The organism is Paenibacillus sp. 01T424 (genome assembly GCF_056398745.1).
The window spans coordinates 57,672-115,342 of record NZ_JBFTPZ010000010.1 but is presented as its reverse complement, the minus strand read 5'-3'; the positions used below and the strand labels follow the sequence as shown (position 1 = coordinate 115,342).

The window sequence follows — 57,671 nt, the reverse complement described above, 5'->3', positions numbered from 1 at the left end:
TTTTTATCCTGCGAAGGGTGAACGAATCGCCAAAGTTGCGATGTTCCGCGGTTGTATCATGGATGTTATGTTCGCAGATACGAATGTGAATACAGTTGAGCTGCTGTCTGCTGCGGGCTTTGACGTATATATTCCTGAAAGTCAGGTCTGCTGTGGTGCGCTGCATGCTCATAGTGGGGAAATGAATGACGCTCGCGAACTGGCAGCAGTGAATATCGATATATTCAAACAGCTCGATGTCGCCTACATTGTATCCAATGCAGGCGGTTGTGGTGCGCTGCTCGTTGAATATGACCATCTTATGCAGGAAAATAAAAAGTACAGCGAGACAGCAAAATGGTTTGCTTCAAGAGTGATCGATGTCAGTACATTGATTGTAGAAAAGGGACGTGTACCGAAATTTGTACAAAAAGAAAGTTCTCAAGATGCCCGGAAAGTCAAAGTGACGTATCAGGATTCCTGTCATCTGCGCAATGTGATGAAAGGCTCGAGCGCTCCACGTAAATTAATGAGGGAAGTAGTTAACGCTGAATATGTTGAAATGGGCGAGTCTGATCGCTGCTGCGGCTCTGCTGGCATATACAATGTCGTACAGCCTGAGATGGCGGGTTCCATCCTTGAGCACAAAATGGAGCATGCGAACAACACACAAGCAAGCTATATGCTAACGAGTAATCCAGGCTGTCTGCTTCAAATGAAGCTTGGAATAGAAAAGCATAAGCCTGATCAGACGATGAAAGCGATGCACATCGTTGATTTTTTGCATGATCGGATGATTGTATCAGAGTAACAAATATTAATTTTAAGTTTGCCAAAATGTATTTTGCTATTGTATTAGGTTGTCTAAATTGTTTATGATATTATTTAAGGTGTTAATTAAATCTTGAGTAGGTAGATTATGAGTTTAAATGACAACATATTAATTAAGATTCGTGAAATGAGAGAAAGCTTTACTCCAGTTGAACGATTGGTTGGAGATTACATTTTAGAAAATAAAGAAGAAATCCCTCATTTATCGATTAAGGAATTAGCTCAATCTAGTAAAACAAGTGATGCCTCTGTCCTTCGTTTCTGTAAGACGATGGGTTACAGCGGATACCGCAATTTTATTGTGAGTATCTCCGCTTCTTTGGGCTCTCGTGATGAGGATCCAAAGGCTCAATATACAGATATTCAGCCGGGCGATGATCTCTCGACAATTATTTCAAATATTTCTTTGAATAATTGCAAGTCCATTGAGGATACGCTTAGTGTCATCGACCGAAAAGAAATTGCAAGAGCTGTAGAATTATTATGCCATAGCAAGAGAATTGTTTTCTTTGGAATAGGTGCCTCAGGAATCGTTTGTATGGACGGGGAACAGAAGTTCTCACGAATTAATAAGATGTGCCATGCCTATACGGATGGTCATAGTCAGCTCACAGCAGCAACGTTACTTGAGAAAGATGATGTTGCCATTTTCATTTCCAACTCTGGCGCAACTAGTGATATTATTGATGCACTGATCATTGCTCAAAAGAACAAAGCGAAATGTATTGCGATTACGAAGTACAATAAAAGTGAGCTTGCCGTGCGAGCGGATATTGTTCTTAGTATATCTACACCTGAAATTACAATTCGCAGTGGTGCTATGGGCTCGCGTATTGCTATGCTTACGATTATCGACATCTTATTTGCTGGTGTCGCAAGTGCAGAATATGAGGAAGTAAAAACCTACTTGACAAAAACACATAATATAGTGAAGAAAAAACTGAGATATTAGGTTCTTCTTTAATGAATGGGGAAGAAAGCATTGATCATTGATCAATGCTTTCTTTGTGTATTTCATGCATTTATTTTTATACCTAACATAATACTCACTCAATTGATGTTAGATTAGCTACGTAACAAATGCGTTTAATCCAACCATATAATGATTAGTTTAATTCGACAATTAAGAGCTTTGCACGCTATTTTAATGTTGAAAATGAATAAAAATTGTAGGCAAAACGTCTACTGGTTGATTAGAGACTGTGTAATTTCATGCTTCATTTGAATTGGAAATAAGCGCATATGACAGCGATTTCTTTTTTTAGGAATACTGTAACGGTAGTACTGTAAGCGTTTAATGAAAATTAAAAAAGTACCTTGTAAGCGGTTTGTAAATGTGATATAACAGTGTGTATAGAGATTGAAATAAAAAAACAGAATATTATTTCTTTATGAAATATTATTTCAAAATCTATTGACGGATTGAAGGCAGTGTATTAATATAAAAAAATAATTCATGTTAATTAACCTCACTTATCTAGTAATTTATATGTGAAATATTGTTAACAAGACGGAGGATGACTATGAATGACTACCTTGCGGGTTTAACAACAGAGGCTGTGAATCCAGACACATTAATGATTGATGAATGTACGACGGAGCAAATGGTCCAGTTAATGAATCAACAAGATGCTCTGGTCTCAGTAGCTATAGCTGAGGAAATTCCGCAGATTGCAAAGGCGGTAGATGTTCTACATCATAGGTTGTCTAATGGTGGAAGAATGTTTTATATAGGAGCTGGCACATCAGGAAGATTAGGTGTTTTGGATGCTTCAGAATGTCCTCCTACCTTTGGTACAGATCCTTCCTTGGTACAGGGCTATATCGCTGGTGGCGATATTGCTTTGCGTAGTGCGGTTGAAGGCTGTGAAGACGATGTTGATGAAGGGACCGCAATAATCGAAAGCATCGGTGTAACAAACAATGATGTGCTAATTGGGATTTCGGCAAGCGGCAGTGCAAACTATGTTATTGCAGCTTTAACGAAAGCAAAGGAGCTTGGAGCAGCCACTATCGGTGTTTGTAACAACAAAGGCTCAAAGTTTGAACCCATTGTAGATGTTTGTATTTCACCTGTTGTAGGGCCGGAGGTCATTAGCGGCTCGACTCGATTAAAGGCGGGAACTGCTCAAAAGCTGGTGCTTAATATGCTGACAACATGCACAATGGTCAAGTTAGGGAAAACGTATAACAACTTAATGGTTGATCTAAAGGCAAGTAATTTTAAGCTGGTAGATCGCTCAGTTCGTATTATTATGAATACGACTGGTGTAGACACATCAACCGCCGCAGAAACACTTGAAAGAGCATCTATGAATTGTAAGCTGGCAATAATGATGATTAAAACGGGGTTGGATGCAAAGGAAGCAGAACAAGCACTTAACGCAAATGGAGGACGGTTGAAACAAGCGATCTCATCATTGGCTTAGGTGGAAAAGAAATGGAGTAACGGGATTGATGCTTTTAAAAATTGAGGAGGCTGTTATCGATGAAAAAAAGATCATTTGTATTAACTCTATTTTTGTCAGTAATCATGATGTTATCACTATTAACCGCTTGTGCAGGAAACGGGAAAAACGCTCCAGACGCTACAAATTCCGGAAACAAAGGCAGCAGCAACAGTGGTTCTGAGCTAAAAAAAGATACGATTACTGCATTATTACCTCCAGTATCGGCTAACTACCAAGCGCGTTTTACTGCTATGGAAAAAGAGTTTAATGAATTGTATCCACACCTAACTTTGAAAATCGAACCAGCGAGCTGGGAAGATATGACACAAAAACTTGATACTCAAGTAAATGCGGGGTCTCCTCCAGATATCGCTTGGGTTGGTTCTACAGGAATATCTAAATATGCAGCGCTAAACGTTCTAATTGACCTTAATGCTGCACTTTCAGATGAAGTTAAAGCAGATTATGATGAAGTTGCAATGAAATACTTCCAATTGGGCGATTCTCAATATGGTTTGCCAGCTTACTTGGCCATTCATTCTATCGGTGGCAACAAACAGTTCTTAGAGAAAGCGGGTATCGATTGGAAAAACGTTCAACAAAACGGTTGGACATATGACCAATTCCGCGATGCAATTAGTAAAGGCGTTGTTAAAAACGCTAAAGGTGAAACAACTCAGTATGGTTTTGTTTTCGCAACATCTGGTGTTACATCTAAGGACTATCTTAGTATTATGGCTAAATCTGCCGGTTTGCCAGACTACTTTGATCAAAACCTTAAGTTCTCTTACACAAGCAAAAACTTCTTAGGTCTGCTTGAAGCTATCCGTCAAATGATCGATGATGGCTCAATGCCTAAAGAACTAAGTTCTATCGATGCAGGCAAGCGCTGGAACATGTTCTTAACTGGTCAAACCATGATCACTGGTAAAGGCCTAGCTAGCTTTGAAAACTCTGCTCGTCTAAACAATGAAAAAATTAAAGCGAATGATGGTTCTGCAGTAGCGGATTCAATCGAAGCTGAATACATTGCGCTTCCTACACCTACATTTAACGGCGCTGATTACATTCCTACAGCTGTTGTTGATGGTTACATTGCGCTTCGCGGCAAAAAGGAACCTTCTGAAGAGCATGTTAAAAATATTGGTTTAGCCATTAATTTCCTATCTTCGGGAACCATTGCAGCTAACTACAGTAATGAGCTGTTCTTATCACCAATTACAAAATCTGCACGCAATGCTGCAGTGCTTGAACAATATCCTCGCAATGAAGAGAACGTTAAAGCAGACCAAATCATGATGTCCAAAGCGGTTCCGGCGCGTACAGATATCCCAACTGATCTAGCCGCAGAAGCACTTAAAATTGAAACGGAAGTCATCGTTCCTAAACTGCAAGCATTACTTGCAAATGAGATCAGTCCACAAAAAATGTATGATGCAGTTAAAGCAGCAGCAATTAAAGCCTTCGGTGAAGATGGTATTGTAGTTGACTAGTCTGTCATAACCTAGCATGTGAAAGCTGTACGTAGCTACAACGTACAGCTTTCCTTCTAAATTAGACTAGAGCTTTTACTTTTTAAAGAAGAGAGGTGCGACCCAATGAATCAAACGTTGACTAAAAGAAAAAAATTGAAACTCGAAAGTGACTTAGGTTGGGGATACGCGTTTATCGCAGTAGCACTTATTGCGTTTTCTTTATTTACCGCATATCCAGTAATCAATGCTTTTATGATCAGCTTACAAGAATATCGTCCATTAGGGTCCACATATGTCGGCCTGGAAAACTTCGTTAACTCATTTTCAGATGAACTTTTCTGGAAAGCATTGAAAAACACATTAGTATATACGTTATTAACGGTTCCATTTAATATTTTTCTATCCTTCTTAATTGCAATTTTGATTATACCTTTCAAGAAAAGAACACAAACAATCTTTAAAGCAGTATATTACTTGCCAGCTGTAGCATCAGGTGTAGCGCTTGCTGTTGTATGGCTGTGGATCTTCGATCCGTTAAAATCAGGTATTGCCAATCAGGTTGTGTCGTTTTTTGGGATTACTAATCAAAACTGGCTTGGTTCCAGTGCAACTRCCATGTTTTCACTTGTATTAATGTCATGGCTATCAAGTCATGGTACAGCGATTATTATCTATTTAGCTGCATTGCTCGGTATTGATAACAGCTATTATGAAGCAGCTGATATTGATGGCGCGACTTTCTTGCAAAAGCTTTGGTTTATCGTCGTTCCTTTCCTTAAGCCAACCACGCTATTCCTACTTGTTACAGGTGTCATTGGTTCCTTCCAAGTATTCCAAAACGCTTATCTTATGACAGGCGGTGGACCAGACCATGCAACAACAATGGTAGGTTTGTTGATTTTTAACAATGCGTTCACATATTTTGAGTTTGGTGAGGCAGCAGCACAATCATTACTTCTAGCAGCGATTATCGCAATTATTTCATACCTTCAATTTAAGTTTTTGGGCAAAGAAATAGAATACTAGGAAAGAGGCAGGATACTATGGGTTTGTTCAACAATAACATAAGAAGCAAAGGGTATCTGTTCGTCCGTAATGGTCTAATTATTACGTTCCTTATCCTATTTGCCGCAGCTRCCATTTTCCCGATTTACTTTATGATCATTTCCTCGTTCGGTGATCCGGTAGAAGCTGGTGCAATGAGCTATTCGATCATCCCGTCGAAGATTTCATTTGAATCCTATAAATTCTTCTTTAACTTCAGCCCGCATTCATGGGATTGGCTAATGAACTCTTTTATTGTGGCAGCTTGTATCACGGTATCTAACGTATTTTTTGCTACACTTGCAGGGTATTCTTTTGCAAAAATGAGATTTAAAGGAAGAAACATTTTGTTCGCTATTTTGCTAGGATCGATGATGATTCCTGGCCAAGTCACACAGGTTCCACTATATATATTGATTGTAAATATTTTTGAATTACAAAATACGTATACAGCTTTGATTATGCCAAGTATCGTAACGGTGTATAACATTTTCTTGGTTAAGCAGTTCATGTCTTCCATTCCAGTTGAAATTATTGAAGCTGCTAAAATCGAAGGTTGTTCTCAACCTAAAATCTTCTGGCATATCATTATGCCTCTATCAAAAACAGTTATGGCAGTACTGGCTATCCTAACGTTCATGGCAGCATGGAATGACTTCTTCTGGCCATTCCTAGTAACGAATACGATGGATATGCAAACGATTCAGGTCGGCTTGAAAAACTTCCGCTTTGCGAATACAACTTACTTTGCACCAATGATGGCAGGTGCAACAATTTCAGCAGTTCCAATGTTTATTTTGTTCTTCAGTTTACAAAAATACTTCCTTGAAGGAGTAACAGTTGGAGCGGTGAAGGGCTAATGGACAAACAATCAAAAGTTGAAGCAACATACTTAGTTGGCTTGATGTCTGGTACATCAGTAGATGGTATTGATGCAGCGGTAATTAAGCTTTCTCCAATGCCGGATAAAGAGCAAGGAGTAGAGATTGAGCTGCTGGCTTTTGAGAACACTGCTTTTCCGAAGCAAGTTAGAAACGCAATATTTGAGCTTTTTGACCGGTATAACGCTACGATTGATAAAGTTGGCGCAATGAATATGTGGCTTGGTGAATTATACGCCCAAGCCACATTGTCCGTTATAGGGAAATGCGGGCTTGAACCATCACAAATATTTGCAATAGGTTCACATGGTCAAACGATCTATCATGCTCCGGAAGAAAATGTTATGGACGGCTATAACCTGCATTGTACGGTTCAAATTGGTGATGGTGCAGTAATTGCGAATCGCACAGCAATTCCTTGCGTATCAGACTTTCGAGTCGCTGACATGGCAATGGGTGGACAAGGAGCGCCGTTAGTACCATTTACTGAATATTTATTGTTTAACAATCCAGAGAAAACACTTCTTCTGCAAAACATTGGAGGAATAGGGAATGTGACTGTTCTTCCTGCAAATGCCTCGCCGGAACAGGTATTTGCTTTTGATACTGGTCCTGGAAATATGATTATCGATGGGCTTGTATCGCAATTATTTGCGCCAATGACGATGGATGTTGGCGGTAGAATTGCTGCGAGCGGTCAAGTGATTGATGAGCTTTTGAAATGGATGCAGCAAGATGATTATTATAGGATGCCTTTACCGAAATCGACAGGCAGAGAACGATTTGGTCAACCATACGTTGCACAAATTATTGAATGGATGGAGGCTAAGAACTGGAAAGCTGAAGATGTTGTTGCAACAGCTACACACTTAACAGCATGGAGCATCATAGATAGCTATGAACGGTATATTGCGCCACAGCATCAAGCCCAGCAATTGCTAATTGGTGGCGGTGGCAGCTATAACCAAACGTTATTGCGTGATTTGCAGCAATTATTTGCATCCTATAAGGTGCAGGTGCTGACGCAGGAGGATGTCGGTGGCAATAGTGATGCTAAGGAGGCCATTGCATTTGCTGTACTAGCGTATTATACGATGAAGCGCTTACCAAACAATATTCCACTAGTAACTGGAGCTTCTCAGCCAGTAGTCATGGGCAAAATTTCTTGGCCTTATCTTGGACGTTCACAGGAGGTTTGAATGATGCAAATCAGACCCTTTTCATTTGAAGATCTTTCTGAAGTTGTAGAGCTTTGGAATCGAGAGGCTACAAAATATGATTACAAACCATTTACAGAGCGGGAGTTTCAAGATAGTTTCATTGATCATCCTTATTTCGATGCGGAGTGTATATGGGTAGGCTGTAATGAAAAAGGTATTGTTGGTTTTGCAGCCGGTTGCAGCGGTGACGACCTCCCGCTTGGAGATGTAGCCGGCTATATTACGAGTGTTATTATTGATGCCGAAGACGCTGCTCTAGAGTATTACGATGCTTTTCTTTTAGGTATAGAAAAAAGATTCCAAGTGCTTGGAAAAAGACAGGCGGAAGTATTGTTTTTCAACCCTATTAAGCTGATATGGAATATTCCAAGTGCGCGGCAGCATGAGCACAACAATGCCCCAGGCATCAGTAAGGACCAGCCATTATACGACGCTTTAATCGCTAGAGGGTACGTGGATCGGGCGACGCAATGCGGCATGTACTTAAGACTCGGAAACTTTAGTGTTCCTGAAGATATGACAAGCAAAGAAGTTAAAGCAAATAGTAAAGGCTATTATGTTACTCCTTATGCCCCTGCTTTGCATAATGGTCTTGAAGCAACGCTTGCTGCCTTGCAAAATCCGCAGTGGGAAAAAGATGTTGTATCGTATGTGAAGGATGGCGCACCTCTTATAGCAGCTGTGCATGGCAACGAAGTTGTTGGCTTTGCAGGTCCTATTATTTCAGAATCGAATGGTCGAGCATTTTTTTGCGGTATCGGTGTTCAGCCAGAGCATGAGGGTCATGGTCTCGGCAGTGTATTATTTTTCCGAATGGTAGAGGCTTTTCAACATGTGGGCTGTCAATATATTTCATTATTCACTGGAAGCAATAATCCGGCTCTTCGAATCTATCAAAAAGCAGGATTTAGTATTGAAAAACAATTTTCTATACTGCGGAGGGAACTATAAAGATGAGTGAAAAATTAACAGTATTGGCCATTGGAGCACATGTTGGCGATGTGGAACTAGCATCCGGTGGTGTACTAGCTAGTCATAGTGTAAAGGGAGACCGCATTGTGACACTAGCATTAACTGCAGGTGAAAGAGGTGTGCCAGCAGGAGGGGATATGAAGGAGTACCGTCAGCAAAAAGTGAAAGAGGCGGAAGTATTTGCTGGTATGCTTGGCGGTGAAGCTATTGTATTTGATTATTGTGACGGAGAGCTGCCTGACAATCAACAAGTTCGTATGGAGGTTTGTGATGTTATTCGCCGTGTAAAGCCAAATATTATTATTACACATTGGAAAAACAGTATGCATAAGGATCATGCGCTAACGCATCATATCGTAAATGATGCTCGTTTCTTCGCAAGCCTATCATCCTTTGAACGAGATCTTCCTGCTCACTTTGCAGCAAGACTATATTATTCCGAAAACTGGGAAGATGCTGTCGATTATGTCCCTTACCTATACGTGGATTTCGATCAGGCGGCATATGATCTATGGATTGATGCTTTAAGCAAACATTGGTTTGTGACGAATAGCAAATCTTTCAAATATATGGATTACTATAAAGCATTAGCAGTTGTTCGCGGCTGTGAAGCTAGAAAAACATATGCAGAAGCCTTTATGGTGCCTGCTGAAACGATGAAGGTTAGACAATCTAGTCTTTGGTAACAGTTCAGTAAGGAGGCAACTTTATATGGTGTTGAATGGGATCGATTCGATTATGAATTATCGTCAATGGTTTGAAGGCAAGCGCGTAGGATTAATTACAGCACCGACAGGGCTTACAAAAAAATTTGAATCAACGATTTCCATTTTGCATGAAAATTTTAATCTTACTGCGATGTTTTCACCTGAGCATGGTGTTCGCGGAGATTTGGATGCAGGGGCATTAGTAGAGACGTATATGGATCCTTTGACGAATGTTCCGGTCTATAGTTTATACCGTAAAGACTCCAAGCGTTTAATAAAGGAAATGCTGGATGAAGTAGATATCGTTGTGTACGATATTCAAGATGTTGGTGTACGGTATTACACATATATATATACGATGCTGTATGCACTTGAAGATTGTGCTAAGGCAGGCGTAGAATTTGTTGTTCTTGATCGTGTTAATCCGCTTAATGGGGTAAACGTGGAAGGGAATATTTTAAAGCCTAGCTTCAAATCATTTGTTGGAAATTACGAGCTCGCTGTTCGATATGGCCTAACAGCAGGTGAAGTGGCAATGATGGCAAATGATCAAATGAATTGGAATGCTTCGCTTCATGTCGTTCGTTTGGAAGGCTGGGAACGGAGCATGTCCTTCCCGGATACAAAATTAACTTGGGTTCATCCTTCACTTGGGATACCTCGATATGAAACAGCGTTATTATATACAGGTACATGCTTATTTGAAGGTACAAACTGCTCCGAAGGACGCGGTACAACGTTCCCATTTGAAATGATTGGCRCTCCCTTCATTCAAGCGAAGCAATTGGCAGATGAGATGAACGCCAAACGAATGCCAGGTGTACATTTCCGTCCTGTTCATTTCAAGCCGGCCTCATCTAAGCATGTTGGCGAACGATGTGGCGGAGTACAAATATATATTACAGATATCCAAGTGATGAAGCCGTTAGATGTTGGCGTAACCTTATTATTTGCGATAAGAGATTTGTATGAGCAATTTTCATTCCTGCCTCCTGTGAAGGAGGGCTCACGCCCATTTATCGATTTGCTGGGCGGGGACAGCATGTATCGTACGGAAAATATTAGAGCAAAGCAGCTGCTTGAACAGTTCGCAGAGGAAAGCAAGCAATTTGCAGAAATGAAGCAGCAATATCATTTATATCGTTAGTGGATGGTGAGCAATTGATGAAAACAATAAAACAAATGAGCTTGCGTGAAAAGATCGGGCAAATGTTCGTCACAGGCTTCCCGTCAACTGAGATATCTCCTGAGCTGAAGGAAGTAATCGAGCAGTATAAAGTCGGCAATATTATATTATTTTCACATAATATCGAAGATAAATATCAATTAGGCGGGCTTGTAGCTGAGTTGCAGCAATGGTTCACGACACATACAGGCTTCCCAGGCTTTATTACGATTGACCAAGAAGGCGGTCGTGTTACTCGAATGCCCAAGGACGCGACAAATGTTGCTGGGGCAATGGCAATTGCTTCATCAGGCCGACCTGAAAATGCGTATGCAGCAGGTAGAATGACTGCCAGAGAATTAAAAGCATTAGGTATTAATTTCAATCTTGCGCCAGTGATGGACATTAACAATAATGCCTTGAACCCCGTTATCAACGTTCGTTCTTATGGGGATTCTGCCCAGAAGGTATCACAATATGGGATTGAAATGATGAAGGGATTACAGGGTGGAGGCGTAATGTCCTCGCTTAAGCATTTTCCAGGTCATGGTGATACAAATGTCGATTCGCATATTGGCTTGCCTACGATTGAAAAAACGGTAGAGGAATTAGAGCATCTTGAACTGCTGCCGTTTAAGGCTGCAATTGAGCAAGGTGCTCAAGCTATTATGAGCGCACATATTTTATTTCCGCAAATCGATAAGTCCGGGCTGCCGGGAACGATGTCTTATACGATTATTACAGAGCTATTAAAAGAAAAATTAGGATTTAAAGGTTTAGTTGTATCGGATTGTTTGGAAATGGATGCGATTAAACGCTATTATGGTACTGCAAAAGGAGCGTTAGGGGCCGTTAAAGCAGGTATTGATTTGATATTTATTAGTCATACGCCTAAAACGGTTAAAGAAGCGATTCATTTAATAGAAGAAGCTGTTGCAAACGGTGATTTGGATGAAGCGGTTATTGATGCAGCTGTTACAAAAATTTTAGCTTATAAAGCCCAATATGCAGTTATTGAGGAGCTAGATTACGAAATAGTTGGCTGCGATGTACATCGCCGTGCGAATGATCTGATGCGAACGGAAACGATCTGCCGCATTAACGGTGAGATTGATCCTATTCAAACAGGTGATGAGCAAGTATTATTTATGGGCTCCTACTCCTATCGCACCGATCTTGCATCCAGCAGTGTCAATCAAGATCTTAGCTTCCCGCAATATATGGGTGAGCATTTTCATGCAGCGTATGAGATTATCAGCATTGATCCGAGCGAGGAGCAGATCAAAGCTGCGCTGCAAAAGGCTGAAGGCTGCAAGCATGTTGTAATCGGCTTGTTCAATGCGCGTGAAAACAGAGGTCAACTTGCACTTGTACAGAAGCTGTTGGCAGCAGACTGTAAAGTAACGGCCATTACATTAGGCCGACCATATGATTTAACATTAATCGATGGTGAGTTCTGCGGAATTGCAGCATTTGAGTATTCATTAGATGCATTCAAATCACTTATTCCAATCTTAAATGGTGAGCTTACACCAACTGCCAACATTACGATTCAGCTTTAGGGGGATATGAGTATGGCATATATCGTTGGAGTTGATGGAGGCGGCACCAAGACAGCTGTCACAATTATCCATGACCAGGAAGATGCTTTATTAACCTTTACTGTAGGACCAATTAATTATAACGGCGGGGATGCTGATGCGATTGCTGTCTCCTTTGAGGAAATTTTTAATCGAACGAAGCTCTACTGCAGCAATTTAGAGGAAGTTACTCATATCTGTATAGGAGCAGCAGGCGTAAGCAATCCGACAGTCGTTCATTTTTTGGAGAAGCATGTGAGAGATAATGGTTACATAGGACCGTTAACGATTACAGGTGATCAAGAAACCGCATTATACGGAGCACAAAATGCGATGCAAGGCATTATTCTCATTGCCGGTACAGGGTCGATTTGCTTCGGGGTGAATGAAAAGGGAGAGCAGCATCGCACAGGAGGCTTTGGCCATCTCATTGATGACAAGGGAAGTGGCTATTGCATTGGGCGCAATCTCTTGTCCATTTTAGTTCAAGCAGAGGACGGAAGAATGACGGATACAATCATTCCAGCGCTAGTATACGAGCAGCTTGGGCTAAGCACTGTGAAAGAAATTATTGGCTTTGTTTATCATAAAAATACAACAAAAAAAGATATTGCGAAGCTCGCACCGATCATGACGACAGCATGCGAGAAAGGGGATGCGCAAGCGCTTGAGCTAGCGGAGCAATGTGCAGCCAGTCTATTTGAACTTGTGGTGCCTGTTATTGAGCGACTAGAGTTATATGAAAGTCCGATTGCCGTTGCAGGAAGTGTGCTGCAAAAATCTCGTTTTGTAAAAGATGCATTGGAACGAAAGCTTGCACGAACCTACCCGCAAACAAAGCTGATCTTGCCGATTAGGGATGCTGCCTATGGTGCTGTTTTGTTAGGAAGATCAAAAATGAAAAACGATTAGTAGTTAGCGTTATGCGAAATTAGGGTGTGTCATAAGTCCGAGCAGTTCTGGACTTGCGACACACCCCTTTTTATAAGCTATTAAGCAACATCAGTTGAAGGAAAATGACTTAAAATTTGTCGGTCAAATAAAACACGGCCTGCTGTTTCGGGAATAGAGCTTGCAAAATGTTTGCCTGTTCAGCACTATCCTTTGCTCTGCCTGCCGCATTATAGCCGAACATCAAATAAGTTATGAGATTACGTTCATCCACTTCTACCTCGACATAGGACTCAGCATGACTAACATCGGAAACGGAAAGCAGCTTCTGCTTGTAATCAAGATATATATGATCCTCTCCGCATTGAAGCGCTATGTACAGTTCTTGATCTGCCATCAAGTTATTAGTGTTAAGTCGATGTTCCAATTCAGGCCGAAGCTTTTGGAATGTAGAATGTAGATTGATCATTTTCCACATCGCCTGATTAATTGGAATGGATTGCGCTTGATGTTGTTGATAAAAGGAATATAGCTTATGATCCTCTGGCAGCATCGCTAATATTTGCTTTGCACTTGGGCGCAGCTGACATAAGGCATGAAATAAATGTTCAACACCGTCCACTGCCTCGTTCAAATACATGAATTCATTAATAAATACTTGTTCAGTATCCTTCTTTTCAATCATGCCATAAGCTACAATTTTTTTATTTCTGCGGAGCAGCAGACAGTCTGCTTTTTTCCATTCCGGCCAGTTTATTAGATCATTCCAGTATGATTCATTACGGACTACAGTATAGGTGCGATTCTGATTGAACTGTTCGTATATGAAAYGGATATCATCAAGATAACGAGGCTCAAAAGGAACGATGTCATAGCTGCTTTGCTGCTCAAAGCTTGCTTGCTTTTCAATAGCGTAAGCAGTCTCGGGAATAAGTTCCCAGCCAACCTTTTCATAAAATGCATGCTTACTAGCCAGAAGTAAACTTATATCATAATTGGTTTCTTTCATGTAGTCTGTTTGTGCATGAAGAATTTTGTGCGTAAGGCCCATTCCACGATAATTTGGAGCTGTACCGACGCTGCCCATTGCACCAGTTTTCAAGATCGCTTGACCGACTCTAATAGAAAGAGGGAAAATTTGCACATTAGCAGCAATCTCACCGTCGACCATTGCGAACCATGTTGTCTCTGGATCATATGTGCTATCGAGGTCTAATCTTTCTTGGAAAAAAACTCGGCCTACTGAAAAGCATTCATCTAAAATATCGTAAATCTTTTCAAGCTGCTCTCTCGTTGGCTGGTTCGTTACGATGATGTTTTTGTCAGGTGCCGTCGTCATCTTTTATTTCCTCCTGCTTCGCAATGTTAGGTTAAATTAAATAGATTGAAAAAAGGGGCTAATTATATTAGAAATTATTATCTTAATAAAAATATTAATATTGAAAATAATTTTCGTCAATAAAAGAGCGTGAACATCATATGACAACGCTCCATGCGGTAATCTGGCTGAGAAGTCTCTGTGGCCACATCGTATAAAAATGAGAGACCCTTCAAGAGTTCATTGAACTTTTGGGAGGTCTCTCATTTTTTTGATAAATACCTTATTCTAATTCTTGGTCTAAAAAAGGTATTACTAAACGACGTACTTCATCTGTTGACGTCGTATCCATTAATTGAGTTCTTAGTTCGCTTGCGCCTCTAAATCCACGAACATAGATTTTGAAAAAGCGAAGAAGTGGTTTAAATGGACGTGGTTCGTTTTCTTTTGAATATTTATCGTGAAGATCTAGCTGTAAAAGCAGTAAGTTGAGAAAATCCTTCGCGCTATGTTCTTTAGGTTCTTTTTCAAAAGCAAACGGATTGGTGAAAATGCCGCGGCCAATCATGACACCATCAACGCCGTATTGTTCCACTAATTTGAGTCCCGTTGCGCGGTCAGGAATATCTCCATTAATGGTTAACAACGTATTTGGTGCAATTTCATCGCGTAATTTTTTTATTTCAGGAATGAGCTCCCAGTGCGCCTCTACTTTACTCATCTCTTTTTTTGTACGAAGGTGAATGGAAAGATTCGCAATATTTTGTTTCAATATATGCCCTAACCAATCGCGCCACTCGTCAATTTCAAAGTACCCTAATCTTGTTTTAACACTAACCGGCAATCCACCTGCTTTTGCTGCTTGAATAATTTCGGCTGCAAGTTCAGGATGCTGGATTAGTCCAGAACCCTTTCCATTGGATGCGACGTTTTGGACGGGGCATCCCATGTTTAAATCGATACCACGAAAGCCTAGTTTTTTCATATCAATACTCATCTGTTCAAAAAATGCAGGTTTATTGCCCCAAATATGAGCGACGATCGGTTGCTCATCTTCAGTGAATGTTAACCGGCCACGAGTACTGGCTCTACCTGCAGGGCTGCAATAACTATCTGTACTTGTGAATTCTGTAAAAAATACGTCGGGTTTCGCAGCTGTACTAACGACGTGACGAAATACAACATCTGTGACATCTTCCATTGGAGCTAATATAAAAAACGGCTTTGGTAAATCAAGCCAAAAGTTGTGTTCGTTACTCATAATATCTCCTCTTGTTGCAATATATAAAAATCGATAAAAGCCGTAGTTAAACTCTTTTACCCAACCTACATAATATCATTTTTTTTCGTTTGATGCACAGAATCGATTGTATGAGTGACAGACATATATTTGGTAACGGTCACCTATCACACATCAAAATTGATGTTGTTGAATTTGTATGAAGTACATCTTCGATCTGCACCATTCTCGCTATAATGATTTGACTAATATAAGAGAACAAACGCTAGTCCCGGAAATTGACCATATAGATGAATAAGGCATTGGAATAGTTGTAAGTTGGCGTGAGAGTGATATAGGTTTCTATCCCAGAAAGTTGAAGCTACTTGCTGCCATTCGTATTCGGCTATACGCTTCAAACCGTGCAACCTGTCGACCTGTTCCCGCATACCATGTACGTTGAGTGCTGTGTGTCGGTAGTGATTAAGTATTTGACTGGACATGCAAAAAAGGGAGCTGAGCAATTTTACTGTGAAGCTTGACATGCAATTAAATGGTTGCATATAATAAGGGCATGGACAAAGTATTTAAAGCACTTGCCGATGGAACTCGCAGAGAGTTACTCGACTTCTTGTTCGCTAATAACGGACAATCCTTAGGAGAACTTTGTAAACAAATGACTATGACTCGTCAAGCTGTTACGAAGCACCTTCAGCTGCTGGAAGAAGCAAACCTTGTTACTGTCGTTTGGCAAGGCCGTGAAAAGCTGCATTATCTTAATCCGATACCTATCGGGGAAATTTATCAACGCTGGATCGGCAAGTTTGAGAGTCACCGAATTGAGGCATTAAACACACTAAAGCAAGCCTTAGAGGAGGATTCTAACCATGAATAAGACTTCATTCGTTTATACGACTTACATCGCAACTACGCCCGAGAAGCTTTGGCAAGCCCTAACTAACAGTGAATTCACCAAGCAGTATTTTTTCGGTCGTGAAATCTTTTCAGATTGGCAAGTTGGCTCCAGCTTTAAATTGATGGATAAAGATAAGGTTGATCATCATGGTGAAGTTCTTGTATGTGAGCCGTATCGTCTACTCACAGTTACCTGGAGCATCAGAGACGTTGAAGGAGAGCGATTCTCTAAGGTTAGTTATGAATTATCACCCTTGAACTCTACTGTAAAACTGACGCTACGCCACGAGGATTTATTAGAGAAGGATATTCGCAAAGATGAAGGCAAGATGGAAGGATTTAATAATGGCTGGCCTGTCATTCTCAACAACTTAAAGAGCTTGCTCGAAACAGGCAACATCCTGCCAGCCTTTTAGTTTATCATTCTGTTACTGAAACAATTAGATCTAAAGTGAGGTGAGCAAGTTGGAGCCGAATCAAGCGAATTACTCGGTTAACCATGCAGGTACATTTTCGAATTTTGGAAACGTCACGGAAGGAATGCTAAAAGGGAAAGTCTTTCTAAAAGAATCCTTACAACTTACGAGCATGGAAGTTTCACTCAATAATCTGCCCCCAAAGGCGGAAGTCCCTTTCTATCACAAACACAAAGAAAATGAGGAACTCTACATCTTTCTTAAAGGACAAGGTCAATTTCAAGTGGACGGAAACGAATTTGATGTGTTCGAAGGAACCTCCGTTCGAATTGCTCCTGACGGAGTGAGGGCGTTGCAGAATACATCCGCTTCGGAAGATATGTATTTTATCGTTATTCAAGCCAAAGAGAATAGCCTTACCCAATGGGTGGAGACAGACGGAGTAATCCTGGAACAACCTGTCGAATGGATCATGCAATCTCTCAAAACAACCTAAGCATCACACTCCAGCGAATTGTGGATCTTCACCATGAAAGCCCCGCCCGCACTAGGACGGGGCTTTGTTATACCCTAATATTGTAGACGGATTGTAGACGAAAGAATTTTACAAGCTGAATATCCTGAAATGTCGTAGACGAGTTGTCTACAAGAATTCAATAGAATTATATAAACTACATATTTGTGGTTGTGTATCGCATACACGTAAAGAGGTAAATACATATGGTAGATTCAGAAATATAATAATCAAAAGACAGTTGAGAAGTGAGCCACTGACTCCACACATGTGGAGTGTCTAATATTGATAATTCTGAAATAATAAATGAGATGTAACAGATTCGCTCAATTACATTGCTTTAATGATTGCTTACACGTAGGACACGGGCAGCAGTTCATTATCTCTTGTTTTTATGCTCAAGACAATGATAAGATATTACGGGAACGTATGTTTGTTTTTGTTAGTGTTCTAACAGATCGGGGGAACAGACGTGGTTGAAATTGTTGAAAAAGAGCAATTTTCGGTGATTGGAAAATTAGGAAAGGGGATTGCTGATGAAGCTCCCCAATGGATACCAGCATTATGGCAACAAGCAAATAGTAACTTTATTGAGATAAGCAACCTCGCCATCCATCATCAGGTGCAAGCAGCTTCCGTTTGTTTCGATAAGGAGCTGATGCGTACATGATTCAAATGACGAACCGCCAGGCACGGCAGTTTCTGTTATTGAAGCACGGGCTGTTGGGCGAATATCAATTTGCTGGAAAGCAGGGAGTATTGGATTTTGTGCGGCAGGTCGGTTGTATTCAATACGATCCCATCGATGTTTGCGGAAAAAACGCCGAACTGGTGTTGCAGTCGCGTATCAGAGGATTTACCAAGAACATGCTCGACGAGTTACTGTATAAAGATAGATTCTTGGTAGATTATCCCGACAAAAATTTGGCTATTATCCCTGTCGAGAACTGGCCCTACTTTGAGCGGTACAGGCAGGCTGCAAGGCAACATGCTAAGCTCTATCCCGAAATGGAAGCGTTGGTAGAACAAGTTCTGGCTCACATCCAAAATCACGGTGTGCTAAGTTCGAATGATCTAAAATTGGAAGGAAATTTCACTTGGCAATCGGTCATCCACTGGAGCAGCGGAAACAATTCATCCCGGTCGGTTCTAGAGCAGATGTACTCGACAGGCGATTTGATTATCCATCACAAAAAAGGAACGCGTAAATATTACGATATCGCCGGTAAGTACATACAGCCAAATCTGCTGAATGCGCCGGAGCCGTTGAAGGGCGAGCTTGAGCATTATAAGTGGCGGGTACTGCGTCGAATCGGAGCTGTTGGCCTTTTATGGAATCGCGCATCCGATGCCTGGCTGAACATATGGGGATTGAAAGCGGAGCAGCGCAACGAGGTTTTCCGCCAGCTGTTGCACGAAGCTCGCATTGTTGCGGTTGCCGTGGAACAAATGAAGGATACACTGTACTGCTGTGCGGAGGATTTACCGCTTATTGCAGCCGTCCTGCAAAATCCGACGCCGAAATTGCGCTGCGAGCTGATTGCCCCACTAGATAATTTCATATGGGACAGAAAACTGATCAAAGAATTATTTGGGTTCGATTACACTTGGGAGATTTATACGCCTGCAATCAAACGGGAATTCGGCTATTATGTGCTGCCTCTATTATACGGAGAAAGCCTCATCGGACGAGCCGAGGTAATCGCGGAGCGAAAAGCCGGGACGCTTGTTGTTAAAAATATATGGTACGAGAACGGCATAAAGCCAACAAAGCAATTGCGAACAGCCTTAAATAATTGTTTCCAAAATTTTGCATTATTCAACGGATGCAAGACGATTTCGACGGAGTCTTTGAACTGATATTTTCAGTTCTCTGGTACCATTTGCCGACGAGTTTCCGCGTAATACGAAGTTGAGAAGATTGTGGTGTCAAAGGATAGCACAATTAAGTTATATTATCGTTTTGCAGGTACGTCAGAAATTCTCGAACGGCTCGCTTGATGGTCATTCATGTAAAGTTATGCCGACCGTTTGGCGGTTTTATATCTGGGAAATTGTGCAACGCTCAGCAGTCCTTACATGTTGAGTATGTGGCTTGGTTGGAACTGGAAATGTAGATCTATATGTTCCCGCATGCGGGCATGTAGAAGTTGTTTGTTCCTTAATTTATAGGAATTTCGAGTCAGTGAATAGGGTAGTTGGGGACGTAAATATATTTTTACGTCCTTATTTTGTTATCCAATTGATTGGAGCTTCTCGTAGAATTGGTAATCTCGTCGTTAATCTTTTTTGTTTTACATGCTTTAGTGCTGTGATTGAAAAAGTAGTACCGTTCTTTGCTAGCTTATAGCTTATAGGATTTAATGAATTGAAATGTATATTCAATATAAGTGTTTTTAAAGTTAAGTGACTCGAATAACATTCCCGAAAAAATCATTCTTCAATCCATTCCACTAACATTCTCCGATATTCAACCATTCGCTAATTAGAAAAGGACTTGCTCATTATTTGAGAAATACATTTAAGAGCGGGAGCCGTCCATTCAAGACTCATATAGATATATCTGTTTTTAACAGATTACCCAAAATAAAGAACTGTTGAAATCATAACATGTGGAGCTACTGTCTTAATCGTTCGAAGTCGTGGACCCTTTAGAAAATGTGCCCTATCCCCCAAAAATGTTAGAGATGACTTTTTGATATAGAACATAGGAGGATTACATGTCCTAGAGCAAAATGAAGAAACAGCTTGAGCGTTTTTTCTGTCCTGCGTTATATGGAGATCATCATTGTAAGATATTCTGAATCTGAGCTTCATGTTTACAAATTTCTTGACGCTGCTAAATGTTGTGAGATAGTATTAAAACATACTAGTCATACTAGTCATATCATTTTCGCTTTTTTACGTAATATTATCGTTTTGTCTGCGAGGCTGTCACTTTTACCAAATGAAGGTCATGTACCAGTATCCAATCGCTTGAAGTGAAAGGATATGAAGGAGGTGATTGTAACCAAGGAAACCGAACAAAGCCGACCAGAAAAGTAACGGGTCTCGTTACCACCACTACAATATACGGCTGAGTAGGTCTATCGCAAATGGAGGTAAGATTTATTGCGGAAAAAAAGTTAAAATTGAAGGAGACTAAAGCATGAAATCTTGTAAGCGCTTTATTTCATTGTTTCTAGTTGTAATTATGTCACTTACCTTAGTTGATATGAATTTAGTGTTTGCTGATGAGAATATGCCTAATAATAATGAAATCATAAAAACTAACTACACCACAGCGGCGAATGGCGAGGCGAATCGTACGACATCAAATGTAATTACACTGGTCTTTGAAGAACCGGTACTGGGATTAGCGGAGAGCGACATTACCATCTCAGCTGGTACCGCTAGTGTAACCAAAGGAACGTTGACTGTGGTGGACGAGTCGAAAGGCACTCAATATAATCTCGGAATTAGCGGGGTTACTAWTGAAGGCACCGTCAATCTTAAGATTACCAAGGACGGTGTGGACGACGTGGAAAAGATCGTTGAAATCCATAGAAACCCGATCATCTTTAACGTGGCAAATGTTGGCGGTACAGCGTTTGTGAGGAACAGCGCTGCCATAAGACTGACCTTCAATGCAGCTGTATCAGACCTTTCGGCAGATGATATCATTCTCAGCGCTGGCACCCCCGCCGCAGTATCTAACTACGCTTCCTCTTTAGCGGAGAAGGGATCTTTGACGAAAGTAAGCGAGAATGTATACGAACTTGCACTCAGCAGCATTACAAGAACGGGTACGCTCGGTGTCCAGATCGATAAAATTGGAATAGAAGCCAATCAGAAGAATGTGATTATTAACGCAAAGGTCGATAAGACGGCTTTACAACCTACACCGCCCCGCGATATTTTCCCACAGGATATTACCTCTTTGCCCAAGTCACCGGGACTTAACGATCTATTTAAGTTTCTAGACCCCACTAGCGGCACAACGGGCCGAGTAGAAACCGACGAAGATTGGTTCGAACGCAGGCAAGAACTCAAAGACCTGATTCAGTACTACTATTATGGCAGAAAGTACCCGACGACTAAGAGCGCCATCACAGTGAATGCCCAGACTAACCAAGTCAATGTCACTATAAAAGACAACGAAAGAACCGTGACTGCGAGTCTTGGCAATGTCACCGTACCTACGGGCACAGCGCCTGAGGGAGGCTGGCCAGTTATCATCGCCTTTGGTTTCGGCCAGTCAGCCATGGCGATCCAAAACGGCTACGCTGTAATCAGTGTCTCCAACTGGGGAGCTAGCAGAAACGGAGACTACTATAAGCTGTACCCATTTAACCCCTACGAGTATGATTTCAATACGGGTTCCATAATGACGGCGGCATGGACTGTCTCCCGAATCATTGACGCAATGGAGATTAGCGCCGAAGCTCATGAAGGTATAAATCAATGGAATATCAACCCATATAAGTCGATTACAACAGGCGTTTCTATAAACGGTAAATATGCTCTGATGTCGGCAGCCATGGACGAACGTGTCGGTGCGGCAGCGCCTGTAGATAGCGGACAGTCTGGTGTATCCAGCTTCCGTTACACCGCTGAAGGCAAATTATTTAACTACAACGTACCGTTCGACCGGATTTATCGCAGGAACCAGAAAGGACTCAATAGCATCCAGTACTCTGGCGAATCATTCTGGATGGGTCTTGGAACAGCGGCTGGATTCCACCAACAGACGGACATGGATTATATGCCGTTCGATTCACATGCCGTTGAGGCACTGATGGCACCGAGACCGCTTATCGCATTTGTCGCAGATAATAACTTTGATTGGACGACTCCACCTTCCTCTGTTATGGCGATGAGTGCAGCTAAAGAAGTCTATGAGTTTCTAGATAGTGACAATATTGCTGTACGTGTGCGCGACGGCGCTCACGCCATCCAGGACAGAGACGTGCCGTTTATGATTGCTATTATGGACAAGGCATTCAGTAATAAGCCGCTGGAAGTTAAGGATCTCTACCCAAAAAGCGACCCGCCAAGCTATGGAATAGGGACTTACGACAAAATCTCTGATATGACGATTTCTCCTTACGATGTCGACAGCTCCTACATCCGTTGGTCCCGCCCAGGCAAGTACACGCTGTGGACCGAAAATGAGATTGTCACCGAAGGCATTCCTGCGACAATCAAGGTTCACTCTGACGATGCGAAGGTTAAACTAACGATACTTGACGGAAATAACAAGCCGACGAAGGACACGTGGACAGCCGATGTTGTCAACGGAACAGCTGTGTTTAATTTAACGGATGAGCAAGTTAAGATCGGGCGTTACGAAATTACGACCGTTGGTACTGCTAAGGACAGCAAGACTGTATACTTCCAAGGCATCGACTTAGCAACAGGACTGCGCCACGGCACCGCTAGAAATGATAATGGTGCGGCTGTAATGTATGGCTTTACCAGCAAAATCAATAAGGATCTGGTAGAAGTCTACGCCGATGGCACCAAGCTGACACAATCTTTGCAGGAGGATACTGAACAGGCTTGGATTATCAATTACGGCGTAACGACGAACCCTAATGAGAATAACCGCATACTGAATAATGCTTTTAATGTCATCACACTGAAAAAGTTGCAGATGGAGGCTATGCCAGGCAGCACGTTTGAGATCTCGATCGACAAATCTAAGCTGGCGAACAATCAGGAAACGGTCAGCTGGAACGCATCAGCAGCCGTTCAGAAGACAGGTCCTCAGCCGAACTGGCCGCCGTATCCGAACAGCCTGAAGGACGATGGAAACCGTCCTTTACTCACGGCGACGACGACTGAATTTAATGCTGAAATTGCTTTCAGTTTGAATAACATGGTGGATCTGACTGCCAGCGATACGCTCGAGATTACATTTGATGAGCCTATGAACAAAGGCGATTTTGGCATCGGCTTTGATTTCTCAGACGACTTTACGCTTAAGTGGGCTGAGGATAACAAATCAGTTGAAGTGACATTTAACAGTGTCACAAAAAATAAAGGCGAAGTATGCAACATATACATCATGCGTCTGAGAGATGCCGCTGGCAATATGATTGCGGCTCCTATACACCATTCATTCACCCTCATGCCAAATTCGGATGTCATTTACTATGAGGGTTTTGAAAGCGGCAACACGCTTCAACTAAACGGTGATGCGACAGTTAGTCGGACGCAGGAATACGCTGCCGCAGGTACTAGCAGTCTGAGCGTCGCTCCGACTGTTGCGAACAACTACAGCGGGGTTGCCCTTCGCAATACCTTGCCTACGATGCCGATGTTGCCAGGCGGCAAGTATAAGCTGACAGCTAAGGCACTTAGTGCGAAAGACGCCACATTGGGCATACGCGTAGAAACCAAAGATAGCGGAAACAACGATACTTACGGCACCGTTGGGAAAACCAAGGTAAATCTGGCAGCTGGCCAGTGGGCGGATGTAGCATTGGAATTCACTGTACCCGCAGACCATAAGTCTGTTAGCGCTATTGTATTTCACAACGACGCACAAATGACAGATTTCACCTTCTATTTAGATGAGGTAAAGCTGCAACTCATAAGCCCGCCTGCGCCAGTGGAGGAGCCAGAGACCAAGGAGTTGTTGCGTTTCGACTTCGACAATAAAGCGGAGCAAGGAAGCCTCTTAACGTCAGCTGCATCCTCAAAGATTGAGTGGATCAATGAAACTGGTGCTGGGAAGAGCGACGATAGCGCTTTTAAGGTTACACATGTACCTGATACAAGCTATACCAGCGCAGACAACGCTGTTCGGCTGACTCTTGCTGAGCCGCTTCCTGCCGGAGGAGTTTATAATATCTCGGCATGGTTCTATGCCCCAGCTGTCGGTAACGAAGGCAAAGGTATGCTTACTGGCCCTGGACTGGTACTTAATCAGGATTACGCCAATAGCGCAAACAAACTTCCAAGTAATCCAGGCAATCTGCCGATCGGTCAATGGAAAGAGGTAAACGTTCTAACGCTGTTAATGGAGAGACCGTTGGAATCAATCGATTTCCGTTTAGTTACTAACGATGCAGCTGCTCATGCTGATGTGTGGTACATTGACCAGATTGTGATCAGCCAAGTTGGCGATCTGAAGGAGATTCCTAAGTGGGATCTGACATTATCTTCAATCGCAGATACCTATAAGGATTATTTCCTAATCGGTAACGTCATGAGTCCTAGTCAGACGACTGATGCCGAGAATACGGCCATGTATAAGCATCATTACAACGTCATGACGCCTGAGAATGATATGAAGCCGCAGTATTTAAGCTCTGCTAATGGCGTGTACAACTACGGTAATGCCGACATTCTAGTGAACTGGGCTCAGGCGAACAATATCAAGGTTCATGGTCATACGCTCGTCTGGCATTCCCAGTCGGCTCTTTGGCTGACTACGGGCGAAGGAAACAAACCACTTGCTCGTGCAGAAGCCAAGGCGAACATGGAACAGTATATCAGCAATGTTGCTGGACACTACAAGGACAAAGTTGTATCTTGGGATGTCGTAAACGAGGCTTTTAACGGCGGATCGGGCATTCCTACGGACTGGAAAACGGTTCTGCGTAAGGATTCCCCTTGGTACATGGCTTATGAGAACGGCGCTGATAAAAGCAAGGGAGAAAGCGGCGCAGACTATATCTACGATGCGTTTGTGTTCGCGCGTTTGGCTGATCCGGGTGCTACTTTGTATTACAACGACTATAACGAGAATGAGCCTTGGAAACGGGAAGGTATGGCGCTGATGGCCGAAGACCTTAACGAGAAGTGGAAAACGGACGATCGCAATAAAGAGCCTGGACGTTTGCTAGTGGAAGGCATCGGCATGCAGGCGCATTACTGGATCCAGAGCTTGAATACAGAGACCGTGGAAGCAAGTATTGCTCGTTTTGTTCAAGCAGGCGTGAAGGTTAGCATCACCGAGCTGGATATCCCGTCAACTGGCACGCTCACGAAGGAAGAGGAGACTTTACAGGCTGAGCTATATGCGAAGCTATTCGTTATTTTCAAGAAGTATGCGAGCAGCATCGAACGCGTTACCTTCTGGGGCAAGGCGGATTCCCAGAGCTGGCGTGCTTCGGGAAGCCCTCTGCTCTTTGATAAGGCGTTGGTAGCCAAGCCGGCATACTATGCGGTTATCAATCCAGAAGGTTATCTGAACCTTGATCCAAGCCCTGCTGCACCGACTGGTGTCTCTGCGAAAGCGAAGAGCAGCAGCGAGATTGAGGTCAGCTGGACAGCTTCGGAGAACGCAACGGGATACAACGTTTATCGTTCCGCTTCTGTTGATGGCAGTTACAGCAAAGTCAACATGCAGCTGATTACTGAAAGCAAGTTCCAAAATAGTGGCTTGTCGGCATCAACTACTTATTACTACAAGGTTGCAGCTGTCAATGATGCTGGAGAATCCGTACTATCCGAAGTAACGCAAGCAACGACTAATAGCAATAGCACTAACCCGAATACCACGCCAACATCACCGACGGATCAAACTCCTGTTAAACCTGGTGAAGTGATGGCAGAAGTGGATTCGAGCGGTAACGCTAAAGCTCTAGTCAAAGCCGATGATGTGAAGAAGGCGTTGCCTGAAGCGAAGGCTGGAACGATGAAGCTATTCGTTCTTGGTACCGAGAATGCCAAACTGATTACAGTATCCATACCAGTTGATCAAGTGAATGCAGCCAAAGAAGCAGGCATTAAACGTATTGAGATTTCTTTCGGGCTCGTATCTGTACAGTTGCCTGTATCGTTATTCGAAGGTGCCGCCGGCAAAATCAGTATTGAATTGAGTGTTGCCAAGGTGGATAACAGCACGCTGCCAGAAGCAGCACGCACTTTAGTAGGTTCGAATACGGTCTATGACTTCAACTTAAGTGTTGACGGTCAGAAGATTGCTGATTTCGGTCAAGGCAAGCAGGTGAAGGTTGAAATACCTTACACGCTGAAGCCTGGAGAGAGCACGGATCAAATCGTGATCTATTACTTGTCGGATGATGGCAAACTTGAAATCATCAAGAATGGCCGTTATAACAAGGATACTGGCACGGTGGAATTTAATGCGAAGCATTTTAGCAAATATGCTGCCATCGCTAGTCCAGTTAAATTCAGCGATTCTAAAGCAATCGCATGGGCGAGTGACAGTATTGATGGATTGGCTGCACGCGGAATCGTAAACGGTGTGACAAAGGATTCGTTCGCACCAGGCCATTCAGTTACACGAGCTGAATTCATCCAAATGTTAATGCTAACGCTTGACCTGAAACAACCGAACGCAACAAGTACATTCTCAGATGTTAAGCAAGGTGCGTGGTATTACGACTCGGTTGCTACGGCTCAGCAGCTTGGTATCGTGTCCGGTCTGACTGATGGTTCTTTCGGTATTAACAACAAGATTACTCGTCAAGAGATGGCTGCAATGGCATATCGAGCGATTCAGAAAGCAGGAATCACGATGAATGATGAGAAAGCGGCAGCAGCCTTCAATGACGAACTAGCTATTGCAAGCTACGCTAAAGAAGCGGTGGAAGCTATGCATAAAGCTGGCATCATCAATGGTGTCGGCAATGACAAGTTCGATCCAAAAGGAACGGCTACTCGCGCCCAAGCGGTAGTCATCCTGTATCAATTGTTAATAAAGTCTCTGTAATATCTAATTAGTAATGAAACAAGTAGAGCGCCCTGTAGAATATATGGTCTGCAGGGCGCATTACTTGAATTGAAAAGTAAATATCTTAAGAGTTGAATCGCTTTTAGGACATCATAGGGTGCTTAAAAAGGTTGAGGATGAACTCAGTTTGTGACGAATTGACTGTCTCAAATAAAGTGAAAATAGGAGCTGTTCCTAAAGTAGATCTATCTACGATTGGAGCAGCTCCTATTTTTTTGATGTTGCTTAGGCAGAAAGATATCCTCCCCTTATCAAACCTATAGCTTACGAACCCAGCAGATCTTATTTGTACCATTTATAATGAATTACAATTGTAACGAACCCCAGAATCGTTATTTCGAGCAAAGTAGCTCATGAAACCCTGTAACTCGTGATATAACGTTAATTAGATTCGTTAAATTAAAAATAAATCAGTTTTCAACATAATAAGCATTATACAGTTCGTTGGAGAAATGATCATGGAAGGTTATGCGCACTATTGATTTTTGAAAGTATAGTTAAACGTAATTTTTCAAAATCAATATTTTGAAAATTGGACATTACGATACTTACTGAATAGTCCCTGCCCAAAATTCGGTTTGTAATTTCCCAAAATGAACGGCTTCCTCGCTCGCTAGCCCAGATTCCAAGTTTATTGACTCCACTTTCGGAAAAGCACTCTACTCTGTATATATCGTTCATTAGGATAACTTTGTGTCCAAATAACCATTTGTATTCGAGAGATTCATTGGTGATTTTTAAATAAGGTTTTTTAAATAAAGCCATAGCAAGCCATATGTATCCGAAAAAAATGGCGAACGCTAGAAACAAAATGTTTACTATGGTTTTTTCTTTACTATCTCCTGGTATCATGATGAAGCTAATAAACACGACTAGTATAAAGCTATATAGAATGTGGAGCGACCACTTCAGTTTAGACTCTTGGTGCAGAGGTAAGGAATATAGGCCGTTTTTCTTCAATAATGAACCCTCCACATTACTTTCCTCCCGCTTCCGTTATTAAGATTAGTCTAATCATTTTTGTGATTGACTTCAATAACATAATGAATGTTGCAATTGTATCCTGTTTGCCAAAGCTTGGCAGCCTCTATAATAAGAACACAACATTGAAAGCGCATACATTAAATTTCTATGCTTCAACATTCAGGTGAAGGAGGAGAATGTATGAAACGAAGGTTTTACAGTTTGACGCTTGTTGCGGCATTGTTAATGACTATTTTTGGAGTGAATGGGGGATCTGTGCCGCAGGTCAGCGCAGCACCTGCATTTGCGAAAGGTGCGGACATTAGCTGGGTAGCCGGCATGGAGGCGCAAGGGTATGCGTGGAAGGACAAAAACGGCGTAACTAGGGACATTATTCAAATTTTGAAGCAGGATTACCAAATCAACTCCGTACGTATTCGAGTATTCGTCAATCCTTCTTCGAACTATGGCAACGGCTATATGAATAAAGATCGCGCTGCAACCTTGGCGAAGCGGGCGAAGGATGCTGGGATGAGCGTCATGCTTACATTGCACTACAGCGATTCGTGGGCGGACCCCGGAAAACAGACTAAGCCCGCTGCTTGGGCAAGCTATTCGTTCCAGCAGCTGATGGATGCTGTTTGGAATCATACGCGCGAGGTAATGACAGCTATGCAAAGCAAAGGTGTCACGCCCGATTGGGTGCAAATCGGCAACGAAACGAACGATGGCATGCTCTGGAATGACGGTAAAGCATCCTTAAACATGCAAAACTACGCTTGGCTTATTAATACAGGCAACAATGCGGTCAAATCTATTAGTACAGCTACAAAAACGATTGTCCATTTATCCAACGGCTATGACAACAGTTTATTTGTTTGGAACATCGGCGGATTGATCGCTAACGGAGCGACCTTCGATATTATCGGGATGTCTCTTTATCCTACCAGTGCAGATTGGTCGACTAAGGTTACGCAAACGGTCAGCAACTCCAACAATATGATTTCGCGCTATGGCAAGCCGGTTATGATTACCGAAATTGGTATGGATTATAACCAGCCTGCCGCTGCCAAAAGCTTTGTCGCTGATATAAAGACAAAAATACGCAATATTGGAGGTGGAAAAGGGCTTGGCGTGTTTTATTGGGAACCGGAAGCGACCCCTGGTTATAACGGAGGTTATAATAAGGGAGCTTGGCAGGCGGACGGCAAACCGACGATTGCGCTTGACGGCTTCTTGAATTAATGAGTACGACCTATCCCTCGTTCATTAGAACTGGTGATAGGTCGTTTTTTTATAGCTATAGACGGAGAGAAAGAAACATTATGTTTTCGTTATTTCGCAATGTTTCGTTTTCATGCTACAATAATGGAGAAATTTAGTTGCAAGCTAGTTAAGCTGGCTTGAGGGGAGAGATGAAAATGGAGAAATTAACTATTATTGAAGGTGCGGCAGTCGGGGTCACAGGAATCCTCCTTTCAAGCGAACAATAATTTCGTTTCCCAGATGAGGATTCAACTGTGACTGGTTTTGGCGTTAGCCATATGAATAACCAATTACAGGGGGAATCCGCAGTGAATCAACAAACAACGAATACGGTATTACAATCATTAGGTTGGAACGACTATTTTTCTAATCATTTTGCCGCTTATGCCAAACAAGGGTATAGTGCCGGGCGAATTATATTGGAGCATAAAAACATGTACCGTCTATTGAGTGAGCATGGCGAGCTCATGGGCGAAGTAACGGGTAAGCTGCGTTTTGAAGCAACAGGTCGAGAGGATTTTCCAGCAGTCGGTGACTGGGTAGTTATAAAACCGAGGTTGGAGGAACAGAAAGCTTCGATTCATGCGCTGCTGCCACGAAAGAGCAAATTTTCCCGTAAAGTGGCTGGAGACACGGTAGAAGAGCAGATTGTAGCCGCTAACGTTGATACTGTTTTTTTAGTAAATGCCTTAAATAATGACTTTAATATACGCAGGATGGAACGTTACTTGATCCTTGCATGGGAAAGCGGCGCTGCGCCGATCATCGTGCTGAGCAAAGCAGATTTATGCGACGATTTGGATGCACGCATCGCAGAGGTAGAATCAATTGCGATTGCTGTCCCTATTCACGTAGTCAGTGCCTCGCAGGGAGAAGGGTTAGATCAGCTCGCACCATATTTGGGTATAGGCAACACAGTTGCGCTGATAGGTTCTTCGGGTGTAGGTAAGTCTACACTGATTAACAAATTGAGCGGAGTTGATCTGCAACGAGTCAATGATGTGCGTGGCGGGGATGATCGTGGTCGTCATACGACGACGCATCGCGAGCTTGTTCAATTACCGAGTGGAGCACTGATGATTGATACACCTGGTATGAGGGAGCTGCAGCTCTGGGAGGCCGATGAGGGGTTCCGTGGTGCATTTGATGACGTAGATTCAATTGCAAATACTTGCCGATTCAATGACTGCAAGCATGAGCAAGAGCCCGGCTGTTCTGTCCGAAAGGCAATAGCTGATGGGTCTTTGGAGCAAGCTCGTTTTGAAAGCTATCTCAAACTCCAACGTGAGTTGGCGTATCTAGCACGTAAGGAGGATGCGCGATTGGCAGCCTCTGAAAAAGCAAAATGGAAAAAGATTAGCACAGATATGAAACAAAGAAAAGTAARAAGATAAGTCATGCGACAGAGCCTTTGAAAGATTAGGGCTCTTTTTTTTATGCCTTCAGCATAGATGCTAACTTGAGGGATCAAGCTGTGAAGTTTTGAAATATGCGACGGAATTCATGAAGCAAAGAAGTTGAATGTTCATTTCGTTAGTGTCATAATTTAGGTTATTGACAATGAGGACAAATGTTCGGTATATTTTGTAAGTAATGCGGACAATTGTCCGAAAAGAGAAGAGAAAATTGGAGGAGGAGTATTCTTGAACGGCCCTACTATGGAGGTTAATTCTAACCTAGATTTTAGCAAAATCAAGAAAGGACCGATCGTTGCCGCACTCATTATTGGCGCATTTGTATCGATTCTGAATGAAACCTTGCTGAACATTGCTTTCCCAGAGCTCATGAGATATTTCAGCATCACGGAAACGACTGTACAATGGCTGGCTACAGCCTATATGCTCGTAGTCGGTATTCTTGTCCCTATAACAGCACTTTTGCAGCAATGGTTTAGCACACGTCAAATGTTTCTCGGGGCAATGATTTTATTCCTTGCGGGTACGGTGATATGTGCGACAGCACCAATATTTGAGTTTCTGCTTGTTGGACGTGTTGTTCAAGCTTTGGGAACAGGATTAATGATACCTGTATTGATGAATACGATTCTTATCATTTTCCCTCCAGAGAAGAGGGGCGGCGCAATGGGATTGATCGGTTTGGTCATGATGTCCGCTCCGGCTATTGGGCCTACTTTATCTGGTCTTATCGTTGACTCGCTTAACTGGAGATGGCTTTTCTATCTGGTCATTCCTTTGGCGGTCGTTTCTATCGTCTATGCAGCGATTTATTTGAAAAATGTAAGTGAATTGACGAAACCAAAGGTCGACATTATTTCCATTCTGCTTTCCTCCATCGGTTTTGGGGGCATCGTCTATGGCTTTAGCAGCGCAGGAGAAGGCTCATGGTCAGATCCTAAAGTTGTCTGGTGCCTGATTGTAGGCGGAATCAGCTTGATTTCATTTGTATGGCGTCAACTTGCGGTGAAGGAACCGATGCTCGATATGCGTGTTTTCCGTTACCCTATGTTTTCGCTTGTAACGGTACTGATGCTTGTACTTATGATGGCTATGTTCTCTACGATGATCATGCTTCCGCTATTTTTGCAAAATGTCATGATGCTTACTGCACTTAGCGCTGGTCTTGTGATGATGCCCGGCAGTATCTTGAATGGTATTATGGCACCGGTCTCCGGTATTTTGTTTGACAAATTTGGACCAAGGGTGCTCGTTATACCTGGTCTCATCTTGATGAGTGTATCCATCTGGCTGTTTTCTGGAATTGATGCAGCATGGACGAGCGGATATGTTGTATTCCTGCATATCTTGATGATGATTGGTATCTCATTAGTGATGATGCCTGCGCAGACGACRGGCCTTAATCAGCTGCCGCGCAGATTGTACGCGCATGGTACGGCGGTTATGAGCACGCTGCAGCAAGTGGCAGGTGCGGTTGGTGTGGCATTGTTCGTCAGCATTATGTCGTCCGGCATGAGAGATTACATGTCTACATCCCCGGATCCGACCAACCCTGCTGAGGGAATACCTGCAATGGTAGCTGGTCTTCACAGTGCGTTTATCGTCGGAGGAATTCTCTCTGTCCTCGCAATTCTCATCGGTCTCTTCATTCGCAAAACGAAGGCACCTCAAGAGGATGAGCTGAAGCAGTCTGCTTAATCAGATTTGTTCGAGTAGCTTGGACAAAATACATCTTTTTAAAAATTAGAGGCAGCCAATAAGTTCAATGAACTTATTGGCTGCCTTTTTTTATCTTTTAATCACCCTACTACCTCAATCTTCGCTTTGAGATTAACTGGCTGAGTGCACCTGCATTTACAAGGATGGTTCCACCAATAATCGTAATGATACCAAGCAGTGTAACCCATGAGATTGTCTCATCATAAAAGAGTACACCGACTCCTACAGCAATTGGAGGAGAGATATAGAGCCATGTAGATGGGAAAACGGGATTCGTCTTTGCGACGAGCCAGTAGAATAAGGTATGCCCAACCATGGAACCAATTACAATCAGATAAATTAATGAGCCTGTCGTCTGAAATGATGCAAAGGATTCAAGGTGCACCTCTTCGGTGAACAGAGATAAAATGAACATCATCGCTCCGCCAACCATCATTTGTGCCGCGTTCATGGCTATTGGTGAAACATCGGACATGCGGTTGATTACTTTTTTGGAATATAGCGCTCCTGATGCATAACAGCATTCTCCTATCAGTATGGCCCCGCAGCCGACAAGCCACAAGGGTGAGACATCCACCGAAAGATTGGGCAAAACTAACAGCAGTACACCGATGCAGCCAATAATGCAGCCGTATAGCGAGTGTTTGGGAGATTTTTGCCGAAGAATAGCCGTTTGCAGCAGCAAAATCATGATGGGTCCCGTAGCCGATAACACAGCCGCGAGTCCAGAAGATACATATTGCTCCGCCCAGTACAGCGTAGAGAAGGTTCCAAACGTCAGCGTAGCCCCAGTGAACAGCATCTCTTTGCGCAGCAGCAAGGAGAAGCTTGCCTTGCGTTTCCAAACCATCCAAAGAAACAGAATAGCGCCAGCTAGAAAAAAGCGAAGCCCTGCCGAGAAGAAAGGGGGAGCACCGGCGTCTACTCCGATTTTAATTGCCAGAAAGGTTGTGCCAAATATAAGACATACGAGCGCATAAGCCAAAAAAATCATGTTCATTTCCCCTTTAGATGTCGGATCGAGATTGTTTTTTGTTAATCATATAGGGAGCAAGGCAGAACAGATTGTATGGAACAGAACAGATGAATAAATATTTCGTGTACAATAATGGAAAGAGGCAGCGGCGAAGAGGTGTTATGAACAGATGAAAAAAGAATCGGGAGCGCAGCAAGCCCATCCGTTATTCCGGCAAGTGTATGATTATATCTTGAACCGTGTAGAGCGAGGGGAATGGAAAGCCCATCAAAAATTACCGTCGATACGATTGCTTGCTGAAGAGATCAATGTGCATCGGCTGACGGTATTTAAAGCCTATAGATTGCTAGTTGAGGACGGCAAAGTGTATGTAAAAGACAAATCGGGATATTACGTATCGGAGGACAATGCTTTTTCTGAAGGGTTGGAAGAGAGCACCGTCGTTACCTCTTATGCAGTGAATAACTCGTTATCTGATATTCATCGAATTCCAGCTAAGTATCAGTTCTCTCAAGCGCTGATTGATCCTAATTTGCTGCCGAATTTGTTCTTATCGGACTATGTGAAAAAAGTGTTTGATCTCTATCCTAAGGTTATGGGGACTTATGCCAGCGTTCAAGGGGATGAAGAGCTTCGCGAGTCGCTAAGCCAGCATTTCAGAGAGCATCATCGATTGCTGCTGTCACCTAAGGAATTGTTAATCACATCAGGTGCTCAGCAGGCCATAAATTTGATTGCCCAGATTATGCTTGGGCCGATGGATGCGGTGTTGATTGAGCGACCGACCTACGGCGTAGCGATGGATATTTTTCGCAGGCAAGGCGCGCGGCTTATTCCTGTTGCGATCACACCGGAAGGTTATGACTTAGCAGAAGTAGAAGCCTTGATGCGCACGCATAAGCCTCGTATGTTCTATATGAATCCAACCCACCAAAATCCGACCGGTTATACTGTTCCATCATGGCAGCGCAAATTGCTGGTGGAATTGGCAGAGCGTTACCGCTGCCTTATCGTGGAGGATGATCCATTCCGAGATATGTATTTTGTTGAGCCGCCCCCGCTTCCCTTATTCGCTTATGACACGGAGGGCTGGGTCATCTATATTAGCAGCTTCAGCAAATATATTGCGCCGGGTCTGCGGATTTGTGCTGCAGCCTGCCGATATCCATTCATGGAGCAGTTAATCAAAGCGAAGGCGCTTGCGGATAACGGGACTCCTCAGCTTAATCAGAAAATATTTTTGCATTATTTCGCCTCACCGAGGCTGCAGCAGCATGTGGAAAAGCTTCGTATTGCGCTGCAGGTTCATAAAGAGATCATGGAAGAGGAGCTTGCCATAGCAGGCTGGGAATGGACTGCACCACAGGGCGGGCTTAATTTATGGGTTAAACTTCCAAGCCATATATCAGGAGAAGCTCTTCTTAAAAAAAGCAGGGAGCAATCCATTTCCTTCGTTCCCGGAGAAATATTTGACCCGCTAGGCGAGCTGAAATCATGGATACGGCTTAGTTATTCTTTTGCGAGTGAGGCATTATTGCGGGAAGGAATGCAGCGCTTAACGGCTTTATCGCGGACTTTATGATTGAAAGAAATATTTAGTTGCTGAACATATTTTTTGTAACATTGGCGTAACACCCCTGATGTAGTCTGATTCAGGAGGTGCGAGACATGAAAAAAATAATAGCCATCATCATGCTGGCTGCAATCACAGCAAGTGTTCTTGCGGGGTGCAAGGACGACAATAATACGCGAGGCGGGGAAGTAAATGCACAAATAGAAGATGTGGATTTTAGCTTTAACGTAGATCCAGAAACCTTTGCGCTTGAGGTCGAGTCGGGTGGAAGGACTGAAAAAGCATCGGAACCACTGGACAAAATGAATGTTACAAATGTAAAAAACAGCGGAGACCAAATTAGCTGGACCTATCCAGAGAAACAAATGGACGTTGAAATTGAAAAAAAAGCGAACTATGTAGATGTAACGATCAAATCCAGCAAGGTGGAGGAAAATAGCTTTGCATGGCCAATCGTAACGGGCGAGGGGTATATGCTTCCATTAAACCAAGGAAAGTATATTCCAAGCGATGATCAGACGTGGAAAGAGTATTTGAGCGAACAAGAAATGAAGGTCATTGAGTCTTTCTCGATGCCATTTTTTGCAGCTGATAAAAGCGAATACTCGCTGATGTACATTATTAAAAACGCATATAACAATGAAATTGTTTTTAATACCGATAACGCTATCCAGTTTACTTTTCATCATGATTTTCCAGTAATTAATAAGCAAAAGGAATATGGATTTAGAATTTATGTAACGAAAAAAAATCCAACAGCTGTCGCAAAAACGTATAAAGATTATTTGATTGAACAGGGTGAATTCAAAAGCTTGGCGGATAAGGCTAAAGAAAATAACAATATCGAAAAGCTTTACGGAGCACCGCACGCTTATTTTTGGGACAGAACGGTTATTTCAGAAGAAAATATACAATGGCCAAAGCTGAGGAGCAATCTTCCCGAAAAACTGAGAATATGGATTCAGGAGCTATTAAAAACTAAAGTGGAAGATGGAGCAGAGCTTTCATCCGCCTTTGACGATTTAAATCGTTTAGACTATGTAGATAAATACACGATAAATCGAATTGTAAAAAGTTTAAGTGCGGTCATGCAGCTAAAAGAATTTTATGATTCCAAAATTTTTACTGACTTAGATGAAGAAACTCAGCGATTGTTAAGCAGCGGTATAGAAAATTTGAACGCTGTTGAATTGATTGATCTGAATAAACGATTGTTAAAAAGCGTGCTTGGTGCTGCAGTTGATCCCATTGAAAAGTGGGCAGATGCCAATACGATTGATGTCATAAAGGATATGAAGCAGTCTGGGCTCGACAATATGTGGATTGGTTTGGATGATTGGCAGGAAGGGTTTATTAAACCTGCGTTTGTCAAAGAGGCAGAAAGTCTTGGTTATTTAATTGGCACCTATGACTCGTATCATTCAATCCATGAACCAGGAAAAGAGAAATGGACGACGGCTAAGTTTAAGGATACTTCCCTTTACGAGCATGCGACGGTGACCGATAAGAATGAGAGAAAAATTGTAGGGTTCCAAGAAGAAGGCAGAAAGCTCAACCCAACGCTTGCCTTGCCTAGTGTAGAAGAAAGAGTAACATCGATTTTCAATACTGGTCTAGCTTTTAACTCATGGTTTCTAGATACGGATGGTACTGGAGAAATCTTCGATGACTATTCGCCAGAGCATGTGACTACGGAAGAAGAAGATATTCAGGCTAGAATAAAGCGAATGGCGTATTTGCAAAAAGAATGGAAGCTGGTCGTTGGAACAGAGGGTGGCAACGATTTTGCTAACCAAACGGTTGCTTTTGCGCATGGAATAGAGACGCCATCATTCTCATGGATGGATAAGGATATGAGCACAAATAAAGAAAGCGAATATTATGTAGGAAGATATTATTCGAGCAACGGCGGAGTTCCCGAACTATTTGCTAAGCAAATACCGTTAAAGGACAAGTACAAGAAGCTGTTTTTGGATACTAGCTACACGATCCCATTGTATAAGTTAGTTTACAACAATTCCGTGATCACGACTTATTGGTGGGGCTGGGGAACTTTAAAAATAGAAGATGAAATTTCGAATCGAATGCTGTATGAAATTCTTTATAATGTGCCTCCGTTATATCATCTAGATAAACATGAGTGGGAAAAACATAAGGAAACCATAGTGAATCATTCTAAGGTATGGTCAAGCTTTAGTAAAAAAGCGATAAAAGAAGAAATGACGAATTATAAGGTTCTAACAGAGGACAAACTCGTTCAGATGACGGAATATGGTAAAGCGTTGAAAGTAGTGGCTAACTTCTCGGAAGCTTCTTTTAACTTTCAAGGCGAGGTGATACCAGCGAAATCAGCGCTAATCCTTGATGGAAATGATAAAACGATTTATACACCGAAAGAGCCCACAAAGAAATAAAAAAGGAATGGGCTCTAATTTTCAGCTTTATTTATAGAGATTTCAACGATTTTTGTTTTCTTTTCAGTTGAAGTATACCAGTGTTTCACGGCTTCATAATCTGATGATGCTAAATCAGCCGACTCGATCATAAACCGATCTTTCTCGATCCATTGATAGCCGAGTATAGGCCAGATTGGAGTAGACATGTATTCGTTCGTTAACGCTGTAGATTCAAAAGGTATTTTTTCCATAGTTAATAAATCAACAGCAATCAGCGTATGACGAACAATTTCTCCGCCTTCGCTATAACCGTATCGTAACAGCAGCTCTGTTTTATCCGGAGATAGTTGATAGTCTTGAAAAATGCCGTCACCCAAAGCGAGACTTGTAATTGTGGAGTTGCTTTCCTTCACTAAAATGGTTGAACATTGCTTATTTCCACAACTGTACTTTAACAATATGAAATGTTCTTGAGTGGAGAGAGTGAGCGCTTCTGATTGGGTCCGCTCGATTTCGGTCTTGCTATCCTCTTGCGATTGTAAATATTGCTTATACGGAGGAATAGCGTTAATCTTTAGCTTTAAGTTTTCTCCATTTTCGTCTTTGACTATGAGTGTATCAGATGAATTCTCGGATGGTTTCTGTTCAATGGAAATGGACTTTTTTAATGGATCAGTTTGAAGACTTTTTATGATAAATAACACAGCTGTTGCGATTATCAAAAGAATAAGAAGAGGTAGCAGTAATTTTTTTCTCATCTAGTTTTGTCTCCACTTTAATTAATAATGAACTACAATTCTAAACGAAGATTTTTGCTCGTATGTTGCAGGCTATTGTGATTCATATTCTTCTACGAAATAGGAGAGAGAGGTTTCCCGTGAGTTTATCGAACTTGAGGGAAGCCTTTTTTTCATTGATGCAGTATTCTCCCGAGCAAATACAAGCTTCATAAAAAACACTTTACAACATGCCTAGGTTAGCATATATTTTACTCATACCAAAAAAAGTTTCCTAAGGTAAACTAATTGTCCTTAAGTAAAATAAATTTTTTTTATTAATAATTTTGCTCTAGGGCAAAATTAATCCCTTATATTAACATGGAGGTGAATCGAATGGTATTTGATCCAAATCAGCAGTTCTCAAGACGAAACATCCTTAAGGTCGGAGCTGCCGGCGTACTAGGTGTGATCGGAGGCAGTTTCTTAAATACAAGTGCATTATTTGGCAGGTCTGCTCATGCGATGGGGAAGGAAGAAATGCATCATACGCTCAAAGACCAGATGAAACAAGGGATGGCGCATGGTTATGATCCGGGAACCGATTCAACGCCGGGGCTTGAAGCGGCAGTAAAAGCATTAACGGCTTTTGATTACGGGGTCGTTAGTACTTCTCCAGATGGCAGGACGATTAGAGAATACGATATACAGGCATGGGATGCTGAGGTGGAAATAGCGAAGGGCATTAAATTTCCAGGATGGACATTCAACGGCACGATTCCAGGGCCGACACTTCGTTGTACGGAGGGAGATATCGTACGAGTCAAGTTCGGGAACGGGTCCGCGCACCCGCATTCCATACATTTTCACGGTATTCATCCAACCCACATGGATGGTTTAGAGCCTATTTCGACGGGCAGTGAATTTGTGTATGAATTTGAAGCCAAGCCAGCAGGGCTGCAGCCCTATCACTGTCATGTTCCTCCGCTGATTAGACATATTCACAAGGGCCTATATGGTCACTTCATTATTGATCCTAAGAAACCAAGGAAACCTGCAAAAGAGCTAAGTATGGTCATGAATGGCTTTGATCTGGACTTAGATGGCGAAAACGAGGTTTACACGGTCAATGGCTACGCATTTGCGTACCAATCTAGACCGATTAAGGTGAAAACGGGTGAGCTGGTTCGTATTTATTTAAGTAATTTAACGGAATTTGATCCGATTAACTCCTTTCACTTGCATGCTAATTTTTTTCACTATTATGCCACCGGCGCTGACCCAGATGCGAGGCCGCAATATACAGATACGATTATGCAGTGCCAAGGGGAGAGAGGCATCATTGAAGTTACGTTTCCCGCTCCTGGAAAATATATGTTCCATGCTCATCAAAGTGAGTTTACGGAGCTCGGCTGGATGGGATTTTTTGAAGTCGGTTAAGTAGAGGGGGTGTGCGATGTGCAAAGTGAAATAATAAATAAAAAGCTGGGTAAAAAAGCAGTCTGGCTGCTTGGCATAATGCCCTTGCTGCTACTGGCTGGCTTGATTTCTGTTATCGCTTCATGGGGTACAGGTGTAGAAGAACAGCAAGCGGCTCCGATTGAAGTGCTCAATTTTGAACGTATTATTTTGACGGATGATGGATTTGAAGTTCGTATACTTAATTCTGGGCCAAAGGAGCTGACGGTTGCTCAAGTTGTTGTCGATGATTCTTTTTGGAATGCTTCCTACTCACCTAGTTCTACGCTTGAGAGATTCGGCAGCTCGACGATCTATATTCCTTATCCTTGGGTGGAGGGAGATCCTCATCAAATTAAGCTTATCACCTCTAACGGACTAATATTTACAGGGGATGTACCTGCTGCAATGAAAACGCCAACTGCCGATACCAATCGATTTCTACAATATTCACTAATAGGTTTTTATGTCGGTATCGTTCCAGTTGGGCTGGGATTGTTATGGTATCCTTTTATGCGTCGCTTCTCAAGCAAAGGCATTCAGGCGGTATTGGCATTTACAGTTGGACTTTTATTTTTTCTTGCTGTGGATACCATACAAGAAGGATTAGAGCTTGGTGCGGAAGCACCCGGCGTATTTCAAGGCACAGGCCTAGTCTGGTTCGGAGCGGCATTAAGCTTCTTATTCCTCATAGCCATTGATCAGACGAAATCCAAAAAGGCAATCCAGCATAATGATCCTGGCAAGCAGGTATCCTTCAAAATCGCGAGTGGAATAGGTCTCCATAATCTCGGTGAAGGGCTTGCGATAGGTGCTGCTTTTGCCGCGGGTGAGGCTGCGCTTGGATCCTTCCTTATTATTGGGTTCACGCTGCATAACATTACTGAAGGGATTGGCATAGCGGCGCCGCTTTTAAAAGCAAAACCAACGTACAAGACTTTCCTCGCATTAGCACTCTTAGGCGGCGGACCTGCTATTATCGGAACGTGGATAGGTGGATTTGTCTTTAATCAAACGCTGGCGGCCTTATTCTTCGGTATTGGCGCAGGGGCCATTATACAAGTTATTTATGTCATTTTTAAAATGATTGTTAGGGATGCAAAGGCTGCAGAAGCACCTGCCGTTTCGTGGCTCAATTTCTCAGGTTTAACACTTGGCATTTTGCTGATGTATGTAACAGCTTTGTTAGTTAACTTCTAGAACCAAACGGGAATGGGGAGTTCAGAATGCCGAATATAGGTGTTGCAGGAATTGTATTGCTTGTGATTTTAGGCTTGCTGCTGTTTGGACCATCCAAGCTGCCTCAGCTTGGGCGAGCGATTGGAACGACGCTGTCAGAATTCAAAAAAGGGGCAAAAGGACTGATAGACCCGGATGAAAAACCCGATCAGCCGAAGGAGCGCGAATGATCAAACAAGCGAAGAGCCGTCAGCATAATGCTAACGGCTCTTGTTTATTTGCGTATGAATTTAATCTGCACGCTTTTTTCGTTCAATTAATATGGTCAAGCTGACAAGTGTAACAAATATAGTCGCTCCCATATCGGAGAGAATGGCAATCCATAAGGTGAGCCAGCCGGGAATGGTAAGCAATAATGCGATTATTTTCAGTCCGAGCGAGACGCAAATATTAAAGCGGATGACGCGATTGACCTTTTTGGCAATGGAAACGGCTTCGGGCAGCTTGCCCAAATGATCCTGCATGAGGACGATATCGGCTGTTTCAATTGCACTGTCTGTTCCTTTGCCCATCGCAATGCCGAGCTGCGCAGAGGCTAGAGCAGGAGCGTCATTAATACCGTCACCTATCATCGCGACATGGTGACTTGCTGAAAGCTCTTTAATTTTCTTCACTTTATCTTCCGGCAGAAGGTTGCCATAAAACTCGGACACCCCGACGGCGGAAGCGACTTTCTCCGCTGTCTTCTGATGATCTCCGGTAAGCATAATGGTACGCTTAATTCCCAGTTTGTGTAAGGATGCGATTACAGACCGGCTTTCCTCGCGAATTTCGTCTGAAATGCCAAACATACCGAGTACTTGCTGATCGTCTGCCACCAATACAAGAGTAAGACCGTCATTTTTTAATTGTTCTATGCGATTTTGGACAGAATCCGGAATCGTAATATGCTCGATGCTTTTTTCATTTCCAAGCCAGTATGCAAAGCCGTTAACCTTCGCTTTAATTCCCCGACCTGATATCGTTTGAATTTCATCCGGTTCTGGTATTGTCATATTTCTGCTCGCTATTTCCTTCATAATCGCTTTCGCCAGCGGGTGGGAGGATGATTTCTCGATTGCTCCAGCTGCTTGGAAAAACCGTTCTTCATCATACGCTTCCAATTTGGCAACATGCGGTTCGCCTTTTGTTAACGTACCTGTTTTGTCAAAAGCAAGCGTGTCGATCTTGCCAAGCTGCTCTAGAAATACGCCGCCTTTGACGAGTACGCCGTTCCGTGCATTTCTTGTAATGCCCGAAACAATAGCAATTGGCGAAGAAAGAATTAAAGCGCAAGGGCAGCCTACAATTAATACGGATAAACCTTGATAAAGCCATGTAATCCAGTCTCCCTGAAAGAGGAGCGGAGGAATAAGGGCAACAAGTGCAGCAACAATCATAATGAGCGGCGTATAATATTTAGCGAATTTATTAATGAAAAGCTCCGTTGGCGTTTTGGTTTCCTGTGCTTCTTGAACGAGATGAAGRATTTTTGCCAAGGAGGAATCCTTGTATGCTTTATCAATTCGAACGAGAAGCAGCCCTTCGTTGTTAATGCTTCCGCCGTAAACGGGTTCTCCAGCTTCCTTCTCAACCGGCAGCGATTCACCTGTGATTGCCGCTTCATTCACCGAGCTTTTTCCTTCAGAGACGATGCCGTCCGAAGGGATTTTTTCGCCGGGCTTAATTTTTACAAGATCGCCGATTTGAAGAGAAGCAATCGGAACGATAATCTCTTGGCCATTTTCTACTTTTAAAGCTTCCTTAGGCGCAACTTGAAATAAAGCTTCCATGGAGCGGCGCGCCTTTTCCATACCATAACCTTCAAGCAGCTCATTTAGTCCAAACAAGATGGCAACGAGAGTAGCTTCTTTCCATTCACCAATGGATACAGCTCCGATTAACGCAATAGTCATTAAGGTATCGATATTAAACTTCATTTTAATTAAATTTTTAAGTCCGCGGAAAAATGTGGTGTAGCCACTAATAATCGTTGCGGCCAAATATAATAGAATGACTGCTTGTTTGTCGAGCACGCCATCAAGGAATAATGCGGCAACATAGATGATGCCCGATACGATGAGCAATTTGAGCATATTTGAATGGCCTTCGGAATGACTGTGATCGTGATCATGATCATGATCATGTCCAGCATGATTATGAGAACTATGATCGTGTCCCGTATTCGCTTCCGAGCTTGCTTCGATATAGGCATTGTCTGACTTTAAAATTTTCTTAACTGCAGCCATGGAAATTTGCGGATCAACCGTTAATTTTCCTGAGTTGTAGCTGAGCTTTGCATCCGAGCCATGTTCCAATTGCTTAATCTCTTCCTCCATTCGGAGGGCGCAGCCACCACAAGAGAGTCCCTTTATTCGATACTCATTCATAAGACATCCTTCTTCCAGTTGAATATATGAATACTTGTTCATATAATATGCAATTCCAACATTTATGTCAAACGTATTTTCTCCATTCCGCTATAAATTCATGTAAACACCATTCGGTTTGTTAGAATCCGTACACATCTGAACGCCATAAATTCAAGTAGACAAGGAATGGTAATTCCAATAGTATGAAACCAACGTTGTTATCATAAAGGCAAGCGGCTAGCCAGTATTTCAATCGGAGGAATGAATATGCATATATTGATCGTGGACGATGAAATGATCATTCGTAATGGCATAAAAAATATGATGCTGTCGTACAGCAAGCCATTTACAAGCATCCGTACAGCTGAGAATGGGGAGCAGGCTTTAGCTTTCATTGCTGAGTATCCCCCCAATATCATCATTACGGATATTCGGATGCCAAGGATGGATGGACTGCAACTTTGCAAGCGCATTCATGATATCTATCCCTATATTAGAGTTGTTGTTATTTCCGGTTTTGCGGAGTTTGAATATGCGAAACAATGTATGGCGTACGGTGTGAAGGAGTATATGCTTAAGCCCGTTGTGAAAAAGGACATTCATGAAATGCTGGATAAAATATTGCCTGCTATGGAAAAAGGTGTCGTTGCGCCGACGCACTCGAAGAAATGGCTCGATGAGATGACGGAGCATATTTGGCAGCTGCGGTTGCCCGATTTGGATAAATGTTTGGATGATTGGCTTAGCTATTGCGCAGAAAGAACAGATCATCCACAGCAGTTAAATGAGCTATTGGAGGATTCCTTTCAAGCGGTATTGGATCGATTGCAGGACAAGGGTCATCAGTACACAGGGATTGCTGCCGCTGCTATAGAGAAAAACACTTTAACTGATGGAAAGCAAAGCTTTCGCGACAAAATCCACTCTGTAACGGATGAGCTTGCTTTGCGCAGAGGCGGTTTTAAGGATTTAATGACAGAGGTTAGAGCTTATATCGAGAAGAACATTGCGAAGGAAGTCACGCTCGAAGAGGTTGCCAATCTGGTTGGCCTGACGCCTAACTATTTTAGTTTGTACTTTAAAAAAACGACAGGGGTCACCTTCGTGAACTACCGAATGACCAAACGAATAGAAGCAGCGGAGCAGTTGCTCGCGCAGCCTCATTACCGAATTGTCGATGTCGCGCATGAGATCGGCTACGAGGACTATTCTCATTTTGCAAAAACCTTTCGGAAAGTGAAGGGCATCACGCCAACCGAATTTCGCAGCAAGCTGGGGATTAAATAAATGATGAAGCGGCGAAAGGGACTATTTTTCCGGTTGTATATGTATTTCATCATCGTCATCCTTGTACCTTTATTTGTTCTAGGCGTGTACACCTACTATGGAGCGACAGAGAGACTTCGCGATCAGGCGGAGGCGAACATGGCACAGGTCGTCAACATTACGTCGCACCATTTGGAACAATATATTCGGAGTTATGAAAACTCAACGTTGTCGCTGCTTACTAATTTGGATATTAAAGAGTATTTGGATGTGGCGCCGGAGCTCAATTATGAAAATTATTTTTACTCATCCAGAATCAAGACGTATGCCTTTGAACCGATATTGATTCGTCACCCTGAGGTGCTCGCTTTGTACGTCGTCGGAAAGGACGGACGCTCTGTCGGCGTGAATAATAATGCATCCCTCGACTTTACAAGCCCCTCTGCCAAAAAATATGTAGAAAATCTATTCTCAGACATTCCAGATAATGGCCAAATCGTCATTTTGAACGATAGCATCAGCTCCGTGCAGAAAGGCCAATCTATCACGCTTGCCCGTAAAGTAAGAGGACTTCGGTCGATGGATTATAAAGGTGTTCTCGCCATTGAGATCAAGAGCACGGAGTTATCTACGCTTTGGAAAGGCATTGATTTAGGTCCCCAAGGCTTATTTCATATTGAGGATCGGCAGGGAGAAGTTGTTTACCATACCGATTCTAGCAAGATTGGCCAAAAGCTGTCCTCTCAAGCGAAGCGTGAACTGCCAGAAGGGAAGGCTGTGTCCTTCATAAGCAAGGAAGCCGGGGAAGAGAGGTTTACGATTGCCCGCCATTCCAGCTATACGAATTGGGATTTGCAAATATCGATTCCGATGAAGGATTTGCGCCAACCGATCATCGGCATTCGAACGAACATTATATGGATCGGCTCTGTAACATTGATATTAGGGCTGCTGATTGCTTATCGGTTCAGCTACTCGATCACAACGCCTATTCAAAAGCTTAGACGCGGCATGAAGCAAGCGGAGAAAGGGGACTGGACCCGAATTCCGTTAAATGGAAAGCAGGATGAGGTGGACGAGCTAGTTGTAAGCTACAATTCTATGGTCAATAAATTATCGGACCTGATCGAGCAGGTCTATACAGCGGAAAGCACCAAACGTGAAGCGGAGCTTGAGCGGCAGAAAGCAGAGCTGCAAGCGCTCCAGCTGCAAATTAATCCTCATTTTCTGTACAACACGCTGGAGACGATTGTTTGCTTCCCCGCTGTACAGGATTCGGATGAGGTATCGGAAATTGTAAAAAACATGGCTTATATGCTGCGCTATGCTGTCCAAACGAGTTTGGAGGAAATTACGGTCGTCAACGAGCTGAAGCATGTGTTGAATTACATGGCGATACTGAAGCATCGGTTCGGCAAGGAGTTCGAGATCGATGTGGAAATTCCGCCAGATTATTTGCTGAAGAAGATGGTCAGGCTTACCCTTCAGCCCATCATCGAAAATGTGTTTCAGCATGCTTTTTTTGAAGGCATCGAGGACAAGCATCGGATCGAAATACGGACGGAAGAGACGGAGAGCTTTTTTGTTGTGTCGGTTAAAGATAATGGCTCTGGTATGAGCGAATCTACCCTGCTGCAGCTTCGAAGCCGCTTGGAGACGAAGAAGCTGACCGAAGTGAAGGAAGGCAAGGGAGGAATCGGCGTCCTGAATGTCCACCGCCGCATTCAGCTCGTATTTGGCGACGCATACGGATTAGAGATAGAGAGTGAATTAGCAGTCGGAACGGTCATTCGAATGATCATGCCCAAATCGTAAAAAAAACCATACCGACAAAGATGGCGCCATCGTAGAGCTCTGTGCCATAGTGTACGATTGTCGTACAAACTATGTAAGGAGTTGACTCCGATGGCTAAAAGCAATATTTCACAATCTGAGCCCGGCCTCATGCTGTTTCGAACTGGAAAGGAACGGTGGGCTTATTTAAATAAGTATAAAGCGTTATATTTTCTATCCATCCCAGGCATTCTTTATTTCTTATTATTTAAGTATGTACCGCTTTTGGGTTCGGTGATGGCCTTTCAAGACTACAATATTTTCAAAGGTTATTTGGGAAGCGCATGGGTAGGGTTTGACCATTTTCAGCGCATGTTTCATTATCCTGACTTTTTGCGCATTTTGAAAAACACGCTCATTCTCGCATTTTACAGCTTAGGCTTTTCGTTTCCGATTCCAATAATTCTTGCCTTACTTTTAAATGAGATTCGCAAGGTGTTCTTTAAGCGGACGCTGCAGACGATTATTTACATGCCGCATTTTCTATCGTGGGTCGTTATCGGTGGCATCGCCATTGAGATTCTATCGCCGCGAAGCGGGTTTGTAAACAATATCATTACGATGTTCGGCTTTGATCCGATTTACTTCATGGGGGAAGAGTCGTATATCCGAACGATACTGGTTTCCTCTGGCATATGGAGAGACGCCGGCTGGGGAACGATCATTTATTTGGCAGCACTAACGAGCATTAATCCAGATTTATACGAGGCTTCAGAAATGGATGGAGCGACGCGCTGGAGACAGACATTGTCCATTACTTTGCCCGCGCTTATGCCGACCATTACCATTTTGTTTTTGCTGCAGATCGGCCATTTCATGGATTTTGGATTTGAAAGAGTTTCGGTATTTCTGAACACGCTTAATGCGGGTAAGGGGGAGATTTTGGACACGTATATTTATACAGTGGGCCTTCTCGAAAGACAATATAGCTACACGACAGCCATCGGTCTATTTAAATCCGTGGTCGGACTTGTCTTAATTATGACAGGCAACACACTCAGCAAGAAGATGACTGGTGAAGGTTTATATTAAGGAGGAGACCCCCATGGTAAAAATAAGCACCGGACAGCGTTGGTTTAACGTGTTCAATTATATTTTTCTTATCGTACTTGGCTTAAGCATGATTTTGCCAATCATTCATGTCGTAGCGCAATCGCTCAGCAGCAATGCAGCAATCAACACGGGCAAAGTTTATTTATGGCCGGTCGAGCCAACGCTGACCAACTTTAAGGCGGTTATTGGGGAGAAGCTCATTTGGCGGTCGTTTGGCATTAGCGTGTACATTACAGTTGTAGGGACACTGATTAATTTGGTGATGACGGCAACACTGGCTTATCCGTTGTCGCGTGCCGAATATGTATACCGCAAGCCTGTATTAATTATGGTTCTTCTGACGTTAATTTTCACTGCACCGCTTATTCCGAACTATTTGCTCGTAAAAGAGCTGGGTCTTCATGACACGTTATGGTCATTGATGCTGCCTGGAGCAATAAGCGCTTTTAATTTGTTTGTTATGCGCTCGTTCTTTATGGGACTTCCAACAGAGCTGATTGATTCATCACGAATCGACGGCTGTGGCGAGATGCGGATTTTATGGAACATTATTTTGCCGCTGTCAAAGCCCGTTATGGCGACGCTCGGTATTTTCTATGCGGTATCGCACTGGAACAGCTATGCGAATGCGCTCTATTATATCAACGATAGATTGTTGTACCCGCTCCAAGTAAGGCTGCGGGAATTTATTATTACGGACAGCTCCTCCATTTCTGCGCCAGCCGAGGATGCCTTATTGTCTTCACCGGAAGGCATCAAAATGGCTGTCGTTGTCATTGCAACCATCCCGATTATGATGGTATATCCGTTCCTGCAAAAGCATTTTACGAAAGGAATGATGGTCGGATCTGTAAAGTCATAGGCAACGTAAAAAAAACCATTGCACCATAAGTTAACACATATTAACCATTTTTTGAGCGTGATAAGCTTTGTCTATTAAAATGAAAGCGTTATAAATTTGATGAGAGGGGATCTGTTTATGAAAAAAAGAATGCTTAGCATATTGTGTGTTATTCTCCTTACGGGTCTGCTCACAGCTTGTTCGGAGTCAAACAACAAAGTAGAATCGACAACTAGCCCAGCACCTGACAAAGAAACAGATGTGACGGATAAGCCAGCAGAGCCTACGAAATTTTCGATCGCAAGAGGCACGTTAGCTTTGAAAGCGGTGGAATCGGTAGAAGACATTAATAAAGACAAGTGGGTTCTGGAGCTGGAGAAGCGGACAAACACCGATATGAATATCCAGCTGCTTCCGCATAAGGATTTTAAACAAAAGATTTCACTTATGTTCGCAGGCGGTGAATTGCCGGACGTACTGACTGCTTATCAGTCTATGACACCGGCAAGCAAAGATATGAAAGGCGCAGTAGAAGCTGGACTGTTCATGCCGCTTGATGATCTTCTCAAATCACATGGGCAAAACTTGCTTACTGCTATTCCGAAAGAAGCTTGGGATGAAGTAACCTATCAAGGAAAAATCTACTCCATTCCGCAATACTTAAGTGTACAATCTCGCCGTGCAACATTTGTACGTGCTGACCTTCTTGAGAAAGCTGGAATTGGGGCGCCAAAAACGATTGATGAGCTGCTGCCTATGCTTCGTGAATTTAAGAAGCTCGGCATTGAACAACCGTTTGGATTCCGTGAAAACTTCAAATATGCCGACTTCATATTGGGAGCGTACGATGTGCTTCCTTACAGCACGATGTATGAGAAACAAGGCGACCAAATCGTTCCGAAATTTTTTGATTCAGAGAACATGATGAAGGCGCTGGAAATGTATAAAGCGATGTACGATGAAGGTTTGATGGCCAAAGATTTTGCAACGATTACAGGTGCGATGTGGACGAAAAGCCGCGACGCTGGAAATCTAGGCATTTACAATGCCAATGCCAATCAACTAGGAATCTACCAAGGGGAACTGACAAAGACCGTGCCTGACGGAAAGCTTGAGATGATCGCTTCACCGACTGGTCCAGACGGCAAAGGCGGTATGATGCTTTACAACAAGACGCTTGAACAATCGTATTTGAACGCGAAGATGGATCAAGCAAAAGCAGAAGCCATTGTCAGCTATTTTGATTACATGGTTAGCGCAGATGCGAATACGTTCTTTACCTTTGGCAATGAGGGTGAGACGTATACGAAAGAGGGCGACAAAGTAAACTACACGGTTCCTGCTGACGAGGAGCAGCGCTATTCTGAACAACGTCGTGACTGGTTATGGCTGGTTAAAGACGGGGCCTTCAATAAGGATAGACTTCCGCTGGAAACGAAGGGCGCAGAAATGATGAATGGTTTTGAGAAGCTGTTGCCTAACGAGGGACGTGCCGGCGTTTTCTTTGATCCCGACCTAGACAGCTATACACAATTCCCAGACTTGGCTCCAAAGTTTGACGAGCCGTCTAAGTTCATCCTTGATCACATGGTCAAAATGATTTACGGCAAAGAAAATATTGCGGATTGGCCAAAGGTTATCGAAGAGTGGAAAACAAGCGGCGGCAATGAAATTATAAAAGAAGCTACAGATCGTTTTAACAGTAAATCAGGCGTTGTGGTAGGTCCAGATGCTAATGCTTGAATCTTATGATTTTACAAAGGTGTTTGCGATGATTGTGCAAAAAGGAGAGAGCATGCTCCAGCAGATCGGAGATAAATCACCGCATGCTGCAAAGGCCGACGGCATTTATGACGATATGAGGCATGATTGGTGGACCTCGGGATTTTGGCCCGGCATGCTGTGGATTTTGTACGATATGACGGGAAAGGAAGCATATAAGAATGCGGCCTGGGGCTGGGATGAGAAGCTGGAAGCTAAAATGATGCAGGAAAACAATTTTCATCATGATGTAGGTTTTCAATTTTTACCGACAGCAATCATTAAACATAAGCTGACTGGCGATGCCGATGGGCTGCGCCGCGGATTGTTCGCTGCTAATTTCTTAGCAGGCAGATACAATATGGCTGGTCGATTTCTGCGGGCTTGGAACCAAGATAAGGTTGGCTGGTCCATCGTTGATTCATCTATGAATTTATCCTTGTTGTTTTGGGCTGCCCAAACGACCAATGATCCACGCTTTAAGCATATCGCAAGGGCGCATGCCGACACGGTTGTAGAGCATTTCATTCGCGCGGATGGATCGGTTAAGCATATTGTGAGCTTTGATCCGGAAACAGGCGAGTTACTCGGGGCAATCGGCGGGCAAGGTGCGGGAGCGGATTCCGCTTGGAGCCGCGGAGCAGCATGGGCTCTTTACGGTATGGCGAATACTTATCGCTATACGGGCGATGAAAAATATTTGCGTGCCTCGCAGCGAGTAGCGAACTTTTTTATAGCTAACTTGCCTTCTGATCACGTACCGCACTGGGATTTTAGAGCTTCGGAACATAGGGCAGATGAACCAAGAGACAGCTCAGCTGGCGCTTGTGCAGCATCCGGCCTCTTGGATCTTGCTTCGATGCTGCCAGTTGAGGAGGGGAATGTTTACCGTGATGCAGCTGAACGTATGCTTATATCCCTTCATGAGAATTATGCTGCATGGGATCTGCCGAATCATGAGGCAATCTTGCTTCAAGCAACGGGAAATCGTCCATCGGGTTCGAATGTGAATGTTTCGTTAATCTATGGCGATTACTATTTTGTAGAGGCGGTCGCCAAGCTGAACGGTTGGAAAAATCATATCTTTTAAACAGCCATTGTTTACAAGGCTGCTCATGAGTTCATTGAACTTATGGGTAGCCTCTTTTTTATGAAATTTTATGATCAAATTGAGAATGATTGGATTTCAAGCCTTTTAAATTTTTAATTGGATATATTTGAGGTATACCGCCGAATAGACAGTGAAACAAATCTATACTTATAATGTTTTCGGGGGGCTTAAAATGAAAATTTCGAGTAAGAACTATATGTATGGTTCAATTATTATCATTATTTTAATCGCTATAGCCTATTCAAGCATATTTATTTTGAAAAATAAAATAAATGCAACAGATCATAGCAACCCCACATCACCAATGGCATCGGAGTATGTAAGCAAGGTGGATGGAAACTCTTTTTATGTTTTGGAAAATGGACAATGGACGAAAACATTTATTAAAGGTGTGAACCTTGGAGCTGGAAAGCCAGGCGCTTTTCCCGGCGAGGTTGCCATTACATACGATGAATACTATAGATGGCTTGGCTATATTTCGGATATGAATGCAAACACGATCAGAGTGTACACGATACAGCGGCCGCAGTTTTATAATGCCTTATTTGATTTTAATCAAAATGCAGTGAAAAATGGCAAGAAGCCTATTTATGTGTTTCATGGCGTTTGGGTTAATGAGAGCGATATAGCAACAATCGATGATGCTTTTGGCAGCAATGACAAGATTCTAAATGATATGAATGTTACGGTAAAAGATACGATTAATATTTTGCATGGCAATCATTATTTGCCAGTAAATAAAGGCCATGCGGACGGCAATTACACCTCGGATGTTTCGAAGTATGTCATCGGATGGATAGTTGGTATTGAATGGGAGCCTTCGCTCGTCGTCAGCACGAATGAAAATAACGCAAAGCGTAGCCATTATGATGGCAAATACCTTTATACCGTAGGTGCATCTCCGTTTGAGGCTTTTCTCACTGAAGTAGGAGATAAGTTGATTGATTATGAAATGACAACCTATAACATGCAAAGTCCGGTTGCCTTTTCCAATTGGGTAACGACAGATCCGCTAAAGCATCCTAACGAGCCTTATAAAAATGAAGATCTTGTAGAAGTAAACGTCGAGCATATTAAATGGCATGACAGCTATAAAGCCGGTATGTTTGCCTCTTATCATGTGTACCCCTATTACCCCGATACATTTAGCTATCAGACCGATTATATTCAATTTAAAGATGCCGAGGGCAATCCAAATCCTTATTTGGCTTATTTAGAGGAAATTAAGAAGTTCCATTCCATGCCTGTTCTTATTTCGGAATTTGGCATTCCAGCCTCACGCGGCAAGGCGCATGAAAATAAAATTACAGGTTTTAACCAGGGCTTTGTAGATGAACAAACGCAAGGCGATATGCTGATGAAAATGATGAAGGATATTCACGGAGCTAATTTAGCAGGGGGATTGGTTTTTTCGTGGCAGGATGAATGGTTTAAGCGAACGTGGAACAACAACGATCTGGATTTGCCTGATTCAAGGCCATACTGGCTTAATGCTCAAACGAATGAGCAGCATTTTGGTTTATTAGCGCTTGATCCTGGCAACGACAAAAGCATCCGTTATATCGACGGTTCGTTCGATGATTGGGCAAATGATACTCCCCTGTATGCTGACGATCATACCAAGCTATACGTAAAAAGTGATGAGGGATATGTCTATCTCATGATTGATGCTGAAAATTATGATTTTAATAAGGACACATTGATCATACCGATCGATACGATAAAGGAACAAGGGAACACAAGCTTTTCACAGCTTGGCTCCACATTTAGCAAGGATGCAGACTTCGTAGTGAAAATTCATGGACCAACGGACTCGCATGTGTTAGTAGATGCCTATTACGATAACTACTATTTTAGATATGCGGTTCAAACGAGTCTCATCGACAAGAACCCATCCTTTCATCATAAGAACACGGGTATTTTCAACTCCATCCGGCTTAGTTTAAATAAAAGCTACGTAGTTCCGCAGCTGAACACGGTCGTTCCTTTTGCAGGATATGAGACGGGGCTGCTCCAATACGGAATAGGCAATCCGGATAACCCTGATTTTAATTCATTAAGTGATTTTTATTATAAAGATGGAAAAGTGGAAATGAGAATTCCGTGGCAGCTGCTGAATGTGATGGACCCATCTCATAAATATGTCATTGATGATATGTTTGCTCGTGGAAAAATATCAAAGCTGAAGGTAGATGGAATAAGCTTTGGCATACAGCATATCAAGACGGGAAGCACGCCGGAAACGACGCAGCAGCCTATAGCAATGGAAGAATATAGCTGGAAGGAATGGGAGCAGCCGACTTTTCATGAACGATTGAAGCCTTCCTATTACATTTTGCAAAAAGGATTTCAAGCGATGAATTAATTCATATATAAAATGAGGAATACAAATGAGAACAAGAAATATGAAAGCTCGCTATATCATTTTAATAGCTTTATTAATTGGTTTATCGATTCCTTTCATCGTTTGGCTGCTTACACCAAGCAAAAACCTTGATGTCGTTGTCATTAATAAAACCTTTCCGACTCAAGCATCTGAAACGAGCGGCATAAGGGAGCTAGATTACAGCAAGCAGCGCGGGTTGTTTTGGATTATGGATCATCTGCGCATAACTAACCCCGCGACGAATAAGGCTTATGACGCAAAGAAGGATTATTATGGGAATTTCCTCGCTGATGGGAAATTAACTGCTGTTCCTTTTGATAAACGAGCTAATGTGCCAGATCTGATCTATATTTCGGATGCGTACGKCACTGGCAATTCAAAGGTGAATGGTGTGGAACCAAAAGGGGTTTCAGGCCTGACGATGGATGAGGTTAGTTTAATAGCTACCAGCTATGCCAAAGGGACAACGGTTATTGGCGAATACAATATTGCAGGCGAGCCTACTGCACCAAACGTATCCAAGGAGCTTGAAGCTATTTTTAACGTCGGCTTTAAGGGGTGGGCAGGCAAGTTTTTCTCGGAATTATCGTCGGCAGAAGATGTACCGAATTGGATAAGAGCAACCTATGAGCAGCAGTACGGAAAAAAGTGGAGCTTAACGGGAGCGGGAATTGTTATTGCGGGCAACAATAGAATCATCATATTGGAGCGCGGTAAAGACTTTACAGGACAATCGATCAGTCTATTCATGACCGAGGCTCATGCTCGCAGCTATCATACGGACACGATTGATTACTATAACTGGTTTGAAATTATTGAGCCAGCAGACGATAAGTCGGTAATCGCATGGTATGACTTAAACGCTACGGAAGCAGGTCAGGAGCAATTGAAGGTCTTAGGGCTAAATACTAGATTCCCAGCAATCATTGCAAATAAATCCGGCAAGAAGAGCTCCTATTATTTTGCGGGAGATTTTAGTGATTATAAGGAACCGGAGAAGATTAAACGGTTTTGGGGTGCTTCTGCTCTATACAAATTATTTAGTGTAAACAGCGAAGGGGATCATTCGTATTTTTATTGGCATTTTTATGTGCCGCTTATGTCCAAGCTGTTGAAGGAAACAAAGCCATTAGATGAAAGCATTACATTCCAGGCGAAAGCAGAGACAGCTTCAAATGGTACACAGCTCGTATCCAAAATAGTCGACAATACATTTTCCGTTTATGAAAACGGAGCTTGGAAGAGCATGTTCGTAAAAGGGATGAATATTGGCACAGCAATACCAGGTATTCCAGAAGGAAGCTTCCCGGAGGATACGGCTATTTATTCAGAGTGGCTTGAGAAGATTGGTCAAATGAACGCCAATACGATACGAGTATACACGTTGATGCCGTCAGGCTTTTATCGAGCGCTTGATATTTACAATACGAATCATCAAGATAAACCGCTGTATTTGCTTCAAAATATATCGCCGAGCAGTGAGCCGCCATCAGGCGACTTGCTGAATCAAGAGTACAATGCAGCCTACAAACAAGCGATTCAAGATACCATTAACGCAGTTCACGGGAATGCCAAGTTAAAAACAAAAGAGGGGATGAACTCCGATCTGTACATGAATGATGTGTCAGGCTATATCCTTGGTTTTTTAGTAGACCCAGGCTTAACCCCTCAAAAGGTAAAGGCAACGGATCAAGCACATCCCTCTTACAACTATAATGGGGACTTTGTTTCATCAGGTTTAGACGCAACGCCTACCGAGTCGTGGCTTGCTTCCCTATCGGATCGTATCTTTCAATATGAGCAAAGTAATTACAACATGCAGCATCCAGCAGCGATTACCAGCATTCCAGAGCTAGATATTCTCGAACATGCTGCATCAAATCCAGAGACGCTCGATGACGCGGTTTCAGTGGATATTAATCATATTGTTATTTCTAGCAAAGTAATTAGTGGATTTTTTGGCGCGTATAATGTCTTTCCCGATCATCCGGCATTTATAGCTGGGGAAACGAAGGAAGCAAAACCTGACTATGCAGGTTATAAGCAGTATTTGGATCGTTTTATGAGCACTCAAAAAAAGTATCCCGTACTTATAAGCGAATTTGGATTGTCTACAAGCCTAGGATCATCGCAAATATCCGCTTCTGGCCATAAGGACGGTCAAAACAGCGAGGCGGAGCAAGGAGAAGGCATCATTGCGATGATGAATATGATAAAGGACAGCGGCAGTATGGGCGGGCTTGTTTACGAATGGGCGGATCAATGGGGAAAAAGCAGCCGGTTTACCTCTTCCCTGATGATCCCTTATGAGCATGGAAGCCTCTGGCACAATGTCATTGATCCTGCTCAGCGATACGGTATTTTAGCGATAGAATCACCTACGCCGACGGAGTATGCCATGACCTTGCGGGGAACAGATCCTCTGCGCACCATTTCTTATGCTGCTAACGAATCTTATTTCTATATAACAGCCGAATTCAGTGAACTGCCGAAGTTTGATCAGAAGAACATTATGATCTATTTGGACACCGTTGACAGAAAAAATGGCGAATATATGCTGGCTCCTGATGTGAATGAAAACTGGTCTGGAGCAGAGCTTAATGTAAGCATTCAAAATACGAAGCAAGCCGAATTACTCGTAATTCCGCAATATAATGCGAGCAAAGGCAGTTATTACACTTCCGTATCGTCTAACGGCATTTATGAGAAAATGATGTGGCAGCTTTCAAAAGCATACCAAACGCCCGAAGGTAAAACGGTTCCCGCTGCTTATGAGGATGGATCAACCTTAAGTGCAGGCAGCTTTGACAACAGCAGCAGCCATTTTTATTTTGAGGGCAAGACGCTGTATCTTAGAATTCCATGGGCAAGCTTGAACTTTACTGACCCGTCCAGCTTGCTCGTATTCGATGATGAGAAGAAACAAGGGGCAATCGAGAACATAAGAGACGGCGTTGCTGTACGAATGACGGATGGCATAGTCGCTTCACTCGTTATTATGGATAAAAAAACGCAGAAGGTCGATTATCAATTTCCCGAAAGCGTTACGTCATCCGGCTACCGAACCTTTACATGGAATACATGGACGAAACCCGAATACGTATCTCGCAATAAGAAAAGCTACGACATGCTTAAACAACTTTTTGCGCAGGAGGATATATGACAAAAGAAGCATCATATTTGCTGCTCATTTCATCAGCGTTATTTTCATTTTTTTTCATATCGATTATCGTCATTTGGTTTTTTCGTTACTTTAGCGAGTCCGCGACTAACCAATTGAAGAAGCAGCTGGAAGAAGTATTCACATCCTACTTTTACACTGAAAATAAAAATAAACGAACGATCGTGCAAAAACTGAACAAAATCGTCGGAAAAAGTGCTAGAAAAAAAGAGCTGTTCATTAATATCGTCATTAACCACGATGCTGATTTTATCCATACTCATCATGATCAGTTGATGAACATATACGAATTAACGGGAACGAAAGCTTTTCTGCTCAAAAGACTGCAATCAAACAGCGTTCATATTCAGTCCTTAGCCTGTCGGCATCTTGGGGAATTGCAGCTCAGAGATACAACGGCATCTATCCTTACGCTTATTTCAAGCAAAAATAATGATGTGATTTATAATATGATGCTGGCTCTTGCGAAGCTTGGTGATTTGGAGGGGCTAGTTCATGTTCTAACCTATGACTCCCAAAATATGAACTTGTCTCATAGAGCTATTATTGAAATTATTTCTGCTTTTGACGGCTCAAAGGAAGAGCTGTTTCGACAAACAATTGATAGAAGTGATGACTATATGAAGGGCATTCTAATAAAAGCGGTTGCTGATTACAGTATTGAAGGCTTAAGCGAGCATTATATTAAGTATTTGAATAGTGAGGATAAGAATCTTAGAATCGCATCGATAAGAGCGCTGAGCGAGCTGAATAATCCAGATTATGAAGCATCTATGCTAACCAAGCTTGATGATCATGATTGGGAGGTTAGAGCTGCTGCTGCTAAAGGCCTTGAGAAGATTGGGACCAAAAATAGTTTAGCGGATTTAGGGAAAACAACAGGCGACAGTGTGTGGTGG

41 protein-coding genes (2 of these 41 cut by a window edge) are annotated in these 57,671 nt (G+C 42.7%); 35 read left to right on the top strand and 6 right to left on the bottom strand.

Annotated features, from left to right (window positions below; genetic code table 11):
- The 12 genes from AC1DPK_RS10805 to AC1DPK_RS10750 form a co-directional block, all read left to right on the top strand.
- Positions 1–790, top strand: partial view of a (Fe-S)-binding protein gene (locus tag AC1DPK_RS10805; RefSeq protein WP_477510291.1) — the 3' portion only. The gene continues 572 nt to the left of window position 1, outside the view; 790 of the gene's 1,362 nt are visible here — the last part of the coding sequence; its start codon lies beyond the left edge, outside the window; the stop codon is at positions 788–790.
- Between the two features lie 108 nt (positions 791–898).
- Positions 899–1,762: a MurR/RpiR family transcriptional regulator gene (locus tag AC1DPK_RS10800; protein WP_441877315.1), complete on the top strand. Its 864-nt coding sequence runs from the start codon at positions 899–901 to the stop codon at positions 1,760–1,762.
- Positions 1,763–2,333: 571 nt separating this feature from the next.
- Positions 2,334–3,239, top strand: a complete 906-nt coding sequence (murQ, locus tag AC1DPK_RS10795) for an N-acetylmuramic acid 6-phosphate etherase (protein ID WP_441877312.1) — start codon at positions 2,334–2,336, stop codon at positions 3,237–3,239.
- Between the two features lie 59 nt (positions 3,240–3,298).
- A complete protein-coding gene (locus AC1DPK_RS10790; RefSeq protein ID WP_477510290.1) occupies positions 3,299–4,753 on the top strand; it encodes an ABC transporter substrate-binding protein in 1,455 nt (484 codons plus the stop codon).
- A 105-nt stretch (positions 4,754–4,858) separates the two neighbouring features.
- Entirely contained in the window at positions 4,859–5,761 is a 903-nt protein-coding gene (locus AC1DPK_RS10785) for a carbohydrate ABC transporter permease (protein ID WP_477510289.1), read from the top strand.
- Between the two features lie 17 nt (positions 5,762–5,778).
- Positions 5,779–6,639, top strand: coding sequence for a carbohydrate ABC transporter permease (locus tag AC1DPK_RS10780; protein ID WP_477510288.1), 861 nt, complete (start codon positions 5,779–5,781; stop codon positions 6,637–6,639).
- Positions 6,639–7,859, top strand: coding sequence for an anhydro-N-acetylmuramic acid kinase (locus AC1DPK_RS10775; RefSeq protein ID WP_441877300.1), 1,221 nt, complete (start codon positions 6,639–6,641; stop codon positions 7,857–7,859). Before AC1DPK_RS10780 ends, AC1DPK_RS10775 begins: the two co-directional genes overlap by 1 nt.
- Positions 7,860–8,831 (top strand): GNAT family N-acetyltransferase, encoded by a 972-nt coding sequence (locus AC1DPK_RS10770; RefSeq protein ID WP_477510287.1) that lies wholly within the window; start codon positions 7,860–7,862, stop codon positions 8,829–8,831.
- Positions 8,832–8,833: 2 nt separating this feature from the next.
- Positions 8,834–9,538 (top strand): PIG-L deacetylase family protein, encoded by a 705-nt coding sequence (locus AC1DPK_RS10765; protein ID WP_477510286.1) that lies wholly within the window; start codon positions 8,834–8,836, stop codon positions 9,536–9,538.
- Between the two features lie 25 nt (positions 9,539–9,563).
- Positions 9,564–10,706 (top strand): exo-beta-N-acetylmuramidase NamZ family protein, encoded by a 1,143-nt coding sequence (locus AC1DPK_RS10760; protein WP_477510285.1) that lies wholly within the window; start codon positions 9,564–9,566, stop codon positions 10,704–10,706.
- Positions 10,707–10,723: 17 nt separating this feature from the next.
- Positions 10,724–12,286, top strand: a complete 1,563-nt coding sequence (locus AC1DPK_RS10755; RefSeq protein ID WP_477510284.1) for a glycoside hydrolase family 3 protein — start codon at positions 10,724–10,726, stop codon at positions 12,284–12,286.
- 12 nt (positions 12,287–12,298) lie between these two features.
- Positions 12,299–13,216: an N-acetylglucosamine kinase gene (locus AC1DPK_RS10750; protein ID WP_477510283.1), complete on the top strand. Its 918-nt coding sequence runs from the start codon at positions 12,299–12,301 to the stop codon at positions 13,214–13,216.
- A gap of 109 nt (positions 13,217–13,325) precedes the next feature.
- On the opposite strand, the gene AC1DPK_RS10745 is transcribed toward AC1DPK_RS10750, so the two are convergent.
- Positions 13,326–14,534 carry a GNAT family N-acetyltransferase gene (locus AC1DPK_RS10745; protein ID WP_477510282.1) on the bottom strand — a complete coding sequence of 403 codons (1,209 nt, stop codon included), beginning with the start codon at positions 14,532–14,534 and terminating at the stop codon, positions 13,326–13,328.
- Between the two features lie 262 nt (positions 14,535–14,796).
- Positions 14,797–15,774 carry a tRNA dihydrouridine synthase gene (locus AC1DPK_RS10740; RefSeq protein ID WP_477510281.1) on the bottom strand — a complete coding sequence of 326 codons (978 nt, stop codon included), beginning with the start codon at positions 15,772–15,774 and terminating at the stop codon, positions 14,797–14,799.
- Between the two features lie 532 nt (positions 15,775–16,306).
- On the opposite strand from AC1DPK_RS10740, the gene AC1DPK_RS10735 reads away from it, so the two are divergent.
- The 6 genes from AC1DPK_RS10735 to AC1DPK_RS10710 all read left to right on the top strand — a co-directional run bounded on the left by AC1DPK_RS10735 (position 16,307) and on the right by AC1DPK_RS10710 (position 27,247).
- Positions 16,307–16,627, top strand: coding sequence for an ArsR/SmtB family transcription factor (locus tag AC1DPK_RS10735; protein WP_076269793.1), 321 nt, complete (start codon positions 16,307–16,309; stop codon positions 16,625–16,627).
- The gene (locus tag AC1DPK_RS10730) at positions 16,620–17,063 is read left to right on the top strand and encodes an SRPBCC family protein (protein ID WP_076269679.1); all 444 of its coding nucleotides are present in this window, start codon (positions 16,620–16,622) and stop codon (positions 17,061–17,063) included. The genes AC1DPK_RS10735 and AC1DPK_RS10730 overlap by 8 nt, the downstream gene beginning before the upstream one ends.
- Positions 17,064–17,112: 49 nt before the next feature.
- Positions 17,113–17,559 (top strand): cupin domain-containing protein, encoded by a 447-nt coding sequence (locus AC1DPK_RS10725; protein ID WP_477510280.1) that lies wholly within the window; start codon positions 17,113–17,115, stop codon positions 17,557–17,559.
- 490 nt (positions 17,560–18,049) lie between these two features.
- Positions 18,050–18,247, top strand: a complete 198-nt coding sequence (locus AC1DPK_RS10720; RefSeq protein ID WP_076269681.1) for a hypothetical protein — start codon at positions 18,050–18,052, stop codon at positions 18,245–18,247.
- Positions 18,244–19,437: a winged helix-turn-helix domain-containing protein gene (locus AC1DPK_RS10715; protein WP_477510279.1), complete on the top strand. Its 1,194-nt coding sequence runs from the start codon at positions 18,244–18,246 to the stop codon at positions 19,435–19,437. The genes AC1DPK_RS10720 and AC1DPK_RS10715 overlap by 4 nt, the downstream gene beginning before the upstream one ends.
- Before the next feature lie 1,288 nt (positions 19,438–20,725).
- Positions 20,726–27,247: an endo-1,4-beta-xylanase gene (locus tag AC1DPK_RS10710; protein WP_477510278.1), complete on the top strand. Its 6,522-nt coding sequence runs from the start codon at positions 20,726–20,728 to the stop codon at positions 27,245–27,247.
- Between the two features lie 477 nt (positions 27,248–27,724).
- Here the strand turns inward: AC1DPK_RS10710 and AC1DPK_RS10705 are convergent, their stop codons facing one another.
- Positions 27,725–28,243 carry a hypothetical protein gene (locus AC1DPK_RS10705; RefSeq protein ID WP_477510277.1) on the bottom strand — a complete coding sequence of 173 codons (519 nt, stop codon included), beginning with the start codon at positions 28,241–28,243 and terminating at the stop codon, positions 27,725–27,727.
- Between the two features lie 234 nt (positions 28,244–28,477).
- Between AC1DPK_RS10705 and AC1DPK_RS10700 the strand changes: the two genes are divergently transcribed.
- The 3 genes from AC1DPK_RS10700 to AC1DPK_RS10690 all read left to right on the top strand — a co-directional run bounded on the left by AC1DPK_RS10700 (position 28,478) and on the right by AC1DPK_RS10690 (position 32,610).
- Positions 28,478–29,476 carry a glycoside hydrolase family 53 protein gene (locus tag AC1DPK_RS10700; RefSeq protein ID WP_477510326.1) on the top strand — a complete coding sequence of 333 codons (999 nt, stop codon included), beginning with the start codon at positions 28,478–28,480 and terminating at the stop codon, positions 29,474–29,476.
- Positions 29,477–29,805: 329 nt separating this feature from the next.
- Entirely contained in the window at positions 29,806–30,891 is a 1,086-nt protein-coding gene (gene rsgA, locus AC1DPK_RS10695; RefSeq protein ID WP_477510276.1) for a ribosome small subunit-dependent GTPase A, read from the top strand.
- Between the two features lie 264 nt (positions 30,892–31,155).
- Positions 31,156–32,610: a DHA2 family efflux MFS transporter permease subunit gene (locus AC1DPK_RS10690; protein WP_477510325.1), complete on the top strand. Its 1,455-nt coding sequence runs from the start codon at positions 31,156–31,158 to the stop codon at positions 32,608–32,610.
- Between the two features lie 109 nt (positions 32,611–32,719).
- On the opposite strand, the gene AC1DPK_RS10685 is transcribed toward AC1DPK_RS10690, so the two are convergent.
- The gene (locus AC1DPK_RS10685) at positions 32,720–33,625 is read right to left on the bottom strand and encodes a DMT family transporter (protein ID WP_477510275.1); all 906 of its coding nucleotides are present in this window, start codon (positions 33,623–33,625) and stop codon (positions 32,720–32,722) included.
- Between the two features lie 151 nt (positions 33,626–33,776).
- Between AC1DPK_RS10685 and AC1DPK_RS10680 the strand changes: the two genes are divergently transcribed.
- Both AC1DPK_RS10680 and AC1DPK_RS10675 read left to right on the top strand, forming a co-directional pair.
- Complete coding sequence (locus AC1DPK_RS10680; RefSeq protein WP_477510274.1) at positions 33,777–35,189, top strand: aminotransferase-like domain-containing protein; 1,413 nt, start codon at positions 33,777–33,779, stop codon at positions 35,187–35,189.
- An 86-nt stretch (positions 35,190–35,275) separates the two neighbouring features.
- A complete protein-coding gene (locus AC1DPK_RS10675) occupies positions 35,276–37,594 on the top strand; it encodes a glycoside hydrolase (RefSeq protein WP_477510273.1) in 2,319 nt (772 codons plus the stop codon).
- A gap of 14 nt (positions 37,595–37,608) precedes the next feature.
- On the opposite strand, the gene AC1DPK_RS10670 is transcribed toward AC1DPK_RS10675, so the two are convergent.
- Positions 37,609–38,334 (bottom strand): hypothetical protein, encoded by a 726-nt coding sequence (locus AC1DPK_RS10670; protein ID WP_477510272.1) that lies wholly within the window; start codon positions 38,332–38,334, stop codon positions 37,609–37,611.
- A 534-nt stretch (positions 38,335–38,868) separates the two neighbouring features.
- Between AC1DPK_RS10670 and AC1DPK_RS10665 the strand changes: the two genes are divergently transcribed.
- The 3 genes from AC1DPK_RS10665 to AC1DPK_RS10655 are packed head-to-tail and all read left to right on the top strand — an operon-like array spanning position 38,869 to position 41,159.
- Positions 38,869–39,732 (top strand): multicopper oxidase domain-containing protein, encoded by an 864-nt coding sequence (locus AC1DPK_RS10665; RefSeq protein ID WP_372239017.1) that lies wholly within the window; start codon positions 38,869–38,871, stop codon positions 39,730–39,732.
- A gap of 18 nt (positions 39,733–39,750) precedes the next feature.
- A complete protein-coding gene (locus AC1DPK_RS10660; protein WP_477510271.1) occupies positions 39,751–40,950 on the top strand; it encodes a ZIP family metal transporter in 1,200 nt (399 codons plus the stop codon).
- Between the two features lie 26 nt (positions 40,951–40,976).
- Entirely contained in the window at positions 40,977–41,159 is a 183-nt protein-coding gene (locus AC1DPK_RS10655; protein WP_076269692.1) for a twin-arginine translocase TatA/TatE family subunit, read from the top strand.
- A 60-nt stretch (positions 41,160–41,219) separates the two neighbouring features.
- Here the strand turns inward: AC1DPK_RS10655 and AC1DPK_RS10650 are convergent, their stop codons facing one another.
- A complete protein-coding gene (locus AC1DPK_RS10650) occupies positions 41,220–43,358 on the bottom strand; it encodes a heavy metal translocating P-type ATPase (RefSeq protein ID WP_477510270.1) in 2,139 nt (712 codons plus the stop codon).
- 249 nt (positions 43,359–43,607) lie between these two features.
- Between AC1DPK_RS10650 and AC1DPK_RS10645 the strand changes: the two genes are divergently transcribed.
- The 9 genes from AC1DPK_RS10645 to AC1DPK_RS10605 form a co-directional block, all read left to right on the top strand.
- Positions 43,608–44,627, top strand: coding sequence for a response regulator transcription factor (locus tag AC1DPK_RS10645; RefSeq protein ID WP_477510269.1), 1,020 nt, complete (start codon positions 43,608–43,610; stop codon positions 44,625–44,627).
- Entirely contained in the window at positions 44,628–46,421 is a 1,794-nt protein-coding gene (locus AC1DPK_RS10640) for a cache domain-containing sensor histidine kinase (protein ID WP_477510268.1), read from the top strand.
- A 129-nt stretch (positions 46,422–46,550) separates the two neighbouring features.
- Positions 46,551–47,471 (top strand): ABC transporter permease, encoded by a 921-nt coding sequence (locus tag AC1DPK_RS10635; RefSeq protein WP_477510324.1) that lies wholly within the window; start codon positions 46,551–46,553, stop codon positions 47,469–47,471.
- Between the two features lie 13 nt (positions 47,472–47,484).
- Complete coding sequence (locus tag AC1DPK_RS10630; RefSeq protein WP_441910687.1) at positions 47,485–48,354, top strand: carbohydrate ABC transporter permease; 870 nt, start codon at positions 47,485–47,487, stop codon at positions 48,352–48,354.
- Between the two features lie 117 nt (positions 48,355–48,471).
- On the top strand, positions 48,472–50,076 hold the full coding sequence (locus AC1DPK_RS10625; protein WP_477510267.1) for a type 2 periplasmic-binding domain-containing protein: 1,605 nt from the start codon (positions 48,472–48,474) through the stop codon (positions 50,074–50,076).
- The gene (locus tag AC1DPK_RS10620; protein ID WP_477510266.1) at positions 50,069–51,184 is read left to right on the top strand and encodes a glycoside hydrolase family 88 protein; all 1,116 of its coding nucleotides are present in this window, start codon (positions 50,069–50,071) and stop codon (positions 51,182–51,184) included. The genes AC1DPK_RS10625 and AC1DPK_RS10620 overlap by 8 nt, the downstream gene beginning before the upstream one ends.
- Positions 51,185–51,377: 193 nt before the next feature.
- Complete coding sequence (locus tag AC1DPK_RS10615; protein WP_477510265.1) at positions 51,378–53,570, top strand: family 2 glycosyl transferase; 2,193 nt, start codon at positions 51,378–51,380, stop codon at positions 53,568–53,570.
- 25 nt (positions 53,571–53,595) lie between these two features.
- Positions 53,596–56,754, top strand: a complete 3,159-nt coding sequence (locus AC1DPK_RS10610; RefSeq protein ID WP_477510264.1) for a hypothetical protein — start codon at positions 53,596–53,598, stop codon at positions 56,752–56,754.
- Positions 56,751–57,671 carry the 5' portion of a HEAT repeat domain-containing protein gene (locus AC1DPK_RS10605; protein WP_477510263.1) on the top strand. 129 nt of this gene lie beyond the right edge of the window, so 921 of the gene's 1,050 nt are visible here — the first part of the coding sequence; the start codon lies at positions 56,751–56,753; its stop codon lies off the right edge, out of view. The genes AC1DPK_RS10610 and AC1DPK_RS10605 overlap by 4 nt, the downstream gene beginning before the upstream one ends.

What these genes read in the sequence shown, in the direction of transcription:
- AC1DPK_RS10800 (WP_441877315.1), top strand. Translation starts at nt 899, where the DNA reads ATGAGTTTAAATGACAACATATTAATTAAGATTCGTGAAATGAGAGAA.
- murQ (WP_441877312.1), top strand. Translation starts at nt 2,334, where the DNA reads ATGAATGACTACCTTGCGGGTTTAACAACAGAGGCTGTGAATCCAGAC.
- AC1DPK_RS10790 (WP_477510290.1), top strand. Translation starts at nt 3,299, where the DNA reads ATGAAAAAAAGATCATTTGTATTAACTCTATTTTTGTCAGTAATCATG.
- AC1DPK_RS10775 (WP_441877300.1), top strand. Translation starts at nt 6,639, where the DNA reads ATGGACAAACAATCAAAAGTTGAAGCAACATACTTAGTTGGCTTGATG.
- AC1DPK_RS10770 (WP_477510287.1), top strand. Translation starts at nt 7,860, where the DNA reads ATGATGCAAATCAGACCCTTTTCATTTGAAGATCTTTCTGAAGTTGTA.
- AC1DPK_RS10765 (WP_477510286.1), top strand. Translation starts at nt 8,834, where the DNA reads ATGAGTGAAAAATTAACAGTATTGGCCATTGGAGCACATGTTGGCGAT.
- AC1DPK_RS10755 (WP_477510284.1), top strand. Translation starts at nt 10,724, where the DNA reads ATGAAAACAATAAAACAAATGAGCTTGCGTGAAAAGATCGGGCAAATG.
- AC1DPK_RS10750 (WP_477510283.1), top strand. Translation starts at nt 12,299, where the DNA reads ATGGCATATATCGTTGGAGTTGATGGAGGCGGCACCAAGACAGCTGTC.
- AC1DPK_RS10740 (WP_477510281.1), bottom strand. Translation starts at nt 15,774, where the DNA reads ATGAGTAACGAACACAACTTTTGGCTTGATTTACCAAAGCCGTTTTTT.
- AC1DPK_RS10735 (WP_076269793.1), top strand. Translation starts at nt 16,307, where the DNA reads ATGGACAAAGTATTTAAAGCACTTGCCGATGGAACTCGCAGAGAGTTA.
- AC1DPK_RS10730 (WP_076269679.1), top strand. Translation starts at nt 16,620, where the DNA reads ATGAATAAGACTTCATTCGTTTATACGACTTACATCGCAACTACGCCC.
- AC1DPK_RS10715 (WP_477510279.1), top strand. Translation starts at nt 18,244, where the DNA reads ATGATTCAAATGACGAACCGCCAGGCACGGCAGTTTCTGTTATTGAAG.
- AC1DPK_RS10700 (WP_477510326.1), top strand. Translation starts at nt 28,478, where the DNA reads ATGACTATTTTTGGAGTGAATGGGGGATCTGTGCCGCAGGTCAGCGCA.
- AC1DPK_RS10685 (WP_477510275.1), bottom strand. Translation starts at nt 33,625, where the DNA reads ATGATTTTTTTGGCTTATGCGCTCGTATGTCTTATATTTGGCACAACC.
- AC1DPK_RS10680 (WP_477510274.1), top strand. Translation starts at nt 33,777, where the DNA reads ATGAAAAAAGAATCGGGAGCGCAGCAAGCCCATCCGTTATTCCGGCAA.
- AC1DPK_RS10675 (WP_477510273.1), top strand. Translation starts at nt 35,276, where the DNA reads ATGAAAAAAATAATAGCCATCATCATGCTGGCTGCAATCACAGCAAGT.
- AC1DPK_RS10670 (WP_477510272.1), bottom strand. Translation starts at nt 38,334, where the DNA reads ATGAGAAAAAAATTACTGCTACCTCTTCTTATTCTTTTGATAATCGCA.
- AC1DPK_RS10665 (WP_372239017.1), top strand. Translation starts at nt 38,869, where the DNA reads ATGGCGCATGGTTATGATCCGGGAACCGATTCAACGCCGGGGCTTGAA.
- AC1DPK_RS10655 (WP_076269692.1), top strand. Translation starts at nt 40,977, where the DNA reads ATGCCGAATATAGGTGTTGCAGGAATTGTATTGCTTGTGATTTTAGGC.
- AC1DPK_RS10645 (WP_477510269.1), top strand. Translation starts at nt 43,608, where the DNA reads ATGCATATATTGATCGTGGACGATGAAATGATCATTCGTAATGGCATA.
- AC1DPK_RS10640 (WP_477510268.1), top strand. Translation starts at nt 44,628, where the DNA reads ATGATGAAGCGGCGAAAGGGACTATTTTTCCGGTTGTATATGTATTTC.
- AC1DPK_RS10635 (WP_477510324.1), top strand. Translation starts at nt 46,551, where the DNA reads ATGCTGTTTCGAACTGGAAAGGAACGGTGGGCTTATTTAAATAAGTAT.
- AC1DPK_RS10630 (WP_441910687.1), top strand. Translation starts at nt 47,485, where the DNA reads ATGGTAAAAATAAGCACCGGACAGCGTTGGTTTAACGTGTTCAATTAT.
- AC1DPK_RS10625 (WP_477510267.1), top strand. Translation starts at nt 48,472, where the DNA reads ATGAAAAAAAGAATGCTTAGCATATTGTGTGTTATTCTCCTTACGGGT.
- AC1DPK_RS10620 (WP_477510266.1), top strand. Translation starts at nt 50,069, where the DNA reads ATGCTTGAATCTTATGATTTTACAAAGGTGTTTGCGATGATTGTGCAA.
- AC1DPK_RS10615 (WP_477510265.1), top strand. Translation starts at nt 51,378, where the DNA reads ATGAAAATTTCGAGTAAGAACTATATGTATGGTTCAATTATTATCATT.